45 protein-coding genes and 1 riboswitch are annotated in these 53,317 nt (G+C 67.7%); of the genes, 24 read left to right on the plus strand and 21 right to left on the minus strand.

Translation table 11 applies throughout. The features are described 5' to 3' along the window. Window positions 1–120: 120 nt before the first annotated feature. The gene (locus ACREPD_RS08165; RefSeq protein WP_431598846.1) at window positions 121–1,008 is read right to left on the minus strand and encodes a hypothetical protein; all 888 of its coding nucleotides are present in this window, start codon (window positions 1,006–1,008) and stop codon (window positions 121–123) included. Window positions 1,009–1,100: 92 nt separating this feature from the next. Between ACREPD_RS08165 and ACREPD_RS08170 the strand changes: the two genes are divergently transcribed. After that, a complete protein-coding gene (locus ACREPD_RS08170) occupies window positions 1,101–2,396 on the plus strand; it encodes an acetyl-CoA C-acetyltransferase (protein WP_431598847.1) in 1,296 nt (431 codons plus the stop codon). A 212-nt stretch (window positions 2,397–2,608) separates the two neighbouring features. Here the strand turns inward: ACREPD_RS08170 and ACREPD_RS08175 are convergent, their stop codons facing one another. From ACREPD_RS08175 to ACREPD_RS08185, 3 genes are all read right to left on the minus strand, one after another. Then, window positions 2,609–3,910 (minus strand): heme biosynthesis protein HemY, encoded by a 1,302-nt coding sequence (locus ACREPD_RS08175; protein WP_431598848.1) that lies wholly within the window; start codon window positions 3,908–3,910, stop codon window positions 2,609–2,611. Between the two features lie 3 nt (window positions 3,911–3,913). Then, complete coding sequence (locus tag ACREPD_RS08180) at window positions 3,914–4,885, minus strand: uroporphyrinogen-III C-methyltransferase (protein WP_431598849.1); 972 nt, start codon at window positions 4,883–4,885, stop codon at window positions 3,914–3,916. 108 nt (window positions 4,886–4,993) lie between these two features. Further along, the gene (locus tag ACREPD_RS08185; protein WP_431598850.1) at window positions 4,994–5,770 is read right to left on the minus strand and encodes a uroporphyrinogen-III synthase; all 777 of its coding nucleotides are present in this window, start codon (window positions 5,768–5,770) and stop codon (window positions 4,994–4,996) included. Between the two features lie 43 nt (window positions 5,771–5,813). On the opposite strand from ACREPD_RS08185, the gene ACREPD_RS08190 reads away from it, so the two are divergent. From ACREPD_RS08190 to ACREPD_RS08210, 5 genes are all read left to right on the plus strand, one after another. Next, on the plus strand, window positions 5,814–6,284 hold the full coding sequence (locus ACREPD_RS08190; RefSeq protein ID WP_431598851.1) for a YiiD C-terminal domain-containing protein: 471 nt from the start codon (window positions 5,814–5,816) through the stop codon (window positions 6,282–6,284). A 30-nt stretch (window positions 6,285–6,314) separates the two neighbouring features. Further along, entirely contained in the window at window positions 6,315–6,749 is a 435-nt protein-coding gene (locus ACREPD_RS08195; protein WP_431598852.1) for a hypothetical protein, read from the plus strand. A gap of 76 nt (window positions 6,750–6,825) precedes the next feature. After that, window positions 6,826–7,263, plus strand: coding sequence for a rhodanese-like domain-containing protein (locus ACREPD_RS08200; protein WP_431598853.1), 438 nt, complete (start codon window positions 6,826–6,828; stop codon window positions 7,261–7,263). A 113-nt stretch (window positions 7,264–7,376) separates the two neighbouring features. Beyond that, window positions 7,377–7,892, plus strand: a complete 516-nt coding sequence (gene secB / locus ACREPD_RS08205) for a protein-export chaperone SecB (RefSeq protein WP_313342263.1) — start codon at window positions 7,377–7,379, stop codon at window positions 7,890–7,892. 20 nt (window positions 7,893–7,912) lie between these two features. After that, window positions 7,913–8,938, plus strand: a complete 1,026-nt coding sequence (locus ACREPD_RS08210) for an NAD(P)H-dependent glycerol-3-phosphate dehydrogenase (RefSeq protein WP_431598854.1) — start codon at window positions 7,913–7,915, stop codon at window positions 8,936–8,938. A 235-nt stretch (window positions 8,939–9,173) separates the two neighbouring features. Here ACREPD_RS08210 and ACREPD_RS08215 read toward each other — a convergent pair whose 3' ends face one another. Next, complete coding sequence (locus tag ACREPD_RS08215; protein WP_431598887.1) at window positions 9,174–9,746, minus strand: Ax21 family protein; 573 nt, start codon at window positions 9,744–9,746, stop codon at window positions 9,174–9,176. 236 nt (window positions 9,747–9,982) lie between these two features. On the opposite strand from ACREPD_RS08215, the gene ACREPD_RS08220 reads away from it, so the two are divergent. From ACREPD_RS08220 to ACREPD_RS08245, 6 genes are all read left to right on the plus strand, one after another. Next, on the plus strand, window positions 9,983–10,633 hold the full coding sequence (locus tag ACREPD_RS08220) for an imm11 family protein (protein ID WP_431598855.1): 651 nt from the start codon (window positions 9,983–9,985) through the stop codon (window positions 10,631–10,633). A 43-nt stretch (window positions 10,634–10,676) separates the two neighbouring features. After that, on the plus strand, window positions 10,677–13,397 hold the full coding sequence (locus ACREPD_RS08225) for an XVIPCD domain-containing protein (protein WP_431598856.1): 2,721 nt from the start codon (window positions 10,677–10,679) through the stop codon (window positions 13,395–13,397). A gap of 89 nt (window positions 13,398–13,486) precedes the next feature. Further along, window positions 13,487–13,966: a hypothetical protein gene (locus tag ACREPD_RS08230; protein ID WP_431598857.1), complete on the plus strand. Its 480-nt coding sequence runs from the start codon at window positions 13,487–13,489 to the stop codon at window positions 13,964–13,966. Between the two features lie 42 nt (window positions 13,967–14,008). Then, entirely contained in the window at window positions 14,009–14,539 is a 531-nt protein-coding gene (locus ACREPD_RS08235; RefSeq protein ID WP_431598858.1) for a hypothetical protein, read from the plus strand. Window positions 14,540–14,720: 181 nt separating this feature from the next. Further along, window positions 14,721–15,044, plus strand: a complete 324-nt coding sequence (locus tag ACREPD_RS08240) for a helix-turn-helix domain-containing protein (RefSeq protein WP_431598859.1) — start codon at window positions 14,721–14,723, stop codon at window positions 15,042–15,044. A 2-nt stretch (window positions 15,045–15,046) separates the two neighbouring features. After that, window positions 15,047–16,351: a type II toxin-antitoxin system HipA family toxin gene (locus ACREPD_RS08245; RefSeq protein ID WP_431598860.1), complete on the plus strand. Its 1,305-nt coding sequence runs from the start codon at window positions 15,047–15,049 to the stop codon at window positions 16,349–16,351. A 95-nt stretch (window positions 16,352–16,446) separates the two neighbouring features. On the opposite strand, the gene ACREPD_RS08250 is transcribed toward ACREPD_RS08245, so the two are convergent. Together ACREPD_RS08250 and ACREPD_RS08255 are read right to left on the minus strand one after the other, a co-directional pair. Next, window positions 16,447–17,376, minus strand: a complete 930-nt coding sequence (locus tag ACREPD_RS08250; RefSeq protein ID WP_431598861.1) for an alpha/beta fold hydrolase — start codon at window positions 17,374–17,376, stop codon at window positions 16,447–16,449. A 27-nt stretch (window positions 17,377–17,403) separates the two neighbouring features. After that, complete coding sequence (locus tag ACREPD_RS08255; RefSeq protein ID WP_431598862.1) at window positions 17,404–18,153, minus strand: SDR family oxidoreductase; 750 nt, start codon at window positions 18,151–18,153, stop codon at window positions 17,404–17,406. Between the two features lie 104 nt (window positions 18,154–18,257). On the opposite strand from ACREPD_RS08255, the gene ACREPD_RS08260 reads away from it, so the two are divergent. Continuing rightward, the gene (locus tag ACREPD_RS08260; protein ID WP_431598863.1) at window positions 18,258–19,172 is read left to right on the plus strand and encodes a LysR family transcriptional regulator; all 915 of its coding nucleotides are present in this window, start codon (window positions 18,258–18,260) and stop codon (window positions 19,170–19,172) included. A 193-nt stretch (window positions 19,173–19,365) separates the two neighbouring features. Continuing rightward, entirely contained in the window at window positions 19,366–19,899 is a 534-nt protein-coding gene (locus tag ACREPD_RS08265; protein ID WP_431598864.1) for a hypothetical protein, read from the plus strand. Here ACREPD_RS08265 and ACREPD_RS08270 read toward each other — a convergent pair. Further along, window positions 19,896–20,519: a response regulator gene (locus tag ACREPD_RS08270; protein ID WP_431598865.1), complete on the minus strand. Its 624-nt coding sequence runs from the start codon at window positions 20,517–20,519 to the stop codon at window positions 19,896–19,898. The two genes, ACREPD_RS08265 and ACREPD_RS08270, sit on opposite strands and share 4 nt — an antisense overlap. A gap of 62 nt (window positions 20,520–20,581) precedes the next feature. Next, window positions 20,582–23,689 (minus strand): sensor histidine kinase, encoded by a 3,108-nt coding sequence (locus ACREPD_RS08275; protein WP_431598866.1) that lies wholly within the window; start codon window positions 23,687–23,689, stop codon window positions 20,582–20,584. 161 nt (window positions 23,690–23,850) lie between these two features. Here ACREPD_RS08275 and ACREPD_RS08280 point away from each other — a divergent pair, with 161 nt between their 5' ends. Next, window positions 23,851–24,336: a hypothetical protein gene (locus ACREPD_RS08280; protein WP_431598867.1), complete on the plus strand. Its 486-nt coding sequence runs from the start codon at window positions 23,851–23,853 to the stop codon at window positions 24,334–24,336. A gap of 189 nt (window positions 24,337–24,525) precedes the next feature. Here the strand turns inward: ACREPD_RS08280 and ACREPD_RS08285 are convergent, their stop codons facing one another. After that, window positions 24,526–25,101: a DUF6624 domain-containing protein gene (locus tag ACREPD_RS08285; RefSeq protein WP_431598868.1), complete on the minus strand. Its 576-nt coding sequence runs from the start codon at window positions 25,099–25,101 to the stop codon at window positions 24,526–24,528. A 272-nt stretch (window positions 25,102–25,373) separates the two neighbouring features. On the opposite strand from ACREPD_RS08285, the gene ACREPD_RS08290 reads away from it, so the two are divergent. From ACREPD_RS08290 to ACREPD_RS08310, 5 genes are all read left to right on the plus strand, one after another. Beyond that, entirely contained in the window at window positions 25,374–26,006 is a 633-nt protein-coding gene (locus ACREPD_RS08290; protein ID WP_431598869.1) for a TetR/AcrR family transcriptional regulator C-terminal domain-containing protein, read from the plus strand. Between the two features lie 50 nt (window positions 26,007–26,056). Further along, window positions 26,057–27,151: an efflux RND transporter periplasmic adaptor subunit gene (locus tag ACREPD_RS08295; protein WP_431598870.1), complete on the plus strand. Its 1,095-nt coding sequence runs from the start codon at window positions 26,057–26,059 to the stop codon at window positions 27,149–27,151. Further along, entirely contained in the window at window positions 27,148–30,213 is a 3,066-nt protein-coding gene (locus ACREPD_RS08300; RefSeq protein ID WP_431598871.1) for an efflux RND transporter permease subunit, read from the plus strand. Before ACREPD_RS08295 ends, ACREPD_RS08300 begins: the two co-directional genes overlap by 4 nt. 138 nt (window positions 30,214–30,351) lie before the next feature. Continuing rightward, window positions 30,352–32,712 (plus strand): TonB-dependent receptor, encoded by a 2,361-nt coding sequence (locus ACREPD_RS08305; RefSeq protein WP_431598872.1) that lies wholly within the window; start codon window positions 30,352–30,354, stop codon window positions 32,710–32,712. Between the two features lie 17 nt (window positions 32,713–32,729). Continuing rightward, window positions 32,730–34,853 carry a phosphocholine-specific phospholipase C gene (locus ACREPD_RS08310; protein ID WP_431598888.1) on the plus strand — a complete coding sequence of 708 codons (2,124 nt, stop codon included), beginning with the start codon at window positions 32,730–32,732 and terminating at the stop codon, window positions 34,851–34,853. 4 nt (window positions 34,854–34,857) lie between these two features. Here ACREPD_RS08310 and ACREPD_RS08315 read toward each other — a convergent pair whose 3' ends face one another. The 6 genes from ACREPD_RS08315 to ACREPD_RS08340 all read right to left on the minus strand — a co-directional run bounded on the left by ACREPD_RS08315 (window position 34,858) and on the right by ACREPD_RS08340 (window position 40,476). Further along, window positions 34,858–35,277 carry a VOC family protein gene (locus ACREPD_RS08315; RefSeq protein ID WP_431598873.1) on the minus strand — a complete coding sequence of 140 codons (420 nt, stop codon included), beginning with the start codon at window positions 35,275–35,277 and terminating at the stop codon, window positions 34,858–34,860. A 27-nt stretch (window positions 35,278–35,304) separates the two neighbouring features. Next, window positions 35,305–35,745 (minus strand): helix-turn-helix transcriptional regulator, encoded by a 441-nt coding sequence (locus ACREPD_RS08320; RefSeq protein WP_431598874.1) that lies wholly within the window; start codon window positions 35,743–35,745, stop codon window positions 35,305–35,307. A 9-nt stretch (window positions 35,746–35,754) separates the two neighbouring features. Beyond that, entirely contained in the window at window positions 35,755–36,339 is a 585-nt protein-coding gene (pnuC, locus tag ACREPD_RS08325) for a nicotinamide riboside transporter PnuC (protein WP_431598875.1), read from the minus strand. After that, window positions 36,336–38,507: a TonB-dependent receptor gene (locus ACREPD_RS08330; protein WP_431598876.1), complete on the minus strand. Its 2,172-nt coding sequence runs from the start codon at window positions 38,505–38,507 to the stop codon at window positions 36,336–36,338. The genes pnuC and ACREPD_RS08330 overlap by 4 nt, the downstream gene beginning before the upstream one ends. 67 nt (window positions 38,508–38,574) lie before the next feature. Beyond that, window positions 38,575–38,670: riboswitch (TPP riboswitch) on the minus strand. A 40-nt stretch (window positions 38,671–38,710) separates the two neighbouring features. After that, entirely contained in the window at window positions 38,711–39,841 is a 1,131-nt protein-coding gene (locus tag ACREPD_RS08335) for a phosphotransferase enzyme family protein (protein ID WP_431598877.1), read from the minus strand. After that, window positions 39,838–40,476, minus strand: coding sequence for a response regulator (locus ACREPD_RS08340; RefSeq protein WP_431598878.1), 639 nt, complete (start codon window positions 40,474–40,476; stop codon window positions 39,838–39,840). Before ACREPD_RS08340 ends, ACREPD_RS08335 begins: the two co-directional genes overlap by 4 nt. A gap of 78 nt (window positions 40,477–40,554) precedes the next feature. On the opposite strand from ACREPD_RS08340, the gene ACREPD_RS08345 reads away from it, so the two are divergent. Beyond that, complete coding sequence (locus ACREPD_RS08345) at window positions 40,555–44,142, plus strand: ATP-binding protein (protein ID WP_431598879.1); 3,588 nt, start codon at window positions 40,555–40,557, stop codon at window positions 44,140–44,142. On the opposite strand, the gene ACREPD_RS08350 is transcribed toward ACREPD_RS08345, so the two are convergent. From ACREPD_RS08350 to ACREPD_RS08360, 3 genes are all read right to left on the minus strand, one after another. Beyond that, window positions 44,118–44,504 (minus strand): c-type cytochrome, encoded by a 387-nt coding sequence (locus ACREPD_RS08350; RefSeq protein WP_431598880.1) that lies wholly within the window; start codon window positions 44,502–44,504, stop codon window positions 44,118–44,120. The genes ACREPD_RS08345 and ACREPD_RS08350 overlap by 25 nt on opposite strands. A gap of 116 nt (window positions 44,505–44,620) precedes the next feature. Further along, window positions 44,621–46,297 carry an electron transfer flavoprotein-ubiquinone oxidoreductase gene (locus ACREPD_RS08355; RefSeq protein ID WP_431598881.1) on the minus strand — a complete coding sequence of 559 codons (1,677 nt, stop codon included), beginning with the start codon at window positions 46,295–46,297 and terminating at the stop codon, window positions 44,621–44,623. Window positions 46,298–46,627: 330 nt separating this feature from the next. Then, complete coding sequence (locus ACREPD_RS08360; RefSeq protein WP_431598882.1) at window positions 46,628–47,128, minus strand: GNAT family N-acetyltransferase; 501 nt, start codon at window positions 47,126–47,128, stop codon at window positions 46,628–46,630. Window positions 47,129–47,248: 120 nt separating this feature from the next. On the opposite strand from ACREPD_RS08360, the gene ACREPD_RS08365 reads away from it, so the two are divergent. Next, window positions 47,249–48,412: an acyl-CoA dehydrogenase family protein gene (locus ACREPD_RS08365; RefSeq protein ID WP_431598883.1), complete on the plus strand. Its 1,164-nt coding sequence runs from the start codon at window positions 47,249–47,251 to the stop codon at window positions 48,410–48,412. A 44-nt stretch (window positions 48,413–48,456) separates the two neighbouring features. Here the strand turns inward: ACREPD_RS08365 and trmL are convergent, their stop codons facing one another. Beyond that, on the minus strand, window positions 48,457–48,936 hold the full coding sequence (gene trmL / locus ACREPD_RS08370; RefSeq protein WP_095362500.1) for a tRNA (uridine(34)/cytosine(34)/5-carboxymethylaminomethyluridine(34)-2'-O)-methyltransferase TrmL: 480 nt from the start codon (window positions 48,934–48,936) through the stop codon (window positions 48,457–48,459). A gap of 80 nt (window positions 48,937–49,016) precedes the next feature. Beyond that, window positions 49,017–49,487 carry a hypothetical protein gene (locus ACREPD_RS08375; protein WP_431598884.1) on the minus strand — a complete coding sequence of 157 codons (471 nt, stop codon included), beginning with the start codon at window positions 49,485–49,487 and terminating at the stop codon, window positions 49,017–49,019. 406 nt (window positions 49,488–49,893) lie between these two features. Here ACREPD_RS08375 and ACREPD_RS08380 point away from each other — a divergent pair, with 406 nt between their 5' ends. Together ACREPD_RS08380 and ACREPD_RS08385 are read left to right on the plus strand one after the other, a co-directional pair. Next, window positions 49,894–52,737, plus strand: a complete 2,844-nt coding sequence (locus tag ACREPD_RS08380; protein ID WP_431598885.1) for a M16 family metallopeptidase — start codon at window positions 49,894–49,896, stop codon at window positions 52,735–52,737. A 184-nt stretch (window positions 52,738–52,921) separates the two neighbouring features. Further along, a complete protein-coding gene (locus ACREPD_RS08385; RefSeq protein ID WP_431598886.1) occupies window positions 52,922–53,239 on the plus strand; it encodes a DUF4156 domain-containing protein in 318 nt (105 codons plus the stop codon). The last annotated feature ends 78 nt before the right edge of the window (window positions 53,240–53,317 follow it).

Genomic DNA, 53,317 nt, shown 5'->3' on the forward strand with positions numbered 1-53,317 from the left:
GCTCTACGGTGGGTGGCCACGTTGTGGCACCCACCGGAATGAAAAACGCCGGCAATGCCGGCGTTTTTCGTTTGCATCTCCGGTCGTAGAGCCACCCCATGGGTGGCTGCTCGCCCCACCTCAGCGCGTCAACAATTCCCGCGCATCCTGCCCCGCTTCGCAATGCACGAACAGCACCGGCAGGCCGTGCGCCTCCAGCACGGCGGCCATCTGGCGCTGGCGCATCAGGTACTGGTCGTAGATGCCCTGCAGGCGGTCGCAGTCGCCCGTGCCGTGGCTGTAGAAATTGCACCAGCCGGCCGGATCGAACAGCGCCATACGCACTTCGCCGTCAGCGTATCGAAGCAGCGGCTCTGGCGGGGCGTCCAGCCACTGTTCGGTCTGCGGCGCCATCAGCGCCGTTTCGATCAGCGGCCACAGTGCGGCCAGTCCCTGGTTGTCGTACTGCATCGACATCATCGCGGCGAGGTCGTTCACCGTGAAGTAGCGCGCGTGCTCGATCTGCGCACCGAAGGCGTTCTGTGCCTGCAGGGCGGTATCGGCCTGGGCCATGCCCTGGGCCAGCAGCACCTCTTCCAGCGCTTCGGCGACCGCGGCCGTCGCGGCCACCTCGGTGCCGGTGAGCAGGAACGGCACCACCCGCAGGCCGCCGCCGGTGAGGCTGGCATCGGCCTGGAAGGGCAGCGGCACCTCGCCGTCGGCGCCGGCACCGAACGCCAGCAGGCGCGGGCCTTCGTTGCGGCCGGGCGCGCGCATCTGCAGTTCTTCCAGGCGGCGGTGGATCGGCCAGCCCGGCCGCAGTACTTCGGCCGGGTCGAAATGGGCGCCGGCGAACACGAAGTCCAGCCCGCTCACGCCGGGGACCAGTTTGGCCAGGTCACGGCCGACGCGGTCGGCCAGTTCACCGGCCTGGTCGGACGACAGGGCCGCGTGGCGCGGGGCGTCTCCTCCAGCCAGTTCCAATGCCAGTACGCCAAGGGCATTCATGCCGGGGTCGGGTTTGCTCATGGGTTCACGGTTGGCCCATCACAGGGCGGCAGCTACACTTGCCCCCATTATGCCTGCTCATTCGTGCAGGCCATGTTGCAGACACCCTTCCCATGCCAGGTATCTCCATGCCCAACGCTCGTCCCGTCGCCATCCTCGGTGGCGTCCGCATCCCGTTCTGCCGCCAGAACACGGCCTATTCGGACGTCGGCAACCTCGGCATGTCGGTGCGCACGCTCGGCGCGCTGGTCGAACGCTTCGGCCTGCACGGCCAACAGCTGGGCGAAGTCGCCATGGGCGCGGTGATCAAGCATTCCAGCGACTGGAACCTCGGCCGCGAAGCCACGCTGTCGTCGGGCCTGTCGCCGCTGACGCCCGGCATCACCATGCAGCGCGCCTGCGGCACCTCGCTGGACACCATCATCGCGGTGGCCAACAAGATCGCGCTGGGCCAGATCGAATCGGGCATCGGCGGCGGGTCGGACACCACCTCCGACGTGCCGATCGTGTACGGCAAGAAGCTGCGCGCGCGCCTGTTGGCGGCCAACCGCGCCAAGACCACCGGCGACAAGATCAAGGCGATCGTGCGCGGCTTCAAGCTGGGCGAGCTCAAGCCGGAATTCCCGGGCGTGGCCGAACCGCGCACCGGCAAGAGCATGGGCGACCACTGCGAGGACATGGCCAAGGAGTGGAACATCTCGCGCGACTCGCAGGACGAGTGGGCGGTGTCGTCGCACAAGAAGCTGGCCGCCGCCTATGAGCGCGGCTTCTTCACCGACCTGATCGCGCCGTTCCGCGGCGTGGAGCGCGACAACATCCTGCGCGCCGACACCTCGCTGGAAAAACTGGCCACGCTCAAGCCCGCGTTCGACAAGGTCTCCGGTCGCGGCACGCTGACCGCCGCCAATTCCACCCCGCTCACCGACGGCGCCTCGGCGGTGCTGCTGGCCAGCGAAGAGTGGGCGCGCGCGCATGGCCACGAGCCGCTGGCCTACCTGCGCGATTCGCAGGTGGCCGCCGTCGATTTCGTGCACGGCGAAGGCCTGCTGATGGCGCCCACCATCGCGGTGCCGGAAATGCTCAAGCGCAACGGCCTGACCCTGCAGGATTTCGACATCTACGAGATCCACGAGGCCTTCGCCGCGCAGGTGCTGTGCACGCTGCGCGCGTGGGAAAGCGAAGACTACTGCCGCAACCGCCTGGGCCTGGACGCGCCGCTGGGCCGCATCGACCCGGCCAAGATCAACCCGCTGGGCTCCTCGCTGGCCACCGGCCACCCGTTCGCCGCCACCGGTGCGCGCGTGATCGCCACGGCCGCCAAGCAGCTGGCCGAACGCGGCGGTGGCCGCGCGCTGGTGTCGATCTGCACCGCCGGCGGCATGGGCGTGGTGGCGATTGTCGAACGCTGAGGCGTTCGCATGACAGATGAAAAAAGGCCGCCCTTCGGGGCGGCCTTTTTCGTTATGGGTTGCGACGTCTGATGGGCGGCTTCGGCGGGGTGTAAACGTCGGTTGGATGATTGGCGCGGCGTTGCGCTGGCTTCGGAGGGTTGCGCCGCGCTGCGCGCGGTTGCCACGCATGGCGTGGCACTACGAATTTCTACGTGCCCATTGAGATGGCGTTACCGAAGCGGGTTGCCGAATTCATCGCGTTCGTCGCGGATCACGGCCGGTTCGCTCATCAGCGATTGCTCCTCCACCGTGGCACGTTCGGGGACTATGGCCGCCAACGGTGCTGCCGGCCGCGCCAGCGCGGTGCTGTCTTCGCCTCGCTGCCGGCGCAGCGCATTGGTATAGCACTGCGCGGCCAGGGCGGGTTCGCCGCGTGCCACGAATACCTCGCCGAGTGCTTCCCACGCTTCCGGGCCCGCACCGGCGGCAATGGCGCGGTGCAGGTAGTCCTCGGCCTGCACGTGTTCGCCTTGGCGGACCGCGATCCGGCCCAGTGCCAGCAACAACGCCGGGCTGGACGGCTGCTGGCCCAGCCAGCGCTGCAGGTTGGCATGGCGGGTGGCCAGCTTCTCCACCGGCATCTGCCCGTACAGCGTCACCAGCGATTCGTCCCAGCGCGTGTCCAGCGCCTGCTCCAGCGCGAGCAGCGCCGGTTCGTCCCAGTCCAGCGCTGCCGCACGCAACGCGTAGGCCGACACCACGTCCGGGTCGCTGCGCAGCGCCTTGGGCGTGGCTTCCCACTGCGCGGCCAGCGCGTTCACGTCGGCCGCCTCGAGCAGCGACTGCGCGGCCAGGCGAACCTCCAGTTCGGCCACCGCGTCATCGGGTAGTACCTTCTGCTTGCGCAACGCACCCAGCTGCCCGTAAGCCTCGTGGGCACGCTCGGCGCGCGCCAAGGCCTCGGTGCGCAGCCACAGGCCGCGCGGCGGCAGCGGCTGGATGCCCGGCGCGTCCAGCGCATTGATCGCGTCCACCGGGCGCTCCTGCTGCAGCAGGCGTTCGGCCTGCAGCAGGGCATATGAAGTTGCATCTGCGGCGGCCAGGCGCTGCAGGTACTGGTCCACCGCGGCCTCGTCGCCACGTGCCTGCGCGCTGCGCACGGCGGTGACATAGGCGACGGCGCTTACTTCGTCATCTTCGGCGGCGGTGCCCAGCAGCTTCTCCGCGCGCTGCCAGTGGCCGTACTCATGCGCCTGCAGGCCTTCGATCAGGCGTGCGCGGCCCTGCTTGCGGCGGTAGCGGCCCCAGGCCCGGAACGGCGATGCGACCAGGCTCCACAGCAGCCACAGCACCAGCACGCCCACCAGCGTCATCAGCGCCACCTGCGGCACGGTGGAGTGGTAGTCGTTGCCACCGGCGCGGTAGATCACCTCGCCGTACTGGCGCAGCGAATCGGCGCCCAGCCACTGCGCGGCGATCACGCCCAGCGCCACGGCCAGCAGCAGCACCACCACGGATTGAATCGGCTTCATCATTTAACTCCCGTCGCGCATGGCGCGCAGTTGCTGCAGGGTGCTGCCCAGTTCGGGCAGCGGGGGGCGTAGCACTTGGGTGCGCAACTGCTGCAGTTCAGCACGACGCTCGCGCAGGGCGGGTGAATCCGGCCACAGCCGCGGCAGCCAGAGCGCCACGCGATCCAGCGCCTGTTCGAACCCGGCCTGGTCGCCGCGCTCGACGGCGGCGCGGGCCAGGGTCAGTTCCAGCTGCAGGGAGTCCCACGCAGCGGTGCGCTCGGCACGGGTGAGCGGGCCCTGCGCGGCGGTCGGGGTGATGGTCACGAACGGGGCCAGCACCTGGTGCCACCAGGGCGGCGCGGCCGTACCCGGCGCCGGGGTTACCTGTTCGGGCAACGCCAGCAACGACTGCGCGAACGCGCCCAGGCGCTGGTTGATACCGGCGCGCACACCCGGGCCGAGCGCATCGACCGCGTTGCGCTCCTGCATCAAGGCCTGGCGCAGGTTGAGGAATTCGGTGCCCTGCACATCTTCCAGCGCGGCGGCGGCCAGCGCATACAGCCGCTTGGCGCCCTCCACATCGTCGGCAAACGCCAGCCGCTGGCCGGCCTGGCTGAGCAGCAGCTCGGCCTCTTCCAACTGCAGCGCCTGCGCGTTATGGCGGGTGCTGTCGGCCAGCCGCGCCAGGTTTTCCTCGAGCAGCGCATTGCGCTGGCTCAGGCCCAGCATCTCATCGCGCAGTACCCGGTTGGTGGCCGCCGCATCCTGCACCCGTTGCGAGGTGGAGCGCTGGTCGCGACGCAGCGCTTCCACGCTGCCGGCCAGGCCCTGCACCAGCACGTTGGCGTCGGCTTCGCGCTGCGCGGTGCGCGCCTGCTCGGCCTGCCACAGGTTCCAGCCCCAGCCGGCGCCGCCCACGATCACCGCAAGGGCGGCAAGCGGCACGATCCAGCGCAGCGGTCGGTGGGGCGGGGGCGGAACTACGTCGTTCATGCAGGCATCCTTGTCGATCGCGCCGGTGCATTCACGAGCTGGCGATCGATCAGGTGCACAGCATCGCTCCTCGCCCGCAGACCCTGCAAGGCCGTAAGCGACCCCTGTTCAGGAAGTTGCGGCGGTGGTGATCGCGGCGTGTGCGGCCTGCACCAGCTGCACCGGCAGCGGCCCCTCGGCCAGCGTGACGTGGGCGAAGCCCGCCTCGGCCGCAAGCGTGGCCAGGCGCGCGCTTGCGGCCACCACGTGGGCGCTTTGGAGGCGCGCCAGCAGGTCGGCCGGCAGTTGCGCCAGCAACAGCGAAAGGGCTTCGGCGCTGCTCAGTGCCAGTACCCACGGTGGCGCCCGCCGGCGCAGCCGCTGCAGTTGGCGGGGCGGCAGCGGCAGCGCTACCCGGCGGTACACATCCACCCGCTCCAGCTGTGCGCCGCGCGCCTGCAGCGTGGCCGCGATGATGCCGCGGCCGCCGGGCGCAGTGACCAGGGCTGCACGCAGCCCCTGCAACTGCGCCAGTTCCGGCAGGTCGAGCAGGCCTTCGCTGTCCATCCGGGTGGGTGCCAGCACCCCGGTAACGCCGTGCCGCTGCAGCGCTGCGGCCGTGCCCGCGCCCACCGCCAGCCAGCGGCCGCCAGGCGGCATCTTCAGCGGCAGCAGGCGTGCGGCCGCATGTACCGCCGCCGGGCTGCTGAAGACCACCCGGTCGGCGCTGAGCGCCTGCGCCAGCGCGGCGCGGGTAGCCGCATCGTCGCGCACCACGAGTGCCCAGGGCGACAACGCCAGCACCTGGGCGCCCAGCGGCCGCGCCGCACGCCGCAGCGCGGCATGCTGGCCGCGCGGGCGCAGCGACAACAGGGTCCATTCCGGCACATGTGCGGGGCGGTTCATTGCGGGCATTATGCGAGGCCTTCGATGCAACGTCGCCTTACCGATGTCCGATTCCGATTCGATGCCCGCGCACCTGGCCGCGCTCCAGCAGGTTCTTGAGCGCATGCCGCCGGTGGCGGCCATGCAGATCCGCGTGGATTCCCATGCCGACGGCGTGCTGCACCTGCGCGCGCCGCTGGCCGCGAACGTCAATGACAAGGGCAACGCCTTCGGCGGCAGCCTCGCCTCGGCGTTGACCCTGTCCGGCTGGGCGCTGGTCACCCTGCGGCTGCGTTTGGCCGGCTTCGACGCCGACGTTTACGTGGCCGACAGCCACGTGCGCTACCTGGCGCCGGTCTACGAGGACCTGCACGCCCAGGCCCAGGCCGCCGACGAGGCCGACTGGGCCGGCTTCCTGGCCACCTTCGCCCAGCGCGGCAAGGCCCGCATCGAAGTGGCGGCCCGCCAGCCGGGCGAGGGCGGCAAGCCGGCCGCTGAACTGACCGGGCGCTTCGTCGCCTTCGCAAGGCGGTAGGATGGGCGCCTTGCCAATTGGGGAATTCGCATGCGCCGTACCTTCCAGATCCTGCTGCTGAGCCTGCTTGCGCTGACCAGCGTTGCGGCCGCGGCGGCCGAGAAGTTGACCAAGAAGCAGCGCCGGGAGCTGGAGGAAATCCAGATCAAGTACGACTCGACCATGCGCTGGGGCACCGCGGAAGACGCGCTGCCGTACCTGGACCCCGAGTACACCAAGGCGCACCCGCTCACCGACCTGGAGCTGCGCCGCTTCGAGCAGGTGAAGATCTCCAGCTACCGTGCCGGCGAAAACGTGCCGATGCCCGGCGGCCGGGTCGGTCGCAGCGCCGAAGTGCGCGTGATCAACAACAACACCCAGGCCGAGCGCACTGTGCGGGTCAACGAAATCTGGCGCTGGGATGCCGAAGGCAAGCGCTGGCTGCAGGCCAGCGGTCTGCCGGACCTCTGGCAGGACCAGAACTGAGCCCCCACCGCCCCGCTGGACGCCGGTTCGCCTGCATGTGCGACAATCGGCGCCCGCTTATCGACCCGTGATCCAAGTGAATTACGAAGAGTTGCTGGCTTTTGCCGGCCGAAACCCGATGTTGTCGATGGCCTTCGTGGGCCTGACCGTAGCCATCATCGTCACCGAAGTGCGCCGCCTGCTGCGTGGCTACAAGTCCCTGAAGCCGGCCGAGCTGACCCAGCTGATGAATGCGGGCGGCGCGGTCGTGGTTGACCTGTCTTCCAGCAGTGACTTTGAAAAGGGGCACATTGCCGGCAGCCGCAATGTGCAGCCGGCCCAGTTCGGTCCCGAGCACAAGCTGGTCGCCAACGCCAAGCAGAGCCCGGTCGTGCTGGTCTGCCGCACCGGCACCGCCTCGGAGACCGCCGCCAAGGCGTTGAAGAAGGCCGGTTTCGAGCAGGTCAATGTGCTCGACGGTGGCATTCCGGCCTGGCAGCAGGCCGAGTTGCCGCTGGTCAAGGGCCGCAACTGATTTTGCCCCGATTGCGCGGCACGCCTTGTGCGCGCCGCCACACGCCCCCATCGCAGGGCATGTAACAATCGATTTTTACAGCATTCATTGCATTCATTCTGGAGCAACAGGAAATGTCCGAAGAGAACACCAACGGCGCCATCGCGCCGGCCGACGCCGCCACCGGTCCTGCGTTCACCGTCGAGAAGATCTACGTCAAGGACGTTTCCTTCGAATCGCCGAACGCTCCGGCCGTGTTCAACGAAGCCGTGCAGCCCGAGCTGCAGCTCAACCTCAACCAGCGCGTGCAGCGCCTGGGCGAGAGCGCGTTTGAAGTCGTGCTGGCCGTCACCCTGACCTGCAAGGCCGGCGACAAGACCGCCTACGTGGCAGAAGTGCAGCAGGCCGGCGTGTTCGGCCTGGTCGGCCTGGACCCGCAGTCCATCGACGTGCTGCTGGGCACCCAGTGCCCGAACATCCTGTTCCCGTACGTGCGTTCGCTGGTGAGCGAGCTGATCCAGGCCGGTGGCTTCCCGCCGTTCTTCCTGCAGCCGATCAACTTCGAAGGCCTGTACGCCGAAACCCTGCGCCAGCGCCAGGAACAGGGCGAGACCTCGCTTGCTGATTCCGAGCCGGCCGGCAACGCCTGATCGGCGCTGCTGTCGCAACGATGAGCAACAACGCAGACAAGATCGCCGTTCTCGGCGCCGGCTCCTGGGGCACGGCCCTGGCGAGCCTGCTTGCGCGGCACGGTCAGCAGACCGTGCTGTGGGGCCGCGACGCGGCGATGGTGGACGCCATCGACCAGCGTCACGAGAACACCCGTTACCTGCCGGGCATTCCGTTGCCGGAATCGCTGCGGGCCACCACCGATATGGCCGCTGCCGTCAAGGACGCGCGCTGGATCCTGGTGGTGGTGCCCTCGCACGCCTTCGGTGAAACCGTGCGTGCACTGGCACCGCTGCGTCCGGCCGACGCCGGCGTGGCCTGGGCCACCAAGGGCTTCGAGCCCGGCTCGGGGCGTTTCCTGCACGAAGTCGCACGCGAGGTCCTCGGGCCGGACGTGCCGCTGGCGGTGGTGACCGGTCCGTCGTTCGCCAAGGAAGTCACGCTGGGCCTGCCCACCGCGATTACCGTGCACGGCGACGACCCGGAGTTCGCCCAGCAGGTAGCCGAAGCGATGCACGGCCCGGCCTTCCGCGCCTACACCGGCGATGACATGGTCGGCGCCGAACTCGGCGGTGCGATGAAGAACGTGCTGGCCGTAGCCACCGGCGTTGCCGATGGCATGCAGCTGGGCCTCAACGCCCGTGCCGGCCTGATCACCCGCGGCCTCAACGAGATGTTGCGGCTGGCCGCCGCCATCGGTGCCAAGCCGGAAACCCTGATGGGCCTGGCGGGCCTGGGCGACCTGGTGCTGACCTGCACCGGCGACCTCTCGCGCAACCGTCGCCTTGGCCTTGCGCTGGGGCGTGGGCAAAGCCTGCAGGATGCCGTGCGTGAGATTGGCCAGGTGGTCGAATCGGTGCAGACCGCCGATGAAGTCATGCGCCAGGCACGCCGCCATGGCATCGACCTGCCCATCTCCGACCGCGTCCGCGCCGTGCTGCACGGCGAACAGACGCCGGAAGAAGGCCTGCGCGCGCTGTTGGCGCGCGAACAGAAGCCGGAATACCCGGACACGCTGTTCAAATGATCCAGGAGAACCCCGGCGCAGCCGGGGTTTTTTCTTTGCGGTAACGCCGGGCTCTGCCCGGCTGCCTTTTTCGTCCCCGTCCCAAAACGCAAAAACCCAGCTTTCGCTGGGTTTTTGCGTGGCACACCGACGAGGTGCGAGCCAGATAAGTGAAGCCCGGCCTACTAAGCCGGGCTTCATGGCGTGAGGGAGAGAGAGATCACGCCATCCAACAACGTACCGTGCAGCTATCGCCTTACCAGGTGTAGCGCGGGCCGACGAACCATTCGCGGTCGCCTGCCTTGGCCAGCTTCACTTCGCCGCTCAGGCCCCAGTTCGGGGTGAACTTGGCCTGGGCGCCGACGCGGCCGTAGAACTCGCCGTCCGGGTTGATGCCGTGCTTCTTGCTGAAGTCTTCGTAGCCGGCCAGCGCGTAGCCTTCGATCATCGGGGTGAACGCGGTGCGCACGCCCACTTCGGTCGAGTAGCCGTTGAAGTCCAGGCCGTGCTTCGGATCGAACTTCTGGTACGCGACGCGGGCCACCAGATCGGTGGTCGGCGCGATGCCGTAGTTGTAGCCGACGCCCACGCGCCACTGGTCAACGTCTGCGTTGCCGCGCTTGGTTTCCTGGGAGTTGTAATCGCCAAAGATGTGGAAGTTCGGCGCCACGGCGACCGAGCCCTTGGCTGCCCAACCGTCAGCGTCGCCACCCTTGGCATCGGTGTTCACGTAGCCGCCTTCAACGTAGTTGTACGACAGGCCATCGGCAGCCGAAGCAGCGAACGGCAGTGCGGCAAACAGGCCCAGAGCAAGCAGGGAGGTCTTCATCATCGGGAACACACCTTTATTGTTTTTGGTTTTGCCGGCCGCCCCCTTGGGGAGGGGAGAGAAGGGCGGTCGACAGATGTAAATTATCCGTTAGGCGCTCTAATCCACCCTGAATATTGAACTGAGCGGTACATGAATGAAGCGGGCGTTCAGGGAACTTGCCCGCACCTGTACCCGCAGCTACGATCAGGCTGCCCCAGCGTCCTGTTCTACCCCCGCATCCATGATGGAAGCCCATGAACGACCGCACTGCCATTCCCGTATCGGTTGATACCGATACCCACCGGGGCGAATTCTTCGTCATCACGTCAAGCTTCTGGGGAAATGGTCAGTTCCCCGGGCTGGAGATCGCCAACGAGGAGGCGCTGGTTTCGCCAGGCATGCAGGGCGTCGCCCCGCCCACGGGCGAACCCGATCAGTACCCCGAGCGTCCGCACCTGGTGCATGTGCCTGAAAAGGGCGGCATGCCGCGGGATTTTGAAGAGCTCGCCGGTATCTGGATCGTCTCGCAGGCACTCAAAGACGTGTTCGCGTCCGTGGACCAGGATGCCTTTGCATTCGTCGCCTGCGATTTCACCCTGGCCGATGGCTCCCCGGGTCCGCAGTACTACTTCTGCGATGTGATCCGCACCGTGGATGCGCTGGACGTGCCCGCTTCGCGGGTGAAGGTGAAGGTCGACCACAACTTCATCACCGGCCAGGACGAACCCTTCTACAGCATTCTCGGTGGTGCTTCCCTGGTGTTCAACAAAGAGCGGGTGCGTGGGGCGCACATCTTCCGCCAGCCGAACAGTGGATTGGATCCCATCTGTGACCGTGTGATGTTCGATGCGCTTGCCCAAGCCCATCTGACCGGCGTTGACCTCAAGGACGCGTACGCACTGTAGGCCAACCACCTCTGACATGGATTGCTGAGCGGGAGTTTCGCCAATGCCTGACACACCGGTTTTCCAGGGCCACCACCTCATCGAGCAGGCGCTGTATGAGAAGAACCTCATGCTGCAGCGGCTTGCCAAAGCGGGCCATTTCGAACTCCATGGCGCGCAGAACATCATCAATCTGCCTGCCAAACAGGCGCTCGCCGCGGAGATGGGCATCTCCCCCCATCCGGGCGGACCGTTGGGTGACTACTCGGAACAGCTCCGACAAGCGCTGAAGGAAATCGAGAACACCGCCGAAGGCAGGGCCGCCATGGGCAAGCTGCCCGCGACGGCCGAGCAGCAGGCGCTGGCAATGCAGCGCGTAGCGGCCAAGGTGGAAACCCTGACCGAAACCCTGCGCGCCGGCATCATCAACGGCGACCTGGTCACCAACACGCCGCAGGGCATGACGCCCGAGCAGGCCAACGCCAAGGTCCGTACGTTCTTCGCTGATCTCGACGGCTACCAGCGCACCCATGCGGCCCAGATTGCCGAACTGAAAACCCTGTCGCCTGACGAACTGCGCTGGCGAGGCGTGACCCAATCCGAATCCAACGTAAGGCTCGCACTCGACGCCATTGACCAGCCCGGCAACGCTACGCTGAGCGATCGTTGGGGCGGCCGTGCGTCGTTGGGCACAGCCATTGAAGATGCCAATCAGGCCGGCCGCCTGCCGCTGACCGAACCCACCGCGGTACGCGTGCGCACCGCGTTCAATCCGGAAATGCCGCTGACCATCGCGCGTCCCGGGCCGGCGTCTGCGGTCCCTGAACTGGCCGGCACCGCAGGCCGCACCGGCGCCGCCGAAGGAGCGGTCGAGGCTGCCGCCGCACGCGGTCCGCTCAACGGCGCACGTGTACTCGGCGCTGCCGGGGTGGCCGCGCTTGCAGTGGACTTCGCCATCACCGGCCACCGCGTGGTCGAACTGCACGCAGAGGGCAACGCTGCCGGCGCGAAATCAGCCGCGACCCACTTTGTAGGCCGTACCGCTGGCGGCTTTGGCGGCGGCTTCCTGCTGGGCGCCGGTTACGGGGCGGTGACCGGCTCGTGGACCGGCCCCGGTGCAGTGGTCACGGGTCTGGTCGGTGGCGTGGCGGGAGGTTTCGCGGGGGAGTACTGGGCGCAGTATCAGGACAAGAAAGCCGTATACACCCAGGAAGATCGCAGCGGCAACGAGTGGTCCCGCAACCCCGAGGACGCCAACGGCAGCTGGAGCAGAACCGTGCGCGCGCCCACGCCGGATGGACGCTACATCGAAAGCACGATGGTGGCCGCCGGCCGGCTCGTGGACGAGCTGAACTACAAGGCAGCCAACGACTCGTACTCCTTGGGACTGGCCAACCTGCCAAAACCCGCAGACCCCTTCCGCATCGATGCCCGGGGTGACAACACGCCGCCGCGCGAGCCGTTTGAAACCAGCCGCCATTACGTGCGCAACCCGCAGAACGGCGAGTGGAACCTGTCCATCCACGAAGTGATCGATGGACGCATTCCCCTCGACCGCAGCGTGGCGGTGGGAACGGAAAAGGCGGGGCAGCTGGAGCTGGAATCCCAGCGCATCGTTGCGCAGAACGCCGCCAATACCCCCGAGGCGCTCGCCGCGCGTTACCAGATCGCGTACAACCAGTACGGCTGGAACGATTTTGCCGGCATCGAGCCCGTGCCCGAGGCGATCACCAACGCCCAGACAAAGCCACAACCGCTGATGGCATCGAACGGCGAGAAGTACGCGCTGGAGTCCAACGGGGAGTGGCGCACACCCGGCTGGGTTTACGGTACCAATCCGGCCGAAGGCAACATCATCGAGGAACTCAACCGCACACGCCAAAGCCGGGACGTGGGCGTGCAGGAGCTGCAGGCCATGGCGGAGGTGGCCCGCGCCAACCCCACCCCCACCGAGTTTGGCCTGCGCGGCCAGGTGATGGCCGCGTATCGCAGCGCTGGCATTCCACGGACTGCAGAGGAGATTGATGCCGCCGTGGCCGCCGTGACCCAGGACCACGCACGCGACATGACCGAGTCCATGCCGTACTACCTGCAGGTGCAGAAGGATGGCTCGCTTGCCACCTTGGCGGGCAGGGAAGACGAGCGAATGGAGATCCGGTCCGTCACCACGCCGCAGGAAATTACCCAGGCACACGCGCAGCGCGCTGCCGCGCCGGAATCCCAACAGCCGGCCAGCGTGACGCCCGCTTCCGAACATCCTCCCGCCCACGCACCGGGTACGCGCGCGCCGAACAACACCGTACCCACCTCGCCCGCCGCGCAGGACCGACCGGAGGTGGATCGCCGACAAGGCATGCTGCCGCGCCCGGAAGATGCCGGAATGGTGGAGCAGCTGCGTTCCTCTGTGGCCAAGCTGGATGAGAGGCACAACAAGCCGTGGGACCAGAACAGCGACCGGCTTCTGGCAAGCGCGTACCGGCTTTCCGTGGAGGCTGGGTTCAAGCCCGGGGATAGCGTTGACATGGCACTGAACGAAGCAACCGACGCCCGGGCCGCGGGCACCACGCTGCTGGTCATGCGGTCAGGGCAGGGCGCTTCGCCAGATCCCGCGGCAAACAGGGCACAGATGCCGACTCACGAAGCCTTGGCTGCAGCACCCGAGCAGCAGTATGCGGTTGCCAACCAGAGCCGGGATTCACAGGAACAACGCCGTCTGCAGGAGCTCTCCCAGTCGCACGACCAGCAGCGCGATGCGCAGATGCTGCAGGGTCCGAGGATGGCGTAGCGGTGCACAGGCACTGCGGGGCGAACCTACAGGCGGTGCAGCTCTGCTGAAGTGGCGCCCGAAGCGTTTCACCAAGGAAGGATCAGGCAATGAATCAGGAAGGGCGGGTACGCCGACGCGTGAAGCTGGTACCGGTGGCGCTGCTGGCGCTTCTGTTCGCGGGTTGCACGGACACCGTGACAAACCGTTACCAGACCCTCGCCGAAGCGCGTGCGGACGAACTGTTCGGTCGGGGTTGGCTGCCGGATGTACTTCCTCCTTCGGCCGTGGATATCGTTACGGTCAACAATCTGGACATCAATACGTCCCACGGCGAATTCTCCTTCGCGCCGGCTGAAGCTCCGCAGCTGTTCCGGCGGCTGAAGCCAGGCGTACCCGCCCGGATTCCCGACCATGCCGCTTCCGACGTGCGCGACGCACAGCGGCGCAAGGGCGTCTCGGTGTGGTGGCTGCACCAGAACGACACGACGTGGGTGTTCATGTGCCGCGCTGCCAAGGGGCACTGTGAGCATCTCATGTGGTATGAGCGCCCCTTGGTGCTGCCGGCCACCGATCAGGCCCAGCGTTGACGAGGCTCGCTGTTCAATCCGCTGCAAGGAGCTTGATGCGCGATGAAAGTGCTACCAGCACTACTGCTGTCCTTTTTCTCACTAGCTGCATTCGCAGACACGCCGATGCCGCCACCGGAACTACAGACGACGTGCTCTGCATCGAAAGTGATCTGTGCCGTGTCGGATCCGGCCACGAATGCCACCGTCGTTTCGTCGCGCGTCCCCACGCCGCGTTCGTGGACGATTCCCGGCTGGCACCGCTGGGTGTTCCCTTCAGATGACGGGGTGTCGGTGGTGGTGGCATACGGCGGCATGAATCTGGTGCCGCGCAATGTCGAGCTCACCGAGCCGGTGCTGTTCTTCTACAACGAACAGCAACTTGTCCGCACGGTGAGGCTTGGCGATCTGTACCGACGCAAGGGAAAGCTGCAGCGCACGGTCTCGCACTATGCCTGGGTCAGCACGATCACCATCAACCCGTCGAATCAACTGGTGATCGAGCGGGTCGACGGCGCGAAGATCGCGTTTTCGCTCCCTTCCGGCGACAAGGAGCCGCTCCGCCCCGATGGCGCCACCCGCCACCGGAACTAGACGGCACGTGGGCGGCGTGGAGCGACCTGAAAAACGGCATAAAACGTCATATATGACACCTTAAATCGGTTTAACTTGCACCAATGCTTGATTCTGCTCGCCCCTCATGACAATCATGATTTCGCGTGAAAACTAGCATTGATGATATCTTAGGCCACATAAGCCACCAAATATGACGGACATGCGAACCTCCTCGGATGACTCTGCAACACCTGCCGTGCGCCGCGCAGCGATCCACCTGGGAACGTTGATGCGCCAGGCGCGTCTGGCCCGCAGCATGACGCAGGCTGAGCTTGCGGTGCGCGCCAAGACGAGTCCAGCCACAGTGATTCGCGTGGAAAAGGGCAGCGTGGAGACGGGGCTGGGCACGGTGCTTCTGATGATGGAGCAACTGGGTCTGTTGGCCTATGTGACCGCAATCACCGATCCCACGACCCAAGCGCTGCTGGATCACAAGGGTCGCAAGCGTGCGCGTCGATCCGACGCTACGAACCTGGATTTCTGACCATGCCCCGTCGCTACGTCTTCATCCACCTCCCGGGTCAAACAGAGGCAGTCCCTGCCGGTCAGTTGGATCTGGTGACGGGGAGTGGTCAGCTGCACACCTCGACATTCAACTACGGAAACATCTATCTCCAGCGTGGGGGCGCTATCGAGGTTGATCCTGCCTCGTTGCCACTTCCAGCGGGTGCAGATCGCCAACGGGGACCCGTCAACGGCCTCGAATTGTTCGGCGCAATCCGCGACGCCAGTCCCGATGCATGGGGACGGCGCGTGATCGAAAACCGCCTGCGCCGTCAGGGAGCATTGTCGGAAGTTGACTATCTGGACAACGCCGGCAGCGACCGGGTGGGTGCATTGGACATCCGTCGCCAGAGAGACAGCCAGCCCGCGCAGCACGCGCTCCCGCACCAGGTGGATCTGCCCTACCTGCTTGAAGCGGTGGATAGAATCGAAGCCGGCGAGCCGGTGCCAGCGCAACTGGCCGCGTACTTCGATGGCGGTCCTACGCTGGGCGGCATGCGACCCAAGGCAGTCGTCATGCGGGAAAACCGCCAATACGTTACCAAGTTCCCTTCAAAGACCGACACGCGCTTCAGCGTTCCGTTGGTCGAACACGCCACGCTTCAGTTGGCAAAGCTGGCGGGGCTGGACGTACCCGATCTGCAGCGTGTGCCGCTGGACGAAGGCCGCACCGCGATGATGATCGAGCGGTTTGATCGGGTGCCTGTCGAAGGCGGAATGGAGCGGCGCCACATGGTGTCTGGACTGACCATGCTGGGGCTGCCGGAGATGGCGTCGGCGGACGGATCCTATGCGGCGCTCGCGGACGTACTTAGTAATCGTTGTCCGGCCGAGCATGTACAGAGGGACCGCACCGAGCTCTTCAAGCGCATGGTGTTCAACATACTGGTCACCAACAACGATGATCACCTTCGCAATCACGCCTTCCTTTTCTCACGCAACGACATTCTGGCGGACGGAACACGGTTGGGACGGTGGTGCCTCAGTCCGCTTTACGACGTGGTTCCTGCCCCGGTAGTGGGAACTGACAGGTTCCTGGCTATTGGCGTCGGCGAACACGGACGGCTGGCCACGCTGGATAACGCGCTCAGCAGCTCGGGCCGGTTCGGTCTGCGGCAAGCCGAGGCGGCCAGCATCGTGCTGCAGATGGTGGCCGCGGTGCGGCCATGGAAGGGGGTATTCGAAGAACACGGTGTCACCGCCGCAGACATCGATGCGGTGGCCGGTGCATTCAGACGTGCCGCAGACATTGGCCTTCGACAGATTGAGCGCGCCGCTGGCGCCTAACGGCATGCGAGACGGCGGACGATCCCCTGGCAGGCCGAAAAATGTCTCGCCGCGCGAGGGATTGAGCACGCGCGGCGAAACCGGTGGACGCCTTCCTACTTGTTGAGGAACGCCACCAGCGCAGGCATCGTCTGCGCCGGCGCCTCTTCCATCAGCCAGTGGCCGGAGCCCTTGACGATCACACCTTCCACGTTGGTATCCACCAGCTTGGCCTGGTCGATCAGGAACTGGCCGCCGGCCTTTTCGCCGGAGAGCACCAGCATCGGCATGTGCAGCGGGGTCTTGGCGAAGCCGGCGAAGTCCTTGGCGTCCTGTTCGAAGTTCTTGAAGTACTCGAAGCCCGCGCGCATGCCGCCGGGACGCGCATATTCGGACGCGTAGAACTGGCGGTCGGCCTCGGGCACCGAGTGGGTGCGGTCGGCGGCGAAGTCGTTCCAGAAATGCTCGAAGTAGGTGCGCTCGCGGCCATCGACCAGCTTCAGCGGGGTTTCGCCGTAGAAGTGGAAGTGCCACAGATCGCGCAGCAGCCACACATGGGTCCAGTCGCCCACGCCGGGCAGGAACGCGTCCATCAGCACGATGCTGTCCACCTCATCCGGATACTGGGCCGCATAGGCGTAGGCCACCATCAGCCCGATGTCGTGGCCGACGATCTTGACCTTGGGATAGCCCAGCGATTTCACCAGCGCGTGGATATCCTGCGCCATCGTCTTCTTGTCGTAACCACCGTCGGGCTTGGAGGACTGGCCGGCACCACGCAGGTCCGGCGCGATCACCACATGCTGTCCGGCCAGCTGTGGCATCAGCGGGCGCCACATGTGGCTGGTTTCGGCATAGCCGTGCAGCAGCACCACCGGCGATGCATCGCCTTGCCCGGCCTGCAGGTAGTGCAGGGTGACGCCGTTGACGGTGGCGTTGTGGCTCTGGATGGCGGCCGTGTCGGCCGCCTGCGCGGTGGCATGCACGGCCATCACCATCAACAGCGCGGTGGCGGCACGGCGGAAGGAACGCGGGAACAGTTTCATGACGATCTCCTGGGAATGGGGGCGGCGTTAGAGCTGGCTCATGCCACCGTCGGCGATGATTTCGGTGCCGACGATGTAGGCCGACTCGGGCGATGACAGGTGCAGCACGGTGGCGGCGATTTCTTCGGGCGTGCCGAAGCGGCCGAGCGGAATCTGGCTCTGGATCTGTGCGGCGGTGGCATCCAGCGCGGCCGCGTCCAGGCCTAGCTTGGTGTAGATCGGGGTGGCGACCGGGCCCGGGCTGAGCACGTTGACGCGCACGCCGCGCGGCAGCAGCTCGGCCGAGAGGGTCTTGGCCAGCGAGATCACCGCCGCCTTGCTGGCCGCATATACCGAGGTGTTCGGCATGCCGATGCGGGCGTTGATCGAGCCGTTGATGACCACCGACGCGCCCGGATTGAGCAGCGGCAGCAGGGCCTGCAACTGGAAATAGGGCCCCTTGATGTTGGTGTTGAAGATCTGGTCCCACAGCGCTTCATCCACGTCCGGGTAGGCGGCGAACTTCGCGGCTCCCGCGTTGATGAAGACCGCATCCAGGCGCACGTCGTTGGCGGCCAGGGTGTCGGCCAGGGCGCGGGCGGCGGCGATGTCGCCGGCATCGTTCACCACCGCCAGGGCGTTGGCGCCCACTGCCGCCTGGGCCTGGTCGAGCGCGGCGGCGTCGCGGCCGGTGATGACCACGCGGGCACCCTCGGCGGCGAAGGCCTTGGCGGCGGCCAGGCCGATGCCGCTGCTGCCGCCGGTGACGAGGATGGTCTTGCTGTTGAAACGGTTCATGCTGATCTCCTTCGAGGGGGGCGTTATGCCGTGAGCCCATGTTGCGCGGGCGTCCTGATGTTTCCGTGCCACAATCGCGACGAACTCGTTCGAAGGGATCGAACATGTTGTCTGCTGACGAACTGGCCCTGCTGGAGGCGATCCGCGAGAGCGGCAGCCTGTCGCGTGCCGCCGCACGGTTGGGCAAGGCGCCCTCCACCGTCTCGCACGCCGCCCGCCAGCTGGAGGCCCGCTTCGACGCTCTGCTGTTTGACCGCCGCCGTTACCGGCTGCAGCTCACCCCGGCCGGTCATCTGCTGGCCCAGGAAGCGGCGCGGCTGATGCTGGATGTGTCCCGGCTTACCCGCCGGGTCAAACAGGTGGCCGGCGGCTGGGAAGACCGCCTGTGGATCGTCACCGACGAAATACTGGAGTTCGACACGCTGCTGCCGGTGATCCAGGCCTTCGACGCGCTTGCCTCCGGAGTCACGCTGCGCATTACCCACGAAGTCCTCACCGGCACCTGGGAAGCGCTGCGCGATGGGCGCGCGGACCTGGTCGTGGGGGCCACCAATGAGCCGCCGGTGATTCCGGGCCTGCGCTGGTTCGAACTGGGGGTGATGGAATGGGTGTTCGCGGTGGCGCCGCATCATCCGTTGGCCAAGGCCGCCGAACCGGTGGATGCCTCAACGGTGCTGCAGCATCGCGCGGTGGTGGTGGCCGATACCTCCCGGAGAGTCGACGTGCGCGGCTACGGCGTACTCGGTGGCCAGCCTTCGCTGGCGGTGCCAAGCATGCAGGCCAAGATCCGCGCGCAATGCGAGGGGCTGGGTGTGGGTTGGTTGCCGCGCGACCGCGTGGCGGGCCTGCTCGCCAACGGCGCGCTGGTTGAAAAACGCATGGCCGATCCGCGCGAACCGAACCTGCTCTACGTGGCCTGGCGCGGTGATCATCAAGGGCGCGCGCTCGACTGGTGGCTGGCACAGCTCAAGCATGATCGTCTCGCGTCGCGGCTGGTGAAGGGCATCGAAGTCGCCTGAGCTGCTGCCCGGTCCTATGTGAAGTCACGGTCCAGCCTCCCATGCGGGTGCAGGGGCGGCATCGGTCGTTCGGGCGCGGGGGCACGCCCCCACATGGGGGAGGTACGGATAGTCCTGCCGGCGGCGGCCACCCGCATGCGCCGGCGCTACCCTTGCCAGCAGCACGACACGCGCCGTGCAACGGGAGAACGGCATGCTCGACCGGCTGGCAGTGCTCGATCAGATCCTGCAGGACCACGCCCCCGCATTGGGCCGGGACTTCCACCCCTATCGCAATCATGCTTACCGCGTGGCCAACTTCCACTGGTGCATGCTGCCTGGCACCGTGCAGGACCTGTATGCGCTATCCGTCGCGGTCGCGTTCCATGACCTTGGCATATGGACCGCAGGCACCTTCGACTATCTGGCGCCGTCCGAGGCGCTGGCCCGGCAGTACCTGCTCGAACAGGACCGGCCGGAACTGGTGCCGGTGGTGATAGCCATGATCAGCGAGCACCACCGGATATCGCGGGTACCGCGCGACCAGGACTGCCGCATCGAGGCGTTCCGCCGCGCCGACTGGATCGATGTATCGCTGGGGCTGCTTCGCTTCGACCTGCACCCGGATGACTTCCGCCGGGTCGTGGCGCGGTTCCCACGGCTGGGGTTCCATCTGCGCCTGGTGCAGTTCTCGCTGAGGCACGGGCTGCGCCATCCGCTGCGGCCGCTGCCGATGATGAAGCGCTAGTCGTCCAGCCGCACCAACCCGCGACGCAGGGCGATGTGGATCGCCTCGGTGCGTGTGCGTGCGCCGATCTTCTCGAAGATCCGCGCAAGGTGGGATTTCACCGTTTCCGAGGAAATGCCCAGGTCATTGGCGATGCGCTTGTTCTCCCAGCCCTGGGCCAGCGCGGCCATGATCGACTGCTCGCGCGCGGTCAGCGGTTCCTCGCCGAGATGCTGGGCGATCTCTTCCGATACTTCCGCCGACAGGCAACGCTTGCCCTGCGCCACGCGATGCAGCGCATCCACCAGTTCGCGGCGCAGTGAACTCTTGAGCAGATAGCCGCAGGCACCGGCCGCCAGCGCATCACGCGCATTGGCATCGCCACGGTAGGTGGTGAGGATGACCACGCGGGCGTTCGGGAACTCCGCACGCAGGCGTCGGGTCAGCTCGATTCCATCGACGCCGGGCATCTGCAGATCGACCAGGGCGATGTCCGGCAGCAGGCGCCGGTACTGTTCAATGCCGTCCAGTGCCTCGGCCGCTTCGCCGACCAGCTCCAGGCCGGGTTCCACGTCCAGCATGGAGGCGATGCCCTGGCGGATCAGGGGATGGTCATCGATGGTCAGGATGCGGAGGGTCATGGGCGAGGTCCCGGCGAGGAGAGCACCGTGCATCGCGGCGCGGTCCAACGCAAGCGCTTTCGTCAGCGCCGGAACATCCGCCAGCGTGGCAGCCGTACCCGCACCCGGGTGCCGCCGCCCGGCACGGCCTGCACCGTCAACGTGCCGCCGCACAGCGCCGCACGCTCACGCATTCCGGGCAGGCCCCAGTGCCCGTCGCTGCCGCCGTGGGCCACCACCGCGTCCTGGATGCCACAGCCATCGTCTTCGACCTCGACGGTGGTGTGGAGCAGTGCGTAGGTGATGCGCACGGTGATGCGCGATGCATCGGCGTGGCGGTTGGCGTTGGCGAACGCCTCGCGCACGATCCGGTACACCTCGCCCAGTTCGGGTTGGCGCCAGCGGCGCGGGCGCCCGCTGACCGCGAGCTCGAACGCGATCTCCGCCGGCAGCTCCAGCTGTGCCGGCAACGCGCGCACCGCCGTTTCCAGATCGTCGAATCCCGCGTCATCGCGGCGCAGTGCGCGGATGCGGTCGCGGCCTTCCACCAGGCCGGATTCCGCCTCTTCCAGCGCATGCACCAGCCCGGCTTCGGCGGCGGCGGCATCGCCCAGCGCCAGCCGGCGGCGCGAGGACTCGATGCGCAGCATCAGTGCCTGCACCGACTGCAGCAGCGTGTCATGCAGGTCGCGCGCGATCCGCTCGCGTTCGCCCACCCGCGCCCGGTACACGTGCTGCACGCGCAGCCGCGCCACGGCCACGCGCCAGCGTACGAACAGCCAGACCAGGGCGGCCAGCAGCCCCAGGCTGGCCAGCAAAAACCACGTGGTCTGCCAGAACGCGGGCAGTACCGTGACGTTGAACGACGCCTCCTGCGGCGACCAGGTGCCGCTGTCGTCGCTGGCGCTCAGGCGGAACCGGTACTCGCCCGGCGCCAGCCGGCTGTACAGCGCCTGGCGTCGCGTGCCGGCGTCGCGCCACGCGTTATCCACGCCATCGAGCCGGTAGCGGAAGCGGACCCGCTCAGGCACCCGCAGTGCCGGTGCGGTGTAGTCCACACGCAGGTCGCGGCTGCCGGCAGGCAGGCGCAGGTGCGCCGCGAGCGGCACGGGCGTGTCGTCGACCTGCACGCCCAGCAGCGACGGCGGCGGCGGTGCCACGGCGGGATTGCGCGTGATGTGGTCCGGGTCGATCCAGTGCACGCCACGGTCGGTGGCGAACCAGATTCGTCCCTGTGCATCGCCCTGCACCGACGATACGCCGCCGGTTTTCTCCGTGGTCCCACGCAGGCCGTCGAGCACGCCGAAGCGCTCGAACGCCACGGCATGGGAAGGATCGGCACGCCAGCGCTTCAGTTCCGCAGCGGGCACGCGGCTCAAGCCGCTGCGCCCGCCCAGCCACAGCTCGCCGTTGGGCCGCAGCAGGGTGCCGGTGGTGTGCTCGAAGCGTTCGCCCTCGCGCCCCAGCAGCCGGCGGAACGTGTTGCCGGCGCGCATCGATACCCCGCGCGCGGCGCCTGCCCAGAGCTCATCGCCATGGGCCTGCAGCACGCTGATGCGCCCAATGTCCGGGCCATCCTGCTTGAAGTCGCGGCGCTGCCCGTTCTCGAACACGCCGATCGTCTGCCCGGCGTCGGTCCATATCCGCCCCTGCGCGTCCTCCGCGAGCGCACGCGGGGTGACCCCAGGCTGCATGCCGTACTTGGCGTTCTGCATCTCCCATCTGCCGTCCTGCAGGCGCAGCAGGCCGCCGTTGAGTCGGCTCACCCACAGGCCGCCGGCGCGGTCGCTGGCGAGCATGCCGATCATTCCTTCGCCTTCCAGCTCCGGTGGCAGTGCAACCTTTTCCAGCCCGTGCGCTCCGAGCCGCGACAGCGTGCCATGTGCACCCCCCACCCATAGCGTGCCTGCGGCATCGCGATGCAGTGCCGTCACCCCTTCCATGTCCGGACCGCCCAGCTCGTCGATACGCGCACCACCGGCCCTGGTTGCATCGGGGGTGACCCACATCGGGCCACGGTCGGCGTTGCCGACCAGCAGCCGGCCATCGTTGCCCACCGCCATGGCGAAGGACTGGTCGCGGCGTGGCAGCGCGATCGCCGCCAGTGCGTTGTCGCGGAAGCGGTCGAGCCCGTTGGCGGTGCCGGTCCAGAGATTGCCTTCGCGGTCCTCGAACACGGTCCAGACCACTTCGGAACTCAGGCCCTGCGCGGGTCCGAAGTATTCGGGTGCCGGCAGGATCACGCCGCGCCCAGGTGGCAGCAACGTCTTTGGATCGCGCACACGTGCAATGCCACCGGCGGCGCTGAGCCACATGCTGCCATCGCGGTCGAAGCGCAGCCCGGCACCCTTGAATGCAGGTTCCAGCCAACTCACCGTGGCGTTGGGATGCCGCGGATCGGCATCCGCGCGCGCAAGCGGACGAACACCCCACTCATCGGCCACCCAGAGCGTGCCATCGGCCGCCTGGTCGAAATAAGGCGTCAGCACCGGCTTTGGATAGGCTTGGAATTGGGTAGCGCCCGGTGCCAGGTACACGATGCCGTAGTCCTGGTTCTCCGCGTACGCCATCCAGAGCCCACCCTGGTGGTCGGCGTAGATCCGTTTCGGTCGCCAGTCCGGTTTGAAGCCCATGTCCTGCGCGGATTTCCAGGTGTCGCTGGCTGCATCCAGCCAGACCAAGGCCACCGGCGTGATCGCCCACAGCCGCTGGCGCGCGTCACGTGCGAAGCCCATTACCGAGCCGAGCGGCACGTCATCGCGCTGGTACTCGTACTGGCCGGGCGCGGGACCACCCAAGCGGCTCATCCCGCCGTTGAAGTAGCCCACCCAGAGCGAGCCGTCGGCCTCGGCCTTCAGGCTCAACACATCGTCGTCGATCAGCGGCGTGCCGCCGGCCGTGGTGATGCGCTCGAAGCGCACGCCATCGAAGCGGTACAGGCCCTGCCGCGAGCCGAGCCAGAGCAGCCCGTCCGGCGTCTGTGCAATGGAGAAGATCTGCGCCGGTGCGCCTTCATTGGGCGTCCATCGGTCATGACGAAGCTGGGAAAGGGTGCGGTCCGGTGACAGCGCGTGGGCCATGGGCAGCGCACTGGTGATCGCCAGCGCGACGACCAGCAACAGCCGGCAGAAACCGCCGGGGCTCCTGTTCGTGACGTGCGCGGGTGCATGACGAACAGAACGGCTGGGCATGGCGGCAGACCAATGGAGCGGGTGCGCGATGCGCAGCCCGCAGCCGGGGGAGGTGTCGGCGGAGTATGCCATTTCCCGGGCAGTGCGCAGGGAGGCTTGGCATGGCGGGGCACGCTGCGCCATCATGCGCAGCCACCTTGGCGCGCCTCACGGATGAGCAGATGAGATTCGAATTCTTCGGGTTGGAGATTGTCCCCCAAACGACGCGGGGTCGCTGGCTGATGGTCGGCGCGATCGTACTGAGTGTGCTGATCATTCTCCCCAGCTTGAAAAAGCGCGGCGAGCAGGTTGCCAGGCAGACCGAGCGCGTGGCGGGCTTCGACATGCCGCCCGACATGAAGCCGGCGTGGAGCGAGCCCGCCAAACACCGCAGGATCGTGCTGGACCCGCGCGGCAGCATCGAGGTGGGCAGGCCCCTCAGGCGCGGATATCGCCTTGAAGAAGCGCAGGCGAAGGCGTTGATGGAAAGCTGCGTGCAGCGCGGCGGGCAGGTGATCAGTCGCGATGAGGCCACCAGGAAGTATCCCGGGCTGAGCAGGAACATCTACAACGATTCCCCGATCTGCATGCGCACCGACAACACGCCAACGCCCGCAGTGTCGTTCCTTCAGGGCGACCGGCTGCTCATCCAGATCGCCACCTACTGACCCAATCCCGCAAGGCGCCACCACGTCGGGACGCAGGGTTCAGCGTTTCACTTCCGGTGCATACGTCGTTTCGTTTCAATCGCCGTCGCAGCCCGGCTCCCATAACACCTTCACGTAGATGGTCCGGCACTTCCGCAGGCTTCGGTACCTGCTGCAACCAGCCATGCAGACCTGTCACGGCCCCCCATTTCACTGCTTGGTCTTGCACAGCATTTCACTGGCTATCGCTACGTAGTCGGAAAGCGGTCTCATGCCCATGGCCGCCCTTCGCGACTCCACTTGAGCGGGATCTTCAACTTCGTCCGGCAGCCACGCAGTGCCAACGCATCCCCCTTGGGTGCCGAATCGCTGAGGGATGTGCGTCCGGTCCCAAAGATAGGCAAATTGTTCTGGGTCCGCTTCCTTTGTCTCAACCAAGGGCTGCATCAACTCCAATGCTCGGCGCTGAAACTGTGGATGTCGATCAGCATGAAGGGCCAGCAGGGCAGCAGCATCGGCGGCCTTTTTGCCGACCACAGAGATGCGCGGCCAGCCCATCGACGTCATGATTTCATTGAGCCGATGCGTATTCTGCGCGTCAACTCTAAGCACTTCATTCACATCGACCTTTTGTGCGCTCCTTACCTCCTGGTCCTTCTCCTCCATCGCGATCAACTCTTCAGCAATTCGGCTCGCATCGGGACGTGCAACCTGGGCGACCGCACGTCCACCAAGCAACGAAGCACAAAAAATAAGCAACACACACCGGATAACGTTTCCCTGCACAAAGCCCTCCTTTTCAATCTGATTCGGTGCTGCATGCCCCTACAGGCCCCTCATGGTGTACCGGCTGCGGCCGCACGGGCACGCCACCCTATCCATCACCGGAGGGTTGAATGGACGCAGCATATCGGCGGGGCCGACGGCGCGGTAGAGCCACGCCCTGCGTGGCTTCGCGGTCCCGAACGAAGCGCAGCCACGCATGGCGTGGCCCTACTTGCGGGACTCTGCCTAACACTGTTAGATTCGCCCCTAACAACGTTAGGTAGAAGCCCCCAGTGCGTCAGCCCATCGCCCGGGACAACATCGTCGGTGCCGCCTTCAAGATCCTCGACGAGGCCGGCATGGAGGGGGTGACCCTGCGCAAGGTGGCCTGCACGCTGGGCATCCGCGCGCCTTCGCTGTACTGGCACTTCAAGAGCAAGCAGGCGCTGGTGGATGCCATGGCCGACGCCATGATCGTGGAGGTGGCCCGCCACATTCCCGAGGGCCAGGCCTGGCGGCAGACCCTGCTGCAGATCGCGCGCGAGTTCCGGGTGGCGTTCAAGGCCCGCCGTGATGGCGCGCGGGTGTATGCCGGCACGTTCCTGGCCACCGAGAACGTGCTGCGTGTGGGCGAGGCGAGCATCGCCGTGCTGGTCGGTGCGGGCGCTTCGGTGCGCTTTGCCGCGACCACGTCCATGGACCTGGTGTATTACGCGATGGGCTTCGTCATCGAAGAACAGTCGTGGCCCGGCGACGGCAGCATGGAAGCGCTGGGCGAGGCCTTCATGGCGCTGGCCGAGCAGCGTTTCCCCCATTGCTGGGAGGCCCGTGACGTCTGGAGCGAGGTCGATTTCGACACCCGCTTCGAGCAGGGCCTCGGGCTGATGCTCGACGGCATCGAACTGCGCCTGGCCCGCGCCCCCTGATTCGGTTTCATTTTCCCTTGTTCCCGCTGTTCCGACACGGAAGCTCATCCATGCGTGCACCTCTTCTCCGCAGCTCGCTGCTCCTGCTCACCCTCGCCCTGCTGGCGGCCTGCGGTGGCAAAGACGACAAGGCGGCCGACGCCGCCGCCACCTCGGCGCTGCCGGTCTCGTTGGCCGTTGCCCAGCAACAGCAGATGGCGCGCACCGTGCTGGTCTCCGGCCCGGTGACGGCCTGTGAGGAAATGCAGCTCGGCGTCGAAATCAGCGGCCAGCGCGTCACCGCGCTGCCGGTGGACGTGGGCCAGTGGGTCAAGCAGGGCCAGGTGCTGCTGCAGCTGGACCACCGCACCCTGGACAGCGAACTGGCGCAGGCCGATGCCTCGCTGAAGCAGGCGCAGGCCTCGCAGGAACTGGCACGCCTGAACTACGAGCGCAGCGCCAAGCTGGCGGCCGAGAAGCTCATCAGCGAAAGCAGCCTGGACGAGCTGCGCGCCGCCCGCATCAATGCCGAGGCGCAGACCGCCACCGCGCGTGCCGCACGCGATGCGGCGAAGCTCCGCCGCGAGTTCGCCGACCTGCGCGCGCCGGCCGACGGCCAGATCTCCAAGCGCCTGGTCCAGCCCGGCCAGGTGGTATCGGCCGGCACCGAGCTGCTGCGGCTGATCCGCGACGGTCGCCTGGAATGGCGCGCCGAACTGCCCGAGGACCAGCTGACCGGCGTGGCCGTGGGAAACACCGTGGAGCTGCCCTACGCCGACGCGGTGGTCAGCGGCCGCATCCGTGCGGTCACCCCGGGCGTGGACGCCCAGACCCGCACCGGAACGATCTTTGCCGACCTGCCCGAGCCGGGCACGCTCAAGCCGGGCGTGTATGTCGAAGGCCGCATCGTCACCGGCCAGGGCGACGTGCTGACCATCCCGACCGCCGCCATCGTGCAGCGCGACGGCCACAGCTACGTGTTCACCGTGAACGACAAGCAGCAGGCCGCGCGTTTGCGCGTGCGTACCGGCCAGGCCGTGCAGGGCCGCACCGCGATCCTCGAAGGGCTGAAGGCCGGCGACCGTGTGGTGGTCGAGGGCGCCGGCTTCCTGGGTGAAGGCGACCGCGTGCGCGTGGTGGCCGATGCCAAGGCGAGCGCCAAATGAATATCTCCGCCTGGGCGATCAAGCGCCCGTTGCCCGCGCTGCTGATCTTCTTCGTGCTGTGCGTGGCCGGCCTGTGGGGCTTCCACCAGCTGCCCGTGGCCCGCTTCCCCGACATCGCCTTCCCGATGACCACCGTGACCGTCACCCAGCCGGGCGCTTCGCCCAGCCAGCTGGAGGCCGAGGTCACCCGCAAGGTGGAGGATTCGGTGGCCACGGTGAACAACGTCAAGCGCGTGATCTCCTCGGTCAACGAAGGCGTGAGCACCACCACCATCGAATTCCAGCTGGAGGCCGACCTGGCCACCGCGCTGGATGACACCCGCGATGCGGTCACCCGCATCCGCACCGACCTGCCGCAGGACATCCAGGAACCGGTGATCTCGAAGGTCGACATCGGCGGCTCGCTGATGACCTACGCCCTGGTCGCGCCGCACATGACACCGGACGAGGCCAGCTGGTTCGTCGACCGCGACGTGTCGCGCGCGATGTACGGCGTGCCTGGTGTGGCGCGGGTCACCCGCGTGGGCGGCGTACAGCGCCAGGTGCGCGTGGACCTGGACCCCAACGCGCTGATCGCGATGGGCATCACCGCCGGTGACGTGTCGCAGCAGCTCGCGCGCATCCAGGTGGAACGTGCCGGCGGCAAGGCCGAGATCGAAGGCGCCCAGCAGACCATCCGCACCCTCGGCACCGTCGGCGATGCGCAGGCCCTGCGCGACTACTCCATCGCGCTGCCCGATGGCCGCGCCGTGCGCCTGTCCACCCTGGCCACCGTGACCGACGCCGCCGCCGACCCGACCGAGGCGGCGCTGCTGGATGGCAAGACGGTAGTGGCGTTCTCGATGTCGCGGACGCGCGGCTCCAGCGAAGTGAAGGTCGAGGCCGGTGTGCACAGCGCACTCGACCAGCTCAAGGCCACCCACCCGGGTATCGACTTCCGGCTGGTCACCACCGCCATCGACGAGACCCACCGCTCCTACGACTCGTCGATGACCATGCTCTACGAGGGCGCGCTGCTGGCGCTGCTGGTGGTGTGGTTGTTCCTGCGCGACTGGCGGGCCACGTGGGTGTCCGCGCTGGCGCTGCCGCTGTCGATCATTCCCACCTTCGCGGTCATGTACTTCTTCGGCTTCACGCTGAACATGATCACGCTGCTGGCGCTGTCGGTGGTGGTCGGCATCCTGGTCGACGATGCGATCGTGGAGATCGAGAACATCGTGCGCCACCTGCGCATGGGCAAACCGCCGCTGGAGGCCGCGCGCGAAGCCGCCGGCGAGATCGGCAACGCGGTGATCGCCACCTCGCTGACGCTGGCGGCGGTATTCGTGCCGGTGGCGTTCATGCCCGGCATCGCCGGCAAGTTCTTCCGCGAGTTCGGCTGGACCGCTGCCACCGCCGTGCTGTTCTCGCTGCTGGTGGCGCGCCTGCTCACCCCGATGATGGCGGCCTACCTGCTCAAGCCGCATGGCGAAGAGAAGCCGGAATCGAAGCTGATGACGTGGTACCTGGGCTGGGTCGACAAGGCGCTGCGCCACCGCGGCATCACCCTGTGGCTGGCCACCGCGCTGTTCGTCGGCTCGCTGGCGCTGATTCCGTTCATCCCGGCCACCTTCATTCCGCAGTCGGATCTGGGCCGCAGCAACCTCAACCTGGAACTGCCGCCGGGCACGCGCCTGCAGGAAACCGTGGCGGTGGCCGAACGCGCCCGCGCGCTGCTCAAGGACATGCCCGAGCTGAAGCAGGTCTACACCGCCGTGGGCGCCGTGCTCGACCTGGGCGACCCCAGCGCCACCGGCGTGGGCGAAGCGCGCAAGGCGACACTGGTGCTGGACTGGGGCCTGGCCGATGACCGCGACCGCGACCAGCGCGCACTGGAACGCGATGCCCGCCAGCGTCTGGCCGACCTGCCCGGCGTGCGCGTGAGCTATGTCAGCTCCGAGCCGGGCAACCTGCTGCAGCTGGTGCTGTCCGGCGACGACCCGCAGCGCCTGCAGGAAGCGTCCACCGCACTGGAGCGCGACCTGCGCGGGATCCAGGGGCTGGGCAGCGTGACCTCGACCGCCTCGTTGTTGCGCCCGGAACTGCAGATCGTGCCCAACGCCGCGCGCGCGGCCGATCTCGGCGTCGCCACCCAGGACATCGCCGAAGCGGCGCGCATCGCCACCGCCGGTGATTACGAACAGCGCCTGGCCAAGCTCAACCTGCCCGATCGCCAAGTACCGATCCGCGTCGGCTTCGCCGAGGAAACGCTGGCCAATCCGGCGCTGATCGGGCAGCTGCGCGTGCCCGGGCGTGACGGTGCGGTGCCGCTCGCGGCCGTGGCCGAGATCCGCCAAGGCAGTGGCCCCTCGCAGATCTCGCGCTACCAGCGCCAGCGCAACGTGACCCTGACCGCCGAACTCAACGGCCGCCCGCTGGGCGATGTGATGACCGAAGTGCAGGCGCTGCCCAGCGTCAAGCAGTTGCCGCCGGGCGTGACCTTCCTCAATACCGGCGACGCCGAAGTGTTCGTGGAACTGTTCATCGGCTTCATGCTGGCGATGGCCGCGGGGTTGATCTGCATCTACATGGTCTTGCTGCTGCTGTTCAACCACGCGCTGATGCCGGTCACCATTCTGGCAGCGGTGCCGCTGTGTGCCGGCGGTGCGTTCGGTGCATTGCTGATCACCCAGAACATGCTCTCGCTCCCGGCGTTGATCGGCTTGCTGATGCTGATCGGTATCGCCACCAAGAACTCCATCCTGCTGGTGGACTACGCGGTGATGGCCGAGGACGAGCACGGCATGAGCCAGCACGATGCGTTGATTGATGCCTGCCGCAAGCGCGCGCAACCGATCGTCATGACCACGCTGGCGATGGGCGCCGGCATGATGCCGATCGCGCTCGGTTTCGCCGGTGACTCCAGCTTCCGCGCCCCGATGGCGATTGCCGTGATCGGCGGCCTGATCACCTCCACGCTGCTCAGCCTGATCGTCATTCCGGCCGCGTTTACCGTGATGGACGATCTGGGCGAGTGGATGTCGCGCAGGTTCCGTCGTCGCTCCACGCACGGCGCACATTGAGGAAAACAAGGGCGCGCATGACGAAAAACCCCGTCGTGCGCGCCGTCACAACGTCGCGATATCGCGCACTTCATGTCATGGCCACGTAACCCCCGCTGCCAATACTGCCGGCCGACCCCACTGCCGCGCCCATGACCCATGTCGATTGCTGGCCGTTATCCCCGCGTCTCCCTGCTTGCCCTCATGCTCACCGCCACCGTGCAGGCCATGGCCGCCGAACCGGCCCCTGCCGATGACGCGCGCACGCTGGACCAGGTGCAGGTCATCGGCCAGGCCACCAGCTTCGCCAAGACCACCGTCAGCCAGGAAACCCTGCAGCGCCAGCAGATCCTGGGCAGCGTCAACAACGCGCTCAACGAACTGCCCGGCGTGGTGGTGAGCGAAGCCGACGCCACCGGTTCCTCGGTATGGGGCACGCAGATCAGCATGCGCGGCTTCGTCACCAACCGTGATACGCAGCAGATCGGCACCACCATCGATGGCCTGCCCAACGGCGGCTCCGGCTACGGCGGCGGCTCGCTGGCCAACCGCTACATCGATACGTTGGATCTGGAGACGATCGAAGTCAGCCAGGGCACCGCGGACATCTCCTCGCGTTCCAACGAAGCGCTCGGTGGCACGCTCAACTTCCTCACCAGCGACCCGCTGCAGGAACAGCGCCTGCGCATGGTTGCCGGTGGCGGCGACAACGACGCCCGCAAGTACTACGTGCGCTACGACACCGGCGTGCTCGGCGGCAACACCCGCGCGTGGATCAGTGCCTCTTCGGCGCGCGTCAACGACTGGATCGACGGCAGCGGCCATGTCAGCAACGACCATCTCGCCGCGAAGTTCATCACCGAACTGGATCGCTGGACGCTGAGTGGCTACGCCTCGTACAACGACGCCGACGAACCCGAATACACCAGCGTCACCCCCGAAGCCTTCGCCATCAACCCCGACCGCGACGGTTTGACCGGCACGCTCACCGGCATTCCGTACCTGGACCAGAACTTCCGTTCCGGCTCGCGCGCGCTGCGCGAGAACACCTTCGGCTACCTGCGCGGCGCGTTCGACAGCGGCAACGGCTTCAAGCTCTCGCTCACCGGCTACGCGCACAAGATGGAAGGCCGCGGCGACTGGCTGCCGCCCTACCTGGTGCAGGCACGCAACGATGGCGCGGGTGCGCCGGAATCGGAGTACCTCGGCGGCAGCACCGTGTACGGTGGCAGCGCGCTGGGCCAGTTCTACTTCGTCAATCCCGACGGCAGCGCCGCGCAGCTGCGCGCCGGCTGCGTGCCGCGCGCCGGTTTCACTGCCGAGTACGACCCCAACTGCTACGCGCCGGGCGTGCAGGGTGTGCAGTCCTACCGCCATTCGCACTACGACAACGACCGCGCCGGTTTCACCGCCGACATGGAGTGGAAGCAGACCTTGGGCAGCGTGGACAACACCGTGCGCGCCGGCGTCTGGCTGGAGCAGTTCGACCGCAGCGTGCGCCGCGACTGGCACCGCCTGCTCAACGTCGGCACCGACATCAGCTTCGACCACCAGCCGTACTGGGTGCAGTTCGAAGACCGCTACAAGACCGATGAGCAGATGTATTACGTCGAGGACGTGGCGCGCTTCGGTCCGTTCAGCGCCCGCCTGGGCGTCAAGCAGTTCTTCGTCGACCAGAAGCGCAACCGCGTGATCGGCAGCGCCGAGAACGTGCGCTCGGATTCGAAGTCCGACCCGCTGATCTCCGCCGGCGGCACCTGGACGCTGCCCGTGGAAGGGCTGGAACTGTTCGGCGGCTTCTCGCAGAACTTCGCGGCCATTCCGTCCGGTGTGCTGGGCGAAACCGATGCACAACGCTTCTCGCGGGTGGAACCGGAGACGGCCGACAACATCGAGCTCGGCCTGCGCGTGAGCCGCTGGCCCTTGACCGGCTCGCTGACCCTGTACAACATCAAGTTCGACAACCGCATCGTCTACCTGCCCGCGCGGCTGGCCGATGGCATCGACTACCTGGACGAGACCGATGGCGTCTACGAGAACTTTGGTGGCGTGGAAAGCACCGGCCTGGAAGCCGCGCTCGGCTATGGCTGGGACAATGGCTGGCGCATCAACGGTGCCTACACCTACAACCGCTCCAAGTACCTGGGCAGCGGCAACGTGGCGCGCGACACCGAACTGGGCATCGTCGATGGGGCGCAGGTGATCGGCCAGCCCAAGCACGTGCTGGTGGTCTCCGCCGATTGGCAGGGCGATACTTGGAACTTCGGCCTGTCCGGGCGCTACCTGGGTGAGCGTTACCTGGATGCGGCCAACGACAACCGCCTGCCTTCGGCCACGGTGTTCAACGCCAACATCGGCTTCGACCTGCAGAGCCTGTCGCCGAAGCTGAAGGGCGTGGGCGCCAGCTTCGTGGTCAGCAACCTCACCGACCGCCGCTACCTGGCCGGTGTGGATGGCAGCGACTCGGCCTTCATCGGTGCACCGCGCACCGTGGGCTTCTCGGTCCGGGTCGACCTGTGAGCCCAGCGCGCCCGCCCGTGACCGACAGCGGCCGCCGCCGGCTGCTGCAGGCCGGGCTGGCCGGTGGCCTGGCGGCCCTGATGCCGAGCATCGCGCGGGCGGCGGCGATCGCGCCGTACGCGCGCAGCCGCAGCCTGGAGGACGTGCAGCACATCGTGGTGTTCATGCAGGAGAACCGCTCCTTCGACCACTACTTCGGCACGCTGCCCGGCGTGCGCGGCTTCGGCGACCGCTTCGTGGTGCCGGCCGCGCCGCTGGCGGCCGGCCAGCCACGCCGCAACGTGTGGCTGCAGCCGAACGCCGCCGGCACCCACGGCATCGCGCCGTTCCCGCTGGATACCGCCGCGCACTTCGGCTACATGCGCGTGGAAGGTACCCCGCACACCTGGCCCGACGCGCAGCGTGCGTGGGACCACGGGCGCATGGCGCACTGGCCGGCGGCCAAGCAGGACCACGCGATGGGCTACTTCCGCCGCGACGACATGCCGTTCCAGTTCGCGCTGGCCGACGCCTTCACCGTGTGCGATGCCTACCACTGCGCGATGCAGGCGGGCACCAACCCGAACCGGCTGTTCCTGTGGACCGGGCACAACGATCCGCACGCACGCGGCGGCGGCCCGGCCGTGGCCAACTCGCACGACAATTTCCCGGAACTGGGCGGCAATCCGGATTCCTACACCTGGACCACCTATGTCGAACGCCTGCAGCGCGCGGGCATCGACTGGCGGATCTACCAGGACATGGCCGACAACTTCACCGACAACCCGCTGGCCGGCTTCGAGTCGTTCCGGCAGGCATGGCGGGGCGCCCCGGGCCATGACGCCGCCCTGCGCGAGCGCGGCGTCAGCACGCGCGGCCTGGTGCAGCTGCGCGAGGATGTGCTCAAGGGGCAGCTGCCGCAGGTGAGCTTCATCATTGCCGATGCCGCCGGCAGCGAACATCCCGGGCCGTCCAGCCCCGCGCAGGGCGCGGCGTATACCGCACGCGTACTGGACGCGCTGACCGCCGACCCGGAGGTCTGGAGCCGCACCGCGCTGCTGCTGATGTTCGACGAGAACGATGGGTTCTTCGATCACGTACCGCCGCCGGCACCGCCATCGGCCGACACAACGTCACGCAGCGGTTGGGCCGGCGCGTCGGCAGTGTCCACCGACGGCGAGTATCACCAGCATCCGTCGCCGGGCAACGAGAAGGCCGATCCGCTCGACCTGCGCGGCCGTCCGTACGGACTCGGCCCACGCGTGCCGCTGTACGTGATCTCGCCGTGGAGCCGCGGCGGCTGGGTGGATTCGCAGGTGTATGACCACACCTCCGTGATCCGCCTGATCGAACGCCGCTTCGGCGTGGCCGCGCCCGAGCTCTCGCCGTGGCGGCGCGCCGTGTGCGGTGACCTCACCGGTGCCTTCGATTTCACCGCGTCCGATGCGCGCCCGTTCCTGGCCTCGCTGCCCGCAACGGCGGCGGTGGCCGCCCGCGCGGCGGCGCTACCCGGGCGCACGGTGCCGCAGCTGCCGGTGGACCTGGTGCCCGCCCAGCAGGAACCCGGCGTGCGCCCGGCGCGCGCCTTGCCGTACCGCCCACAGGCGGAGATCGCGCCGGGTGCCGACACCACCACCGTGCAGCTGACATTGGGCTGCGAAGGCGCGGCGGCGGTACTGCATGTCTACGACCGCCTGCGCCTGGAGGCGATTCCGCGCCGCTACACCGTGGCGCCCGGTGCGCCCCTGCAGGACCAGTGGCCGATACACGCAGGGGAAGGCTACGACCTGTGGTTGCTGGGGCCGAACGGCTTCCACCGCCAGTTCCGTGGCGACGCCGACGCAGCTGCACCAGTGCAGGCGTCGGTGAGCGGGGAGGGTGAGCAGCTGAAGCTGCAGTTGAACAACACCACGAACACCGCGCAGGCGGTCACGCTGCGCGCCGCCGTCTACGCGGGCCGCATGCCGCAACGGGAGTTGCAGTTGGCGCCGGGGCAGGCGCTGGAGATCCGCTGGAACGCCGCGCCCACGGCAGGCTGGTACGACCTTGAGGTGCTGCAACCCGGCGGGATGCAGCGCTTGGCCGGCCGCATCGAAGACGGCCGGCCGGGCAGTACCGACCCGGCGCTCGGCACCGGGGCGATGCGCTTCCTGCTGGACTGAAAAACTACGCCACCGCCGCGGCGGCGCGTTCGATCAGCTTCCAGCCATTGCCGGAAGGATCGCGGAAGCCGGCGTCCACCGTGCCGTAGCGCTCCACCGGTTCCTGCATGAATTCCACGCCCGCCGCGCTCAGCCGTTCATGGGTGGCGCGGCAGTCGTCCACGGTGAGCACCAGCGGCGGCATCGCGCCCTTGGCCACCAGCGCATTCAGCGCCTGCGCGGTCGCGGCGTCGTGGACCGGCGGGCCGGGGCGGAACAGGCCCAGCTGGAAGCCGGGTTGCTGCGGGTGCTGCACGGTCAGCCAGCGGTAGTCGCCGTTGCCCACGTCGCTGTGCACGACGAAGCCGAGCTTGCCCACGTAGAAATCCAGCGCTTCCTGCTGGTCGCGCACGTACACACCCACTACTTCAATGCCCTGGTTCATATGACCTCCGCTGTGTGAGCGTCCTTTTTACTCCCGACCCGACCGCTGCCGCTTCTCCGAAACTGAGGTCTTGAGGTCCGGGCGGCCCGCCGCGCGGGCGATGCACTCCGGGGCCTGCGCATTGGCCCCGGGCGACAGGCTGGCGCGCAGCTCGCCCGGGCTCTGCCCGGTGATGTCGCGGAAGATCCGCCCGAACGTGCCCAGGCTGCTCCAGCCGGTCTGCAGCGCGATCTCGGTGATGGGCAGCTCGGTGTCGCGGCACAGCGCCACCGCACGTTCGATCCGCCGGGTGAGCAGGTAGCGGTGCGGTGGCAGGCCGAACGCCTGGCGGAACTGGCGCGCGAAGTAGGCCTCGGAGACCGCGCTGACCTCGGCCAGCCGCGCGATCGGCCACGCCTCGTGCGGGGCGCGGTCCATCCGGTCCTTGGCCCGCAGCAGGCGGCGCAGCAGTTCAGGGGTCTGGTTCATGCCCGCAGGCTAACGCGGTTTGAGTGCAGCCTCTGCATGGCTGGCCGCCGTCCATGCCCTCAGCCCCATCACCGCCATGCCGACGAACACCAGGTACAGCCCGGCGGTCACGTCCAGTGACTTGACCAGGTACATGGCCACGTACACCACGTCGACCACGATCCACAGCCACCACGTAGCGACATGGCGCCGGGCCTGCCACCACTGCGCCACCAGGCTCAGTGCCGCCAGCATCGCGTCCAGCCACGGCAGCGCGGCATTGGTCCAGGTGTGCATGGCCGCGCCCAGCGCGATGCCGAACACCACGCCCACCGCCAGGTCACGCAGCAGCGTGCCGCGCGGCAGCGGCGCGATGACGATGGCGCCGTCCTGTTCGGCATGGCGGTGCCAGCTGAGCCAGCCGTACAGCAGGAAGCCACCGAACGCGACCTGCAGCAGCGTGTCCGAGTACAGCCTGGCCTCGATGAACACCACCGCGTACAGCCCCACCGCCACCAGGCCTACCGGCCAGGCCAGCATGCGCCGGCGCGCCATCAGCCAGACCCCGAGCAGGCTGGCCACCACCGCCGACCATTCGAGCACGGCCGGGTTCATAGCCCGACCGTCACCGACAGGCGCGCCTGGCGCGGTGCACCGGCGAACAGGTAGTAATCGCCGTAGCTGCTGCCGGTATCACGCCAGTAGAAGCGGTCGAACACGTTGTCCACCGCGAGCGTCCAGGTCACCGGATGTTCGCGCAGCGCGTGCCGGAAGCGCAGGCCCGCATCGAACACCGAATACGCCGGTGCCTTCACGCTGCCATCCACCGTGGCCGCATTGGAGGACGCGTAGCGCCAGCCGCCGCTCACGTCCAAACCGGGTGCGAAGGGCAGCGCGTAGTCCACGTGCACCGCGGCGCGCACCTTGGGCACGTTCACCAGCTGCTGGCCGTCGTAGAACGCCGTGCCGGCATCGCGGGCGCGCGCCTGCAGCACGCTGGCGCTGGCGGTCAGCGCCAGCCGCTCGGTGAGCTGCCCGTTGCCGCTCAGCTCCAGCCCGGTGTGGGTCTGGGTGCCTTCCTGCACGAAGGTGAAGCCGGCCTCGCTGTCATCGGGCTTGGCGTACTGGAACGGCTGGCTGGTGCGGAACACGGCGGCGCCCAGCATCAGCCCGTCGGTGGCCGCGTACTTGACGCCCACCTCGCGCTGGCGCGACTGCATGGCGGGCAGGAAGGCGCTGCCGTTGGACGTCCAGAACGGCGCTTCCTGGCCCAGCGACAGGCCTTCCACGTAGCTGGCGTAGACGTTGAGCTGGTCGGTGGCCTTCCACACCAGTGCCGTCTGCGGCAGGAACTGCGACATGCGGCTGTGCCGTTCCGGCGTGCCGCGCTTGTCGTAGGCGCGCTCGTCCAGGCGCACGTAGCGGCCGCCGGCCAGCCACTGCCAGTCGTCGCCGATGCTGATCCGGTCCAGCGCGAACAGCGCGCGTTGCCAGCTGTCCAGGCGGCGTGCCGACGGGCCCGGCTGCAGCGGCGAGGGATCGAACACCGGCACCTGCGCGTCGTCGATGTTGGCGGTGCCGACGTACTCGTTCACGTTCTGTCGCTTGTCCACCGTGCGGTGGAACGCGCTCAGCCCGACCGACAGTTCGTGCGTGAGCGCGCCGGTGGCGAAGTGCCCGCGCAGCTCGGCGCGCAGCTCGTCATTGCGGCGCGTGTCGTCGGGGCTGCGGTAATCGTAGATGTCGTAGTCGCCATCCGGTGCGAAGTAATTGCCCGGCGTGCTGCCATCGGCGCAGGCGGCGGCGTAGTAGCAGCCGTAGGCGAAGGCGACGTTGTCGTCGATCACCGAGCGGCTGTGGCCGAGCGACACGCGCGACTGCCAGTCCGGGCTGAAATCGTAGGTATGCAGCGCGGTGATGTTGGTGCTGTCGATGCCCACCGGCTGCTGCCACGGCTGGTGGCCGAGCATGCGGCTGCGGTCCACGCCGCGCGGCAGCGCGCTGCCCCCCAGCAGCTGGTAGCCCGACGCCGAGCGCTGCGCGCTGGTCTGGTAGTTGGCGTCCACTTCCAGCTTGCCGTGTTCGCCGATCAGCCAGTCGGCGGCCAGCGAGTAGAAATTGCGGCGGCCGTCGGCATGGTCGATGTACGACGCGCTGTCATCCCAGGCGGCATTGAAGCGCAGCCCGAAGCGCGGCGTGAGCCAGCGGCCCACGTCCACCGCGGCATAGCGCGAGCCTTCCGAATCGGTGGCCAGCGTGACGTTGGTGATGTCGGTGGGGCGCTTGCCCACGTAGTTGATGATGCCGCCCGGCGCCATCACGCCTGCGGCCAGGCCGGCCTCGCCCTTGAGGATTTCCACCTGCTGCACGTTCTCCAGCGCCAGCCGCTGTTCGCCGGCGATGGACAGGCCGTTGAAGCGGTAGCCGGTGGCCGGGTCCAGCGCGAAGCCGCGAATGGCGATGTTCTGGTAATAGCCGACCGGCGCGTAGCTGTCGCCCAGCGACGCATCGTGGCGGGCCAGTTCCGACAGCGTGCGCACCTGCAGGCGGTCGAGCACGGCGGCGTCGAGCACGTTCACCGAGGCCGGCGTGTTCTTCCAGTCGGCGCTGCCAAAGCTGCTGGACGGCGGAAGGGCCGCGGCGGGCTTGCGTGCCTGCACGCGGACACCGGCCAGGTCGGTAGGCGAACGCTCGCCCGTGCCGGCATCGGCCTCACTGGCATGGAGCGGCAGCGCGGCGCAGAGGGCGGCGGTCAGGAGCGTGAGGCGGTAGCAGCGGTTCATTCGAGTCGTCATCAGCCAAAGGAGACGAAGCGAAGGCGCACGCGCGCACCAGGCCGGAAGGGCGGTGCGCTCGCTGCTCAAAGCTCCCTACGCCGGTGCAAACCGGATCAGGTTCCAAGGGACTCTCTCAGCCTGGCAACGCCAGGCACCCCCGCTTCAGCGGTCATTTTCCCACCAAACGGCGGCCGTGGCGAGCCTGGATGTCAGGCGGCGGCGTGCAGGCCGTCCAGCAGGGCCCGGCCGCGCGGGCCGGCAAACCAGTCCGCATGGCCCAGCAGGAAGGTGTGGTAAGCCACGTCGGCATTGCCGCTCGAGCCGGTAACCCCCTGGAAATACTCCACTTCGGAGAGCGCGAAATCCAGGTGGACCACCGGCAGCAGGTCCGCCAGCAGGTGCACCTGGGCTGCCGACAACGCCCGTTCCTGGCGGTAGCCGGTGAGCAGGGCCAGGGCGATGTCCGGGTGGGCGACCGGGCCGTCCGCGTCATCCGCCAGCCAGGCGATGGCGTTGCGCTCGATGGCCGTGGCCAGATCGAACAGCGCGCTGGCCGGCGAGGCCAGGCCGAAGTCGAAGATCGTCGCGATGCTGGCGTCCGGGCCGCGGCCGTTCCACAGCAGGTTGGACGCATGCCAGTCGTTGTGGCCCCACAGCACCGGCTCGGCCTGCAGGCGCCCAGCCAGCGCGCGGTGCCACGGCAGTACCGCGCGCTGCAGGTCCTGTTCCCACGGCTGGTGCAACAGGTAAGCGGCCAGGCCGGGGCGTTCGGGCAGCTGCTGGCGCAGCGCCGCCACCGGGTCGGCCGCGCGGATCAGCTCGTCGCGCGCCACCAGCAGGTGGGTGCCGCGCTGCGGCGCGTGATAGTCGGCCGCGGCACGGTGCAGGCGGGCCAGCATCGCGCCGGCCGTGCGTGCCTGCGCGGTGTCGGCAAGCGGCGTCCACGACGGGGAATCGCGGTACAGATCCGCGCCCGCGCCTTCGGCATGGACCTCGTAGGTCCAGCCGTCGTGTTCGAGCGCGGTCGCACCCGAGCGGGCAGGCAATACCTGCACCACCGGCAGGCCGGCGCCGGCCAGGTGGGCGATGAAACGATGCTCCTCTTCCAGCACGCGCGCCGAGCGCACCTGCATGGCGTGCCGTTTGACGAAGCAGCGCCGCGGCCCGCAGGCGACCAGCGCCGCCGCCGAGAACGGCCGCGGGCTGTGCCACAGCACCCGGCAGTCGCCGTCCAGCGCTACATGGTGTTCGCGCAGCCAGGCCAGCTCACCGTCATCGATGGCCGGCCAGTCTGCGGCAACCTCATCGTTGTCGAGGCCTTGTACGCGGTGGTCGTTCAAAGATGGCCGTCACGCAGGTAGTCGAACAGTTCGGCGTCGCCCTTGAGGCCCAGCTTGAGCATTGCATCGCCCTTCTGCCGGCTGATGGTGCTGACGCTCTTGTGCAGATACCGGGCGATCTCTTTCACCTGCATGCCGCCGCCGAGCAGGCGCAGCACCTCTACTTCCTTGGGTGACAGCTGCCGGGCACGATCTTCGTCCACCCCTTGCGTGCCGATCGCGTCAATGCGGTCCTTCAATGTGCGGCTGATGTACGGTTGCCCGCGATACACGGTATGGATCGCCAGCGGCAACTCGTCCATCGACGATGCCTTGTCGACCAGCCCCAGCACGCCGGTGGAGACCACCATGCGCAGGATGGCCAGGTTGTTGGAGACGCTGAGCATCAGCACGGGAAGGTCGGGAAAACGTCGCCGGATCATGCCAACCATGGCGAAACCGTCAGCCTGTTGGCTGCCCGGCATCGAGTAGTCCGTCACCAGCACATCACACGGATTCTCGGCCAATGCCTTCAGAAGCTCGTCGGCGCTGCTTGCCTGGGCCACCACCTGGCCCACGCCGCTGGTTTCGATCACGGCTTTGGTGCCGATGAGGACCACCGGATGGTCGTCGGCGATGATTATGCGCAGGGTCATGGACTAGTATTGCCTGTGAGGCAGCGGCCCTTGCGGGCACGCTGCGGTGGGCGGTTCATTCCAGGGAGATCAGACAGCATGCGTACCTCCGTTGTCCGCTGGCTGGTCGCATTGGGGCTGGTGATCACGCTGGTCACCTCGGCCATCGCGTCGCCTGCACCTGCGCCCTCGTTGTCGCCGCGCCAAACCGAGTGGATCGAGCGGAACCCTACCATCTTACTGGGCCTGTACGACAGCGGCTGGCCACCCTTCGAATTCATGCACAACGGTCGACCGGATGGGCTCGGTTACGACTATTTGATGCTGCTTACGCGCCAACTTGGCGTGCAGGTCAAGGTTCGCATGTATCGCGATTGGGCCGATGTGCTCGATGCGGCCTGCCGGGGCGAGGTCGATGTAGTGATGAACATCACGCTCACCCCCGACCGCACGCGCTGCATGGTGTACACCGGCGCCTATGCCGATGCGCCGCTGGCCCTGGTCGGGCGGGTGGGCGACAACCGCCCCTCGGCCGACCCCGATCTGGTCGGGCTGCGCGTGGTCACCGAGCAGGAGTTTCTGACCAGCGGCCAGGTGCGCGCGCGGTTCCCCGCCGCCCGCCAGGTCATGGCGGCCAATACCCGTGCGGCGCTGGCGATGGTGGCCGAGGACAAAGCCGACATCTACATCGGCAACGCGCATGTCGCCAGTACCCTCATCCGCCAGGAGCGCATGAACGGCATCGCCCTGCTGCGACCCAGCGACCTGCCGCCCGAACGGCTGCACTTTGGCGTGCCCAACGCGCGCCAGCCGCTGGCCGAAGCGCTGGACAGCGCGCTGGCCACGCTGACCACCGCGCAGCGCGAAGCCGTGAACAAGCGCTGGCTGCCGCCGCTGCAGTGGTCGGCGCAGTCGCGCCTGATCCTGAGCGAGGCCGAACGCCGCGTCCTGGCCACGCCGCTGCGCATGGGGTACGCGCCCCATGGTGCGCCGCTGTCGTTCATCGATGCGTCCGGCGAACCCAGCGGCGTGGCCGGGGACTATCTTCGCCAACTGCGCATGGTGGGCGCGCAGCTGAACCGCGTGCCCGCACATGACTGGTTCGAGGTGCGCGAGCAGATGCGCCGCGGTGATGTCGACGTGGTGATGGGCATGCCCAACGATGCCCACTACCTGGGCGATGACTGGGTTTTCAGCCAGCCATTCATCAGCGTGCCCAACGTCATCGTCACCCCCAGCAACAGCCGTTCGGTGCTGGGCCTGGGCGATCTGGACGGGCGCAGCATCCTGCTTTCCGATCCCGAGCGCCTGCGGGGCTACGTGCTGCAGTACGCGCCGCGGGCGCGCATCGTGCCCGCGCGTGGGGTGGAGCAGGCCCTGGCGCGGCCGGCCAATGGCGATGCCGACGCGTATGTCGGCAACCTGGCGATGGTCGACCGGGTCGTGCGCGAGCTGTACCCGGCCAAGCTGCATGTCGCCGCGCCGGCCGGTTTCAGCGACCAGTTGTCGCTGGCCGTGAAGCGTCAATACGCACCGTTGGCGACCACGTTCGACCGCGTGCTGGCCAATCTCAGCCAGCGCGAGCACACGGCGATCCGCGGTGACTGGCTGCTGGCCGAGTACCGCAGCGGGCTGGACTGGCGCTCGGTCGCGCGCTGGGCGGTGCCGCTGTCGCTGGTGCTGCTCACCGGCATCGTGGTGCATGGCTGGGGCTATTGGCGGCTGCGCCGCGAGGTCGGCATGCGACGACGGCTGGAGCAGCGTCTGGTGGAAGTCACCGACAACCTGCCGGCGATTGTCTACCAGGCCAGACGCGACAGTGATGGCCGCATCACCTTCCCGTACATCACCGGCGACCTGCAGACCATGTTCGGGGTCAGCGCGTCGGAGGTGATGGCCGACCAGACCCGGCTGGCCGAGCAGATCGATCCCCGCGACCGTGACACCGTGAGCCGCGCGATGGCAACGGCGGCCCGCGACTTTTCGGCGCTGGACATGGAATTCCGCACCAGCCCGCACGGCGTGGTGCGCTGGGTGCGTTCGCGCGCGCTGCCGTATGCCGCCGCCGACGGTGCGGTGATGTGGAGCGGCTACTGGGTGGATGTGACCGAGGCGCGCGCGCAGGCCGATGCGCTGGATGCCGCCAAATCCGATGCCGAGCGCGCCACCGCCGCGAAGTCGAATTTCCTGGCCACCATGAGTCATGAGATACGCACCCCGATGAGCGGTGTGCTGGGCATGGTCGAGGCGTTGTCGCACACCGGCCTCGACGGCGAGCAGCGGCGCATCATCGGCGTCATCGAGGACTCGGCGCAGATGCTGCGGCAGATCCTGGATGACATCCTGGACTACTCGCGCATCGAAGCCGGCGCCCTGCCGCTGGAGCCACAGCCGGTGGCGCTGCGCAGCCTGCTCGACAACGTGCAGCAGCTGCTCTCGCCGCAGGCGTCGAGCAAGGGCCTGGCGCTCAGCCTGGATGTCGAACCGGCCGTGGCTCCGCAGCATCTGGTCGACGGCATGCGCCTGCGCCAGATCGTGTTCAACCTGCTCAGCAACGCCATCAAGTTCACCAACAGCGGCGCGGTCGGCATCACGCTGGGCGTGGACCGCGACGACGAGGTGGCGCAAACCCTGCGCCTGACCGTCACCGATACCGGCATCGGTATTTCGCCCGAGCAGCGCGAGCGCCTGTTCAAGCCGTTCGCGCAGGCCGATGTGGCGATCACCCGCCACTACGGCGGCACCGGGCTCGGCCTGAGCATCTGCCAGCGGCTGGTCGGGCTGATGCGGGGCCGGCTGGACATGCACAGCGTGCCGGGCGAAGGCACGCGGGTGTCGGTGCTGCTGACCCTGCCGCGGGTGCCGGGCGAAGAGGCCGAACAGGATGAGCAGCGGCCCGGTACCGAGGTGGCACCGCTGCCCCCCGGACAGGCGCGCCGCCGCGTGCTGGTGGTGGAAGACCATCCCACCAACCAGGCGCTGATGCGCTGGCGGCTGCAGCAGCTGGGGCTGCAGCATGAGCTTGCGGTGGATGGCGAGGCCGCGTTGGCGCTGCTGCAGGCATCGACGTTCGACCTGGTCATCACCGATTGCCGCATGCCGGTGATGGATGGCTACACGTTGACGCGCCGCATCCGGGAGAGCGAACGCGGTAGCGGGAAACGGCTGCCGGTGCTGGCCCTCACGGCCAGCGCCCTGGCCGAAGACCGGCAGCGCTGCCGCGAGGCCGGCATGGATGATCTGCTGGCCAAACCGGTGGCCCTGGCGACGTTGCGCCAGGCACTGCGCCGCTGGTTGCCGTCGGACGATGCGGACGATGATCCGTTCGTCGCCAGCGCCCCCAGCGTGGATGCCAATGTGCCGGCAGCGGCGCCGACACGCGCGGCGATCGTGCGCCGGTTCGGTTCCGAGCACGTGGCCGGGGTACTCATCGACAGCATGCGCCAGGCCACCACGGAGGACCTGCGTCGTGGGCTGGAGGCGCGCGAGCAGGGCGACAGCAATACGGCCGTGGAGGTCCTGCATCGCATCGTCGGCGGCCTGGGCACACTGGGCGCGGAAACGCTGGCCGCGCAGGCGCGCGCGCTGATGCAGCAGATCCAGGCGCAGGGCACCGCGGCGAGCGCGGCCGACATCACCGCGTTCGAACACGCGTTGCAGGGTTACCTGGATTCGCTGGATGCGTAACCGTGTTCGCGCAGGTACGCGATGACGTTGCGCCGGCGTTCCGGGTCCGCCGTGGCGTTGACCATGCGTGAGCCGGGCACCACCGCCGAGGGTGAGCGCAGGAACGCATCCAGGGTCTGCTCGGTCCAGACCAGGTCAGCGCGCTGCATCGCCGGCGAGTAGGGGTAGCCGCGCACGCTGCCGGCACGCCGGCCGAACACGCCGTGCAGATTCGGGCCGAAGCGGTGCACGCCACCGGCATTGACCGTGTGGCAGCCGGCGCAGATCGCAAAGGCGCGCTGCTGTTCCTGCTGCCGCTGCTGCTCCGGCGTCTGCGGCGCACGCGCGCATGCGATCAGCAGCAGGCAGCAAAACAGGGGCATGCAACGGCGCGGCAGGGGCATCACGACAGTCTCGGCAGGCGGCCCGCGATGATAGCCACCACCACGTGTGCCGATGCCGCGCTGCGCCTGCGACCGGACGCCGCAGGCGCCACGCATTACATCGCCGGATAGTTCGGGCCGCCGCCGCCCTGCGGGGTCACCCACACGATGTTCTGGGTGGGGTCCTTGATATCGCAGGTCTTGCAGTGCACACAGTTCTGCGCATTGATCTGCAGCTGTTCGTGGCCTTCGGTGCCCACGAATTCGTACACGCCGGCCGGGCAGTAGCGCGCTTCCGGACCCGCGTATTCGGCCAGATTGATCCGCACCGGCACGCTGGCATCCTTCAGCGTCAGGTGGCTGGGCTGGTCTTCTTCGTGGTTGGTGCTGCTCAGGAATACCGAACTGAGGCGGTCGAAGGTGAGCACGTTGTCCGGCTTGGGGTACACGATCTTCGTGTGCTGCGCGGCCGGTTCCAGGCACTCGTGGTCGGCCTTGCTGTGGCGCAGCGTCCACGGCGGGTTGCGGATGCCCAGCTTGGGCAGCAGCCACTGTTCGATGCCGGTCATCAGCGTGGCGACGGTGCGGCCCTTCTTGAACCACTGCTTGAAGTTCTTGGACTGCTTCAGCTCGTCGTGCAGCCAGCTGCTGTCGAACGCGGCGGGGTAGGCGCTGAGTTCGTCACGCTGGCGGCCTGCGGCGAGTGCATCGAAGGCGGCGTCGGCGGCCAGCATGCCGGTCTTGATCGCGGCGTGGCTGCCCTTGATGCGGCTCGCGTTGAGGTAGCCGGCCTCGCAACCGACCAGCGCACCGCCGGGGAACACGGTCTTGGGCAGCGACAGCAGGCCACCGGCGGTGATCGCACGGGCGCCGTACGCGATGCGCTTGCCACCTTCCAGGTGCTTGCGGATCGACGGGTGGGTCTTGAAGCGCTGGAACTCCTCGAACGGGCTCATCCACGGGTTGCGGTAATCCAGCCCGACCACGAAGCCCACCGCGATCTTGCCGCCGTCGGCGTGGTACAGGAACGAACCGCCGTAGGTGTCGCTGTCCAGCGGCCAGCCGGCGGTATGCACCACCAGGCCCGGCTCATGTTTGGCCGGGTCGATCTGCCACAGTTCCTTGATGCCGATCCCGTAGGCCTGCGGGTCCTTGCCCGCATCCAGCTGGTAACGCGCGATCAGCTGGCGGCCGAGATGGCCCCGCGAGCCTTCGGCGAAGATCGTGTACTTGGCATGCAGCTCCATGCCGCGCTCGAAGTTCGGCCCGTGCGCGCCGTCCTTGCGGATGCCCATGTCGCCGGTGGCCACGCCCATCACCGCGCCGGCGTCGTCATACAGCACTTCGGCGGCGGCAAAGCCCGGGAAGATGGACACTTCCAGCGCCTCGGCCTGCTGCGCCAGCCAGCGGGTGACCTCGCCCAGGCTGATGATGTAGTTGCCTTCGTTGTGGAAGCACTCCGGCAGCAGCGCATGCGGCGTGCTGCGCGCGCCCTCGGGGCTGAGGAACAGGAACTCGTCGCGGGTGACCTTCTGCTTCAGCGGCGCGCCGCGCTCGGCCCAGTCCGGGAAGAGTTCGGTCAGCGCGCGGGTGTCCATGATCGCGCCGGACAGGATGTGGGCGCCGGGTTCGGAGCCCTTCTCCAGCACGCATACCGACAGCTCCTGGCCGGCCTCGATGGCGCGCTGGCGCAGGCGGATCGCGGTGGCAAGGCCTGCGGGGCCGGCGCCGACGATGACCACGTCGAATTCCATGGCTTCACGCGGGGGCAGGGCAGTGGTCTCTTCGCTCATGGTGATGCGTAACTCGTGGGTAGTGCCAACCCGGCCGAAGCGGGCGGCGGTTGCCTGGGAATCGCGCGCGACAGAGCACTGCGCAACTGCTGGATCAAGCCATCAGGGTACCGGCACGCGCCGTTTCCGCCTAGTTCGCCGACGTTTGGCAACGCATGGTGCATTGCATCAATCCAGCGCGGGCGTCCATCGTACGGGTGTCGCCGACACCACGTGGGCCGGTCAACGGCCGGCGCTACCGTTCCTGGATCCGGCGCGAACCCGACCCTCCCATGGATCTGGCCGGCAACCGGCAGCGCCGGCCGTTGGTCGGCCCGCGCGATGCCTCCGTCAACCCGTAGCCTCAAACGCCGCGTGGTACTCCACCTCCGCATCCGGCCACGCGCCCTGCAGCAGCAGCGCCTGGAAATACTCCGCCGGCACCCCGGCCAGCCGCAGCCTCGAATCGGCCTGAAACCCAAACCGCCCGTAATACCCCGGATCCCCCAACACCACACAACCAGCGGCCCCACGCGCCTGCAGCGCCTCGATCGCAGCCCGCATCAGCGCACTGCCCACCCCCTGCCCCTGCTGCCCCGGCGCCACCGAAATCGGCCCCAGCCCATACCAGCCCAGGCTGCCATCGCTGAGCCGCACGGGCGACAACGCCACATGCCCCACGATGCCATCGCCGTCTTCGGCCACCAGCGACACCGTCAACGCACCGGCCGCGCGCAGCGCATCCACGATGTACTGCTCGGTGTGGCTGCTGTGCGGCGCGTCTTCAAACGCCGCACGGGTGAGCGCATGGATGGCGTCGGCGTCACCGGGACGCTCGCTGCGGATCTGCATGATCGAAGACCTGTGCGACGAAAGGTCGCCATTGTACCGGCGTGCTGCGGCGTGCCTTGGCCGGCCCGGGGGCAGGCATCACAATGGGGGCCCTGCTGCCGCCCCGCGATGTTCCTGCCCATGGCCCTCAATCCGTACGATCTGTTCGATGTCCGCTCGCTGCTCACCGAAGAGGAGCGCGCAGTGCAGGCCACGGTGGCGCGCTTCACCGACGAACGCGTGCTGCCGATCATCGGCGATGCCTTCGACCAGGGCCGGTTCCCGGACGAGCTGATTCCCGAAATCGCCGAACTGGGCCTGCTCGGCTCCAGCCTGCCCGAGCAGTACGGCGGCGGTGGGCTCAACGCGGTCAGTTACGGGTTGATCTGCCAGGAGCTGGAGCGTGGCGATTCCGGTCTGCGCAGCTTCGTGTCGGTGCAGAGCTCGCTGTGCATGTACCCCATCTTCGCCTACGGCAGCGAGGAGCAGCGCCAGCGCTGGCTGCCCGACATGGCGGCCGGCCGGGTGATCGGCTGCTTCGGCCTGACCGAAGCACACGGCGGTTCGGACCCGGCGGCAATGAAGACGCGCGCGGTCCGCGACGGCGGCGATTGGGTGGTCAACGGCAGCAAGATGTGGATCACCAGCGGGCCGGTGGCCGACATCGCCATCGTCTGGGCGCACACCGAAGACGGCATCCAGGGCTTCGTGCTGGAGAAGGGCATGGCGGGGTTCACCACGCAGGAAATCAAGCACAAGATGAGCCTGCGCGCTTCGCTGACCGGCGCGCTGTTCTTCGACAACGTGCGCGTGCCCGAGCGCAACCGCCTGCCCAACGTGCAGGGCCTTAAGGGTCCGCTGGGCTGCCTCAACCAGGCCCGCTACGGGATCAGCTGGGGTCCGATCGGCGCGGCCGTGGCCTGCCTGGACGAGGCGTTGAACTACACCAAGGAACGCGTGCTGTTCGGGCGCCCGGTCGCCGCCACGCAGAGTGCGCAGATCAAGCTCGCCGACATGGCCCGGCGCATCACCACCGCGCAGCTGCTGTCATTGCAGTTGGGGCGGCTGAAGGATGCCGGCCAGCTGCAGCCGCAGCAGGTCAGCCTTGCCAAGTGGAACAACTGCCGCATGGCGATCGATATCGCGCGCGAATGCCGCGACCTGCTCGGCGGCGCCGGCATCACCACCGAACACGTGGCGATCCGGCATGCGCTGAACCTGGAATCGGTGATCACCTACGAGGGCACGGAGACCGTGCACCAGTTGGTGATCGGGCGCGAGCTGACGGGCATCAACGCGTTCTGACGGGACGCACGACCAACGGTCGTGCGCTACCGGCAGGGGTGGCATTACGCGCCGCCGGCAAAACCCGATTGGCGCCAGGCCTCGTACATCACCACGGCGACGGTATTGGACAGGTTGAGGCTGCGGTTGTCCGGCTGCATCGGCAGGCGCAGGCGGCGGCCGTGCGGCAGCGCGTCGAGCACGTCCTGGGGCAGGCCGCGGGTTTCCGGGCCGAAGAGGAATGCATCGCCGTCTTCGAACTGCTGGGTGTCATAGCGCACGCTGCCGCGGGTACTCAGGGCGAACAGGCGCTTGGGAGCAATCACCTGCAGGGCGGTGTCCAGGTCTGGATGCACCTGCAGCCGTGCGTATTCGTGGTAATCCAGGCCGGCGCGCTTGAGCTGCTTGTCGCTCAGGTCAAAACCGAGCGGCTCGATCAGGTGCAGTCGCGCGCCGGTATTGGCGCAGAGGCGGATCACATTGCCGGTATTCGGAGGAATCTCCGGCTGGAACAACACAACATGGAACGTGGGGTTTGCAGTCATCGGCAAAGTGTACGCCGACGCGAAACGTGGCAGGAACCGGCGGTAGATACCGACTGTTAGTCGGTATTCCTCAGCCGCTCTTACGGACGCACCAACACCGACGCGGTTTCCAGTGCCAGCGCCTGCAGGTCGTTCGGCGACGGGCGCACCTGCAGGGTCGGCAGGTTGATGATCACGTCGCGGGCCAGCGTGCCGGCGGCCGAGGCCAGGGCACCCATGTAGTCCGTGCGACGGTCGTTCTGCTCGGCAGCCAGGGCGTCGCGCTGTTCGGCGGTCGGGCGGACTTCGACGGCGGCCAGGGTGGTCACGCGGCGGCTGTCAGCCAGTTCGTTGCGGTATTCGGCGATCTGGCCGGCGGTCGGGCGGACTTCCACCAGGGCCAGGGTCGGGATGCTGCTGGTGCGTTCGACGTTGGCCTGGGCGATCTGGTCGGCCGACGGGCGGACCTGCACGGTGTCCAGGGTGGTAATGGTGGAAGCGGCATGCACGTTCGAAACAAACGCGGTGCCGGCGGCGAGGGCGATGGCGATTGCGATGGTCTTGGTGTTCATGACGGGGCCTGTTTAGTGTTGGTGAGCGGTGGTGTGGTAGTAAGGTAGTACACCGAATCTGGGGATGCAAGCGGAATCTGCAGATTTCGGTTGTTGTTCAGCGATCAGTCATGATGCGTTTGATCGTCTTTCTTTCACACCCAGTACCAAGCACGTCGCGTGCCAACTTTTTCCCGTTGATTTACAAGGGTTTTTCAGGGTTTTCGGAGTGTCCGCTGTCCGGACACCTGTCCGATCCGGCGGCGGGCAGCCGTCCGCATGGCGATTCAGCCGGCGGCCATGACGCCGCCGACGGGTTGCGAACGGCCCGGAAAGTTCCCCTACACCAGCAATGACTGTTGGCGGATGCCATTCCCCGGGGTCACGGGCTAGCATCTGCCTTCACTTTCATGACCAAGGAACCGGAATGACCGTCCAACTTCGACCGCGTGCCGCGCTGCTGGCTGTAGCGCTCTCCGCCGCGCTGGGCACCCTTGCCCCGGCACCGGTCATGGCCAAGCCGGCCCAGGTGGCCAAGGTCGACATTCCCTTCGAGGAGTTCACTCTCCCCAACGGCCTGCGCGTGGTGGTGCACACCGACCGCAAGGCGCCGATCGTGGCGGTGAACATCTGGTACCACGTGGGCAGCAAGGACGAACCGGCCGGCCGCACCGGCTTCGCGCACCTGTTCGAACACCTCATGTTCCAGGGCAGCGAGAACCACGCCGGTGAGTATTTCGAACCCTTCAAGCAGGTGGGCGTGACCGGCCAGAACGGCACCACCAACACCGACCGCACCAACTACTTCGAAAACGTGCCCACCACCGCGCTCGACATGGCGCTGTGGATGGAGTCCGACCGCATGGGCCACCTGCTCGGCGCGATCGACCAGGCCGCGCTCGACGAACAGCGCGGCGTGGTGCAGAACGAAAAGCGCCAGGGCGAGAACCAGCCCTATGGCCAGGTGTGGGACAAGCTCACCCGCTCCATGTACCCGGAAGGCCACCCGTATCACCACAGTGTGATCGGCTCGATGAACGACCTCAACGCGGCCTCGCTGGAGGACGTCAAGAACTGGTTCCGCACCTGGTACGGCCCGAACAATGCGGTGCTGGTGCTGGCCGGCGACATCGACGTGGCCACCGCCAAGGAAAAGGTCGCCCGCTACTTCGGCGACATCCCGGCCGGCCCGAGCATGGCCCAGCCCAAGGTCGACGTGGCCAAGCGGGAGAAGTCCACGCGCGAAACCATGACCGACAAGGTGCCGCAGGCACGCATCTACCGCGCCTGGAACGTCGCCCAGACCGGCACCACCGACCTCGACCAGCTGCAGCTGTTCGCGCAGGTGCTGGGTGGGGCCAAGTCCTCGCGCCTGGACCAGCGCCTGCTGCACCAGGACAAGCTGGTGGACAACATCAGTGCCGGTGCCTACAGCTCGCAGCTGGGCTCCAACTTCGTGATCATGGCCACCGTCAAGCAGGGTGTGGACCCGGCCAAGGTCGAGGCGATCATCGACGAGGAAGTGCGCCGCCTGGTCAAGGACGGCCCCACCGCCGACGAGCTGAGCCGCGGCAAGACCGCGTTCCGTGCCGGCTTCATCCGTGGCATCGAGCGCATCGGCGGCTTCGGCGGCAAGGCCGATGCGCTGGCCGAATGCGCCGTGTTCGAAGGTGACCCCGGCTGCTTCCGCCGCTCGCTGGCCACCATCGATGCATCCACCGCCGCCGACGTGCGCGCCGTGGGCGCCAAGTGGCTGGGCGTGGGCGACCACACCCTGGTGGTGGAGCCGGGCGCCCGCGTGGCGCTGCCGGAACTGCCGTCGGCCACCCCCAAGCCGTTCACCGTGCCGGCCGTGGACCCGAAGTTCAGCACCGGCCCGACCGTGGTCGACCGCAGTGCCGGCGTGCCGCAGACCAAGACCTTCCCGGACCTGAAGTTCCCGCAGCTGCACCGCGCCACGCTGAAGAACGGCACCCAGGTCATCCTGGCCGAACGCCACGACATTCCCGTGGTGCAGTTCAGCTATGAATTCCCGGGGGGCTTCACCGCCGACCAGGGCCGCAAGTCCGGCACCGCCAACTTCACCATGGACCTGATGGGCGAAGGCGCCGGCAAGCTGGGCGCGCTGCCGTTCGCCGATGCCGCCGACGCGCTGGGCGCCACCATGGGCGCCTCGGCCACGCTGGACAGCACCAGCGTGTATCTGTCCGCGCTGAAGGAAAACCTGGCGCCGTCGCTGGCGTTGTATGCCGACATGCTGCGCCAGCCGCGCTTCGACCAGGCCGAGATCGACCGGGTCAAGGCGACCTGGATCGCGGGCATCCAGCAGGAGAAGGTCAACCCCAACGCCGCGGCAATGCGCGTTCTGCCCACCCTGCTGTACGGCGCGGGCCATCCCTATGCCATTCCGTTCACCGGCAGCGGCAAGGAAGCCGACATCGAGTCGCTCACCCGTGCGGACCTGGTCGACTTCCACCGCGACTGGCTGCGTCCGGAGCAGGGCACCCTGATCGTGGTGGGCGACACCACCCTGAAGGAAATCGTGCCGCTGCTGGAGCGCCAGTTCGGCGACTGGAAGAGCACCACCGCCGCGCCGCAGGTCAAGGCACCGGTCGACGTCGCGCGCCCGGCCAAGGCCCGCGTGTACCTGATCGACCAGCCGGGTGCGGTGCAGGCCAACCTGTTCGCGGGCCAGGTGGTGCCCTCCACCATGGATCCGGGCGCCACCCGCTTCGACATCGCCAACGGCGTGCTGGGCGGCGACTTCACCTCGCGCCTCAACATGAACCTGCGTGAGGAGAAGCACTGGTCCTACGGTGCCCGCACCATGGCCAGCAGCACCCTCGGCCAGCGCCCGTGGATGGCGGTTGCGCCGGTGCAGATCGACAAGACCGGCGAGGCGATGAAGGAGATGCAGAAGGAGATCGCCGACTTCGCCTCCGGTGCCGAAGCGGTCACCCCGGCCGAGGTCACCCGGATCCGCAACATCCAGAACCTGAGCCTGCCGGGCGCCTACGAGACCGCCAATGCCGTGCTGGGCACCATCAGCGGCATCGTGCGTTACCAGCGCCCGGACGACTACGTGTTCAAGCGCAAGGCCGAGATCGAGGCACTGACCCCGGCGCAGGTCCAGCAGGCGGCCGCCACGCTGGACCCGAAGACCCTGACCTGGGTGGTGGTGGGTGACCTCAAGCAGACCGAAGCACCGGTGCGCGCGCTGAACCTGGGCGAGGTCACCGTGATCGATGCGGATGGGAAGCCGGTCAAGTAACCGGACGCCTGACGGGCGGCTTCGGTGGGTGTAAACGTCGGTCGGAAGGTTGCGACCGGCGTTTGCATCCAAAGGCCCAACCCTCGGTAGCGCCGGCCGTTGGCCGGCCCTCGGGAACCTGTGCACCCGCGATTCAGCCCGTTCAGGCAGAATCCCCCTCATGACCTTCACGAGCATCCCCGCCATGCGCCTTCTGCTGCTTTCCGCCCTGACCCTCAGCGCCACCGCCTGCACCTGGGTGCCGATCGAACCGCAGGGCAAGGCCGTACGCGTGCTGCCGGCTGGGCCGGTCGCGTCGGGCTGCATCAACAAGGGCGAGGTGGTGGTCACCGTCAAGAGCAAGGTCGGCCTCTACAACCGCAACCCGTTGCGCGTGCAGGAAGAACTGGAGACCCTGGCCCGCAACGAGGCCCACAGCGCCAGCGCCAATGCCGTCCAGGCCGTGGGCCAGCCGGCCGAGGGCAGCCAGCGTTTCCTGGCCTTCCAGTGCCCCCCGCGCTGAACCCTTCACGGCTCCCGGCGACCATACGCCTGAAGCTGAATCCGTAAAGGTGCGGTGAATGGCCGTGGGGCTTACAAT

The sequence above is a fragment of the Stenotrophomonas sp. genome, from assembly GCF_050737075.1.
Taxonomy (GTDB): domain Bacteria; phylum Pseudomonadota; class Gammaproteobacteria; order Xanthomonadales; family Xanthomonadaceae; genus Stenotrophomonas.

What these genes read in the sequence shown, in the direction of transcription:
- ACREPD_RS08250 (WP_431598861.1), bottom strand. Translation starts at nt 17,376, where the DNA reads ATGAAACTGTTCCCGCGTTCCTTCCGCCGTGCCGCCACCGCGCTGTTG.
- ACREPD_RS08240 (WP_431598859.1), top strand. Translation starts at nt 14,721, where the DNA reads ATGCGAACCTCCTCGGATGACTCTGCAACACCTGCCGTGCGCCGCGCA.
- ACREPD_RS08385 (WP_431598886.1), top strand. Translation starts at nt 52,922, where the DNA reads ATGCGCCTTCTGCTGCTTTCCGCCCTGACCCTCAGCGCCACCGCCTGC.
- ACREPD_RS08175 (WP_431598848.1), bottom strand. Translation starts at nt 3,910, where the DNA reads ATGAAGCCGATTCAATCCGTGGTGGTGCTGCTGCTGGCCGTGGCGCTG.
- ACREPD_RS08365 (WP_431598883.1), top strand. Translation starts at nt 47,249, where the DNA reads ATGGCCCTCAATCCGTACGATCTGTTCGATGTCCGCTCGCTGCTCACC.
- ACREPD_RS08185 (WP_431598850.1), bottom strand. Translation starts at nt 5,770, where the DNA reads ATGAACCGCCCCGCACATGTGCCGGAATGGACCCTGTTGTCGCTGCGC.
- ACREPD_RS08260 (WP_431598863.1), top strand. Translation starts at nt 18,258, where the DNA reads ATGTTGTCTGCTGACGAACTGGCCCTGCTGGAGGCGATCCGCGAGAGC.
- ACREPD_RS08315 (WP_431598873.1), bottom strand. Translation starts at nt 35,277, where the DNA reads ATGAACCAGGGCATTGAAGTAGTGGGTGTGTACGTGCGCGACCAGCAG.
- ACREPD_RS08230 (WP_431598857.1), top strand. Translation starts at nt 13,487, where the DNA reads ATGAATCAGGAAGGGCGGGTACGCCGACGCGTGAAGCTGGTACCGGTG.
- ACREPD_RS08305 (WP_431598872.1), top strand. Translation starts at nt 30,352, where the DNA reads ATGTCGATTGCTGGCCGTTATCCCCGCGTCTCCCTGCTTGCCCTCATG.
- ACREPD_RS08165 (WP_431598846.1), bottom strand. Translation starts at nt 1,008, where the DNA reads ATGAGCAAACCCGACCCCGGCATGAATGCCCTTGGCGTACTGGCATTG.
- ACREPD_RS08195 (WP_431598852.1), top strand. Translation starts at nt 6,315, where the DNA reads ATGCGCCGTACCTTCCAGATCCTGCTGCTGAGCCTGCTTGCGCTGACC.
- ACREPD_RS08215 (WP_431598887.1), bottom strand. Translation starts at nt 9,746, where the DNA reads ATGAAGACCTCCCTGCTTGCTCTGGGCCTGTTTGCCGCACTGCCGTTC.
- ACREPD_RS08295 (WP_431598870.1), top strand. Translation starts at nt 26,057, where the DNA reads ATGCGTGCACCTCTTCTCCGCAGCTCGCTGCTCCTGCTCACCCTCGCC.
- pnuC (WP_431598875.1), bottom strand. Translation starts at nt 36,339, where the DNA reads ATGAACCCGGCCGTGCTCGAATGGTCGGCGGTGGTGGCCAGCCTGCTC.
- secB (WP_313342263.1), top strand. Translation starts at nt 7,377, where the DNA reads ATGTCCGAAGAGAACACCAACGGCGCCATCGCGCCGGCCGACGCCGCC.
- ACREPD_RS08220 (WP_431598855.1), top strand. Translation starts at nt 9,983, where the DNA reads ATGAACGACCGCACTGCCATTCCCGTATCGGTTGATACCGATACCCAC.
- ACREPD_RS08330 (WP_431598876.1), bottom strand. Translation starts at nt 38,507, where the DNA reads ATGAACCGCTGCTACCGCCTCACGCTCCTGACCGCCGCCCTCTGCGCC.
- ACREPD_RS08170 (WP_431598847.1), top strand. Translation starts at nt 1,101, where the DNA reads ATGCCAGGTATCTCCATGCCCAACGCTCGTCCCGTCGCCATCCTCGGT.
- ACREPD_RS08320 (WP_431598874.1), bottom strand. Translation starts at nt 35,745, where the DNA reads ATGAACCAGACCCCTGAACTGCTGCGCCGCCTGCTGCGGGCCAAGGAC.
- ACREPD_RS08275 (WP_431598866.1), bottom strand. Translation starts at nt 23,689, where the DNA reads ATGCCCAGCCGTTCTGTTCGTCATGCACCCGCGCACGTCACGAACAGG.
- ACREPD_RS08265 (WP_431598864.1), top strand. Translation starts at nt 19,366, where the DNA reads ATGCTCGACCGGCTGGCAGTGCTCGATCAGATCCTGCAGGACCACGCC.
- ACREPD_RS08280 (WP_431598867.1), top strand. Translation starts at nt 23,851, where the DNA reads ATGAGATTCGAATTCTTCGGGTTGGAGATTGTCCCCCAAACGACGCGG.
- trmL (WP_095362500.1), bottom strand. Translation starts at nt 48,936, where the DNA reads ATGACTGCAAACCCCACGTTCCATGTTGTGTTGTTCCAGCCGGAGATT.
- ACREPD_RS08245 (WP_431598860.1), top strand. Translation starts at nt 15,047, where the DNA reads ATGCCCCGTCGCTACGTCTTCATCCACCTCCCGGGTCAAACAGAGGCA.
- ACREPD_RS08210 (WP_431598854.1), top strand. Translation starts at nt 7,913, where the DNA reads ATGAGCAACAACGCAGACAAGATCGCCGTTCTCGGCGCCGGCTCCTGG.
- ACREPD_RS08190 (WP_431598851.1), top strand. Translation starts at nt 5,814, where the DNA reads ATGTCCGATTCCGATTCGATGCCCGCGCACCTGGCCGCGCTCCAGCAG.
- ACREPD_RS08255 (WP_431598862.1), bottom strand. Translation starts at nt 18,153, where the DNA reads ATGAACCGTTTCAACAGCAAGACCATCCTCGTCACCGGCGGCAGCAGC.
- ACREPD_RS08345 (WP_431598879.1), top strand. Translation starts at nt 40,555, where the DNA reads ATGCGTACCTCCGTTGTCCGCTGGCTGGTCGCATTGGGGCTGGTGATC.
- ACREPD_RS08360 (WP_431598882.1), bottom strand. Translation starts at nt 47,128, where the DNA reads ATGCAGATCCGCAGCGAGCGTCCCGGTGACGCCGACGCCATCCATGCG.
- ACREPD_RS08225 (WP_431598856.1), top strand. Translation starts at nt 10,677, where the DNA reads ATGCCTGACACACCGGTTTTCCAGGGCCACCACCTCATCGAGCAGGCG.
- ACREPD_RS08350 (WP_431598880.1), bottom strand. Translation starts at nt 44,504, where the DNA reads ATGCCCCTGTTTTGCTGCCTGCTGCTGATCGCATGCGCGCGTGCGCCG.
- ACREPD_RS08375 (WP_431598884.1), bottom strand. Translation starts at nt 49,487, where the DNA reads ATGAACACCAAGACCATCGCAATCGCCATCGCCCTCGCCGCCGGCACC.
- ACREPD_RS08340 (WP_431598878.1), bottom strand. Translation starts at nt 40,476, where the DNA reads ATGACCCTGCGCATAATCATCGCCGACGACCATCCGGTGGTCCTCATC.
- ACREPD_RS08380 (WP_431598885.1), top strand. Translation starts at nt 49,894, where the DNA reads ATGACCGTCCAACTTCGACCGCGTGCCGCGCTGCTGGCTGTAGCGCTC.
- ACREPD_RS08180 (WP_431598849.1), bottom strand. Translation starts at nt 4,885, where the DNA reads ATGAACGACGTAGTTCCGCCCCCGCCCCACCGACCGCTGCGCTGGATC.
- ACREPD_RS08235 (WP_431598858.1), top strand. Translation starts at nt 14,009, where the DNA reads ATGAAAGTGCTACCAGCACTACTGCTGTCCTTTTTCTCACTAGCTGCA.
- ACREPD_RS08355 (WP_431598881.1), bottom strand. Translation starts at nt 46,297, where the DNA reads ATGAGCGAAGAGACCACTGCCCTGCCCCCGCGTGAAGCCATGGAATTC.
- ACREPD_RS08300 (WP_431598871.1), top strand. Translation starts at nt 27,148, where the DNA reads ATGAATATCTCCGCCTGGGCGATCAAGCGCCCGTTGCCCGCGCTGCTG.
- ACREPD_RS08270 (WP_431598865.1), bottom strand. Translation starts at nt 20,519, where the DNA reads ATGACCCTCCGCATCCTGACCATCGATGACCATCCCCTGATCCGCCAG.